Below are 57,671 nucleotides of genomic sequence, written 5' to 3' on the forward strand. Positions count from 1 at the left end.
GCGGTCTGTCTGTGGCACCGCAGTGGCTGGGCGCCGCTGCCGATTCGCTGGGTACTGGTCGCCGATCCCGAGGGCAAACTCCCCACCCAGGCATTTTTCAGCACCGACCTGACCATGACCCCGGCGCGCATCGTCGAACTGTTCGTCTGGCGCTGGTCGCTGGAGGTCACCTTCGAGGAAACACGAGTTCAGGGTCAACACGAGTTCAGGGTCACGAGTTCAGGGTCAAGTCTCGCATAGTATCATCTTCCCAGATACGCTATCGTTGAGTGATGGCTAGACCTCTCCGAATCGAGTTCGCCGGTGCGCTGTACCACATCACCTCGCGTGGTGATCGGCGCGAGCCGATCTACGAAGACGATGACGATCGCGAGGCGTTCTTGCGGGTACTCGCGGAGGTGGTGGAGCGTTTCAACTGGCTGCTCCAGACCGCCTGAGAAAAGACCGGGCCACAGTGCCTCTGGGGCCGATTCGCTTCCGATAGAACGCAGAACCGCCCCGAAGGGCGGTTCCTGGCGAAACGCAGCCAGTCTCTCGGAAGACGGCGGATCAGCGGAATCCCCAGCGCAGGGCGGAGGCCCCGTGCCCGATGCTCTGCGCCGCGCGGCCGACCGAATTGAAGCCGTCGGCGACGTTGGAGACGTTGGTCCCGAAGACCTCGGTATTCTCGGTCCGGTTCTTGACGCGGACCCGGTTGTCCATGTAATCGGCCCGGCTGTTGGTCAGTCGGGCATTGGCCCGGGACTCGCGGTCGATGGCGCCGGCGGTCGCATAGTTGACCTCGGCCTGACTGCGCAGGACCTCGCTGCGAGCGCTGCGATCGTAGACATCGAAACGGTCGGCGAGGGCCGACGACGACATCAGGATGGTGCCCAGCGCGACACCCATGGTTCTCACGTTCATCGCTGGATCCTCGGATGTGGATTTGTATGGACCTATAGCCGAGTTCGAAACTCGGTCAATCACATCCTAGCCAGCGAATCAGTCGTCATCAAGATCATCGTCGCGGTCGCGGCGCTCCACCGTCTCGGGATCGGCGATGATGGGACGGTAGATCTCCACCCGGTTGCCGTCGGCGAGCTTGGCATCGAGCTTGGAGATCTTGCCGAAGATGCCGACCTTGTTCGCCTCGAGGTCGATCTCCGGGAACTGGTTCAGCAGCCCGGACCGCTCGATGGCATCGCGGATGGTGCTGCCTTCGGGCACATCCAGCTTGAGCCAGGTCTGCTTGAATTTGTCTGCGTAGGCGACGCCAACGAGCATCGGGGTCTACTCCGTATCGAGTCGAAAATGTAGCCGGGGCACGTCAGCGGCGCCCCTGCCGATCATGACGCCAGTGCCTGGGCGCCTGCGTCCTGACGTTTCTTGGCCTCGGCGATGCGGGTATCGATCAGACGCTTTCCGGCCAGGATGAAACCCAGCGCGATGAATCCGCCCGGCGGCAGGATCGCCAGCAGGAATCCGCGATAGTCCGGGATCAGCGTCATCTCCAGGAAGGACATGCCCTGCCCCAGCAGCAGCGAGGCATTCGCGAACAGGGTGCCGCTGCCGATGATCTCGCGGAATCCGCCGAGGACCACCAGGGTGAAGGTGAAGCCCACACCCATCATGAGACCGTCGAAGGCCGATGCGCCGACCGGATTGCGCGAGGCGAAAGACTCGGCGCGTCCCAGGATGGCGCAGTTGGTGACGATCAGGGGAATGAAGAGACCCAAGATCTTGTGCAGATCGTGAAGCCAGGCGTTCATGGCCAGATCGACCAGGGTCACCAGCACCGCGATCACCAGGATAAAGATGGGGATGCGCACCTCGGGCGTCACCAGATTCCGGATCAGGGCGATCAGCAGACCCGAGGCCACCATGACCGCAGTGGTCGCCAGCCCCATTCCGAGCCCGTTGGTCGCGGTTCCCGTGACCGCCAGCAGCGGGCAGAGCGCCAGCAGCTGGGCGAAGACGACATTGTTGCCCCAGAAACCGTCGGCGGCGATCTGGCCCCAGTTGGTCTTCGGCTTGGTATCCGTGTCTGTGCTCATGGCTGGCTCCGAGTCGGTTGATCCGCGTCGGCGGTGCCGATCTCGGCCGGGGCCGTCAGGGCATCGCGATGCTCGGCGAAGAACTGCAGACCCTCGCGGATGGAGCGGACCACGCCGCGCGGGGTGATGGTGGCCCCGCTGAACTGGTCGAAATCGCCGCCGTCCTTCTTGACCCCCCAGCGCTCCAGCGGCGGATCGCCGATCGAGAGCCCGTCGAAGCCCAGGATCCAGTCGTCCTTGGCGACCTCGATCTTGTCCCCCAGACCGGGCGTCTCGGCATGGGCGAGGACGCGCACCCCGAGGATCCGGCCCTGGGCGTCGAGCCCCAGGATGGAATCGATCTCGCCGGCATAGCCGATCCCTACGATCCGGTAGGCGACTCCCACCACGTCGAGCCCCTTCAGCGCCCGGTAGACCACCACGTCCTCACCCGCGTCGTCCTTGATGATCATGGGGTTCGCCAGCAGGTCGTTATCGTGGATGCCCTCCGGGATGACCTGGCTGAGCGAGGCCTTGAGGTCCTCGGCATGACGCTGTTCGATGGCGTCCTCGGTGGCGAGGTCGCCGATCACCAGCAACGCCGCGGCCAGGAGGGTGAATCCGCCGAGCAGTGCCGCCTGATAGCCGACGGTCTGACGATAGCTTGGCTCTGCGACATCGCTCATGACTGCACCTCGGCATCGTCGGCGTATTCGATCGGCTGGCCGCGGCGGTCGCGGCCGTAGACGCGCGGCTTGACGTAATGGTCGATGAGCGGCGTGCAGGCGTTCATCAGCAGGACCGCGAAGGCCACGCCCTCCGGGTAGCCGGCCCAGGTGCGGATAACGTAGACCAGCAGCCCGCAGCCGGCGGCGAAGATGATCTGACCAAGCCGGGTGACCGGCGAGGTGACCAGGTCGGTCGCGATGAAGAAGGCGCCGAGCAGGGTCGCGCCGGACACCAGATGGTAGTAGGGGCCGGTGTAGTGCTCGGGATCGACGAGGTGCATCACCGTCGCCAGGACGGCGATGGTGCCCATCATGGTCACCGGAATGTGCCAGCTGATGATCCGCTTGTAGATGAGAAAGATCCCGCCGCCGAGCAGCAGCAGCGCGGAGGTCTCGCCCATGCTGCCGGCCACCGTGCCTACGGCCCCCGAGACGGATCCGAAGACCTCGGGCAGGATCGCCGAGAGTGCATGCCCCTGCCCCAGTTCGGTGCGGACATGCCCCAGCACGGTGGCGCCGCTGAAGGCGTCGAAGCCCTGAACGCCGAAGGTGATCGCCAGGCTCTCCAGGAGACCGGGCGCGTGCGCGGAGAACAGCGGGGTCGGCACCGTGAAGCTGGTCATCTCCAGCGGGAAGGTGATGAGCAGGGCCACGCGGGCGACCATCGCCGGATTGAAGAGGTTCTGGCCGATGCCGCCGAAGACCTGCTTGGCGACCACGATCGCCAGCAGGCTGCCCACCGCGCCGATCCACCAGGGCGCCCAGGGCGGCAGGGTCATGGCGAGCAGCCAGCCGGTCAGGATCGCCGAGCCGTCCATCAGATAGGGACGCACCGGCTTGCCGGCCACGCGCAGGGAGGCGGCCTCGGCCAGAATCGCCGCCAGGATGGTGGCGACGAACAGATAGAGGGCGGGCCAGCCGAACTGGACGATGCCGAACAGGGTCGCCGGCAGCAGGGCCAGCATCACCAGCCCCATGGTGCGCGGGATGCTGACCGGCTCGTGGGCGAATGGACCGGCCTTGGCGGCCGGCGTCTCGATACTCATCTCATGCCTCCGTCTCGGACGCGGACCGGACCGGTCGATCCGTCTGGCCCTCTTGACCCCCCTGCGCCTCGGCGGCGGCCTTCTTCTCGGCCTCCGCCTTCTTCTTCGCCGCCATCTCGCGCTTGCGCTTGGCCATCGCCTCGCGCTTGGCCTGCTTGATCGCCTCCATGCGCGCCGTGCGCTGCTCGGCGAGACGCTTGGTCTCGGCCTGCTTCTGCTTGGCCCGGCCGCGCGCCGCCATCTCCCCCTTGGCATAGTTGAAGAACTGCACCAGCGGGATGTGGCCCGGACAGGCGTAGGCGCAGGAGCCGCAGCTGATGCAATCCATCAGCCCCAGACCGACCGCGCCCTCCAGATCGCCGACCCGGGTATGGGCCGCCATCTCCAGCGGAACCAGACCGCAGGGACAGGCCTGGACGCAGCTCCCGCAGCGGATGCAGGGCATGGGCTCGCGTTCGTTGGTCTCCTCGACCGTGAGCGCCAGGACGCCGTTGCTGCCCTTGACCATGGGCACCCGGGTACTCGGCAGGGGCTGGCCCATCATGGGGCCGCCGCTGATGAGACGTTCGGGATCGACCCTGAATCCGCCGCAGTGGTCCAGCAGATCCTGGACCTTGGTCCCCAGCAGGACGCGCAGATTGCGCGGCTGGGCGATGGCGCCGCCGGTGACGGTGACCACGCGCGAGACCAGCGGATAACCGAAGCGCAGGGCCTCGTGCACGGCGAAGGCGGTGGCCGGGTTGTGGACCACGACGCCGATGTCCGCCGTCAGACCGCGGGCCGGGGTCTCGCGTCCGGTCAGGGTCTGGACCAGGTGCTTCTCCGAACCCATCGGATAGCGGGTCGGCAGCCTGGCGATGCGGATTCGGGAATCGTCCGCAGCGGCGACGGCCATGGCGGCCTGGGCCTCGGGCTTGTTGTTCTCGATGGCGACGATGATGCGCTCGACGCCCAGTGCATGGGCCATGATGCGGATACCGTCGATCACCGAATCGGCCCGCTCGCGCATCAGCCGGTCGTCGCAGGTGAGATAGGGCTCGCACTCGGCACCGTTGATCACCAGGGTGTGGATCCGGTAACGCTTGCGCAGATTGAGCTTGACCGCCGCCGGGAAGGTCGCGCCCCCCATGCCCACGACACCCGCCTTGGCGACGCGCGCGGCCACCTCCTCGGGCTCGAGGGCGAATGGATCCTCGACACCCTGGATGTGATCTGCCCAGCGGTCCTCGCCGTCGGGCTGCAGGGTGATGGTCGGCACCGAGAGGCCCGAGGCATGGTGCGCCGGATAGCTGCCGACGCCCATGATGCGTCCCGATGTGGGCGCATGCACCGGGGCCGAGATCACGCCCTGGCCCTGGGCGAGCAGATCGCCCTTGGCGACCCGCTGGCCGCGCCGCACCGCCGGGCTTGCCGGCGCGCCGATATGCTGCTGCAGCGGGATGTGCAGCAGGGCCGGCATGGGCAGCGACTCGATCGCCTGCCCGGCCGCCAGCTGCTTGCGGTCGTCCGGGTGGACGCCGCCGCGAATCTTGAAGAGTTTCATGGCCGTGCGCCCTCCTCCGTCCGAAGTTGAGAACCGCTGGGACCGACCCAGGCGCCAAGCACCGTCCGCGTGCCGCTCATGCCGCCACCGCCTCGGGCTTGGGCCAGAACCAGGTCTGAAGGGTCGGTGTCAGCGGACGCATCTCGATGCATTCGGTGGGGCAGACGTCGAAGCAAAGCTCGCAGCCGATGCAGGCATCGGCGAAGACGCTGTGGATCATGTTGTTCGCCCCCATGATGGCGTCCGTCGGGCAGCGCTTGAAGCACTTGGTGCAGCCGATGCAGATGTTCTCGTGGATGTGCGCGATCATGGGCGGTTTGTCTTCCACCCCGGACAGATCGGCGGTCACGCCGAGCAGGCTGGCCAGTTCCTCGGCCAGCGCCCGCCCCCCTGGCGGACAGATGGTGACGGGCGCGGCACCCGAGGCGATGGCCTCGGCGGCCGGACCGCAGCCGGGGTAGCCGCACTGTCCGCACTGTGAGCCGGGCAGGAGGGCCGCCACCTGCTCGGTCGCGGCGCTGGACTCCACCTTGAGATAGCGCGAGGCGATGCCCAGGAGCAAACCCAGGGCGAGGCCGAGCGTGGTGAGACTGGCGATCGCGGCAAGCATGTCTGACAGATCTCCGGTTGGATGTCTTGGGTTTCGATGGTGTCGCCGTTCGGCGCGAATTCGGCGCGCCCTTCACCGGACTCAGGTCAGCCCGGCGAAGCCCATGAAGGCGAGCGACAGGAGCCCGGCGGCGACGAAGGCGATGGGCGCACCGGCGAAGGCCGCCGGCACCTGGGCCAGCGCGAGACGCTCGCGCATCCCGGCGAACAGGACCATCACCAGGGTGAAGCCGAGCGCCGAGCCGAACCCGTAGAGCACGCTTTCGAGGAAGCCGTGGTCTTCCTGCACGTTCAGCAGGGCCACGCCGAGCACCGCGCAATTGGTGGTGATGAGCGGCAGATAGATGCCCAGCACCTGATAGAGGCTGGGCGAGATCTTGCGCACCGCCATCTCGGTGAACTGCACCACGGCCGCGATCACCAGGATGAAGGACAGGATGCGCAGAAAGCCGATGTCCAGCGGCAAGAGCACGAAATGCTCCAGCAGCCAGCCGGCGACCGCGGCCAGGGTCAGCACGAAGGTGGTCGCGAGCCCCATTCCGAGCGCCGAATCCAGTTTGTTCGACACCCCCATGAAGGGACAGAGACCGAGAAACTTGACCAGCACCACATTGTTCACCAGTGCGGTGCCGAGGATCAGCATGAGATACTCGCCCATGGGCAGGGAAACCTTTCGCGTCGACCAGGATGACCTTGAGCTATGCAATGCAAATGCCACCTTGCAGCGAGACCCGATCGACGCCACCTCGTCCGCAATCGCCGACGCCGATCGGCCGGGACGATGCAGCCAATGAAACAGTGACTTGGATGAAGCCGAGCGCACCGGACCCAATGTCGTCGGACGAGGCCGCCGGGCGCGGTGGAAATCTCGAGTGTCGCGCTGGCAACAGAATTCTTGTTGCAGCGCACCTAGAAATGTTGGAAAACTGACAAGGGTAGTCTCTCGGAAAGCGATATCCGCGGGTCTGCCGAAAATCTCTAACTTCGGCCCATTTATTGCTTGACCAACCGGTCAAGTCCGCTGACATATTCCGCAGGAGAATACCGTGCCGGTCCGACAAGCCCCGGAACCAGCCCAGGAGGCCGTCATCAACGCCCTGGGCGAATTTCTCGCCTCGCCGCCGGACGGAACGCCCCCGGAGCTGGTGGAGGCGCTGGCCCTCATGGGCGGCGACCCGAGCGACCCCCTTTCGCCTCGACTCTTCTTCGAGGCCGTCGAGCAGTCGCCGATCGCCATCTCGATCACGGATGCCAAGGCGACCATCCTCTACGCCAACCAGGCCTTCGAAACCCTCACCGGATACAGCCGCGAGGAGGTGCTGGGACAGAACGAGGCGATCCTCTCCAACAACGCCACGCCCAACAACGTCTACGACCAGCTCTGGCGCACCATCAAGCACAAGCAGACCTGGACCGGCACCCTGGTGAACCGCACCAAGCAGGGCGGCGACTATCTGGCCGAGCTGACCATCTCGCCGGTGCTCGACGCCGACGGCGACCTCAAGCACTTCCTCGGCATGCACCGCGACGTCACCAAGGTGCACGAGCTGGAAGGCGCGCTGCGCCAGCAGAAGACCCGCATCGAGACCGTGCTCGACGCCGCGCCCGTGATCGTGGTGCTGCTCGACAGCGAGTTCCGGGTCATCCTCGACAACCAGGAATACAAGAAGCTGCTCAAGGACCTCAACGGCAAGGAGCCGGTGGACGTTCTGCGCAAGGCCATCAGCGAGCAGCTGGGCGTCGACGCCTTCGCCGCCTGCCTGGACGGGCAGGGCTTCAAGAACGTCGAGGTGAGCATCGACAACCGCGGCCACCTGGGACCGCGCTGGTTCTCCTGCTCCGGAACACCGGTCGACGAGTCCGACCCGACCGCGCGCAGCTACTTCGGCCAGCAGACGCCGGGCGAGCGCCGTCTGCTGCTGCTGGCCAACGACATCACCGGCCGCCGGCGCGAGATCGAGCGCGCCTATCTCGAGCACATGCGCGCCCGGCTCGCCGAGCAGCAGCTGATGCACGGCATGCGCGAGGCGCTGGCCGCCGCCATCTATCAGATCCAGGTCCCGCTCAACGTGATCAACGCCGCCGCCAGCATGCTCCGAAGCGGTGCAGGGAACGTCGACACCCTGATCGGCATGCTCGACCAGATCAGCGATTCGGGCGCCAAGGCCCTGGCCACGCTCAACGCCGCACTGCCGGAGGAGCCGCGCGAGTCCGGCGTCCTGGTCAACGTCAACGCCCTGCTGCGTCAGATCCTGGAGATGGAGACCGCGCGCCTCCTGGCGACCGGCATCGTGGTCGACTGGCGTCCGGCGACCGTCCTGCCCGAGTTCAACGGACACAAGAACCAGCTGCGCGCCATGTTCAAGCACCTGATCGAAAATGCCATCCAGGCACTGCGCGAGTGCGGCCAGTCGCAGCGCGAGCTGCGCATCACGACCCGCTGCCTGGACCGCGGGGTCGAGGTCGAGATCCAGGACAATGGCGGCGGCATCGCCCCCGAGGATCGTTACCGGGTCTTCGAGCCCTTCTTCATCGGCTGGCGCAACCGACGCGGCCGCGCCGGCATGGGACTCGCACTGTCCCAGGAGATCGTCAACGCCCACGGCGGATCGATCGAGATCGACCCAGACTGCACCGACGGCTGTCTGATCCGCCTGTCCCTGAACGCCGTACTTCCGGACGACTGAATTGCCCGATCGATCGATGAGCCCCAAAGCACCCGACTTCGGCGCTGCCGAAGACTCGAGCCGTCTCGCACTGCTGGAATTCCAGCTGGCGGCACTCTTCGAAGTCAGCAGCGTTCTCAGCCGCTCCCTCAATCTGCGCCAGACCCTGCGCGAGGTGCTCGGCGTCCTGCACGAGCGCGGCGGCATGCGCTACGGCCTGGTCTGCCTCCTCGACGAGGATCGGGGAGAACTGATGATCAGCGCCCTGCACGGCAAGGACGCCGAGCCCTTCGAGAAGGTCACATACCAGCCCGGGGAGGGCGTGATCGGACAGATCCTCTCGTCCAACGAACCCTGGGTCCTGCCCCGTCTCGGCGACGAGCCGCGCTTCCTCGACCGGCTCAATCTCTACGACCACGACCTGCCCTTCATCGGCGTGCCGATCCGGGTCGGCGAGGAGCACCCGGTCGGCGTCCTCACGGCCCAGCCCGAATCGGGCGAGACCCTGCTCGGCTACCGGGCGCGCTTCCTGGAGATGGTCGCCAACCTCACCGGACAGGCGGTGCGCCTCGCCCGCACGGTCGAAGCCGAGCAGCAGGCGCTGCGCGAGGAGCGCGACAAGCTGCGCCGCGAGGTCAAGGGCACCCACGGATTCGACAGCATCATCGGCCGCGCGGACGCCATGCGCCTGGTGTTCGAACAGGTCCGCCAGGTCGCCAAATGGAACACCACGGTCCTGATCCGCGGCGAGTCCGGCACCGGCAAGGAGCTGATCGCCAACGCCATCCACTACAACTCGCCGCGCGCCCGCGCGCCCTTCGTCAAGCTCAACTGCGCGGCGCTCCCGGACAACCTGCTGGAGTCCGAGCTGTTCGGGCATGAAAAAGGGGCCTTCACCGGCGCCGTGAGCCAGCGCAAGGGACGCTTCGAGCAGGCCGACGGCGGCACCCTCTTCCTCGACGAGATCGGCGAGATCACCCCCGCCTTCCAGGCCAAGCTGCTGCGGGTGCTCCAGGAAGGCGAGTTCGAGCGGGTCGGCGGCGGACGCACCATCAAGGTCGACGTCCGCGTGATCGCCGCGACCAACCGCGACCTGGAGGCCGAGGTCCGTGCCGGCGACTTCCGCGAGGATCTCTACTACCGTCTGAACGTGATGCCGATCCGCATGCCGGCCCTGCGCGAGCGCATGGAGGACATCCCCGACCTGGCGCGCTTCCTGGTCGGCAAGGTCGCCCGCATGCAAGGCCGCGAACTCCAGATCACCGACAGCGCGCTGCGGGTCCTGATGCGCTACGAGTGGCCCGGAAACGTGCGCGAACTGGAGAACTGCATGGAGCGCGCCGCCGTCATGTGCGAGAACGGCATCATCGACCGCGACGTCATCAACCTGACCGGGCTCGACGTGAGCGCGACCGCCAGCGAGCCCGCCCCGGCCAGCACCGCCGCCGCGCCACACCATGTCGACCTCAACGACCCCAACCTCGACGAGCGCGAGCGGGTCATCGCCGCGCTGGAGGAGGCCGGCTGGGTGCAGGCCAAGGCCGCGCGTCTGCTCAACATGACACCGCGCCAGATCGCCTACCGGATCCAGACCCTCAACATCAAGATGCGGCAGTTCTGACCCCTCGCCAGCCTCCGCCTCCGGGGGCACGGACGAGGAACGGGCTCGGCGGGACGAGGACGCCTCGCCGTTGTCGATAGCCGCCAAGCAGGCTACCGTAGGCGCCGGCTCGGCGGCGAATGGCCCGATTCCCGATGCGCCCGCGCTCAGACCCCCGGAGCCTTGCCGGACCGGGATCTCGCGGCTGGATTCGGGGTGTCTATCAAGCGGAGGTCTCGACCATGACAGGACTCGCGATCATCGTCGGCTTGATCCTCCTGTTTCTGCTCGCCAGGCTGGGAGCCGCTCGCATGTGCGCACGACGGGCCGCCTTCATCCGCAGCTACGATTTCCCCGGCGGACTGCTCGACCGGTTCGCGGCCAGGCACCCCGAACTCTCGGCGCACGACCGCCACCTGGTCTCGCGCGCCCTGCGCCAGTTCTTTCTCGCCTACCTCTCGGGGGGACGCAAGCCGGTATCCATGCCGTCGCAGGTGACGGACGACCTCTGGCACGACTTCATCCTCTTCACCCGTCACTATCGGTCGTTCTGCCGGCGCGCCTTCGGGCGCTTCCTCCACCACACCCCCGCGATCGACCTGGGACCGGACAGGCGCAGCAACGATGGACTGAGACGCGTCTGGTGGCATGCCTGCCAAATCGAAGGGATCGACCCCGGGAATCCGGCCCGGCTGCCACTACTCTTCGCGTTGGACGAGCGGCTCGCCATCGAGGAGGGATTCCATTACGCACTCGATCGCTACCCGCGCCGAGCGCTCGACGAGGACACCCCCATCCATTACGTCGGCGATCTGACGACCGGCGGCTTCGACGCCTCGGGCGGCGGATTCCTCGACTCCTTGTGCGGCGGCTGGGATGGTGGGGACGGCTGCGGCGGGGACGGAGGCGGCTGTGGCGGCGATTAGAGGAGACTGAATCTCGAATGCACTGGCGCGCCATCATTCGGCTGTTCGGCATCCTGCTGATGCTCTACAGCCTGAGCTTCCTGCCCTCCTTCGTCGTCGCGCTCATCTATCAGGACGGCGAATGGCTGGTATTCGGGGTGTCCCTGGTCTTCACGGCCGGCATCGGAGCCTTCCTTTGGCTGCCCAACATCCACGAGCAGACCGAGCTCTCGGTGCGCGACGGTTTCCTCATCGTCACTCTCTTCTGGGCGCTGCTCGGCCTGGTGGGCGCCCTCCCCTTCATCCTGGGTCTGCATCTGAGTGTGACGGATGCGATCTTCGAGTCGATCTCCGGATTCACCACCACGGGAGCCACGGTCATCGAGGGGCTCGACCGGCTGCCGCCCTCCGTCCTCTACCATCGGCAGCAGATCCACTGGCTCGGCGGGATGGGCATCATCGTGCTCGCGGTCGCCATCCTGCCGTTGCTGGGTGTCGGCGGCATGCAGCTCTATCGCGCCGAAACCTCCGGGGTCGCCAAATACGAGAAGCCGACCCCGCGTATCGCCGAGACCGCGCGCGTGCTCTGGACCATCTATTTCACCCTCACCGCCGCCTGCGCCATTGCCTTCCGGCTCGCCGGCATGAACACCTTCGACGCCATCGGCCATGCCTTCGCGACCGTCTCGACCGGCGGCTTCTCCACCCACGATGCCAGCCTCGGCTACTTCGACAGCCCGCTCATCGAGGCCATCGCCATCTTCTTCATGCTGGCCGGCGGAGTGAACTTCACCATCCACTTCATCGCCTGGCGCAAGCGCAAATTCAACGACTACTTCAAGGATCCCGAGGTCCGCGCCTTCGGCCTCATCTTCCTCGCCGGATCCCTGTTCGTGGCAGTCAGTCTCTATCTGACCAAGACCTACGACGGCGCCTGGTCCTGCTGGCGCTATGCCTCCTTCCAGGTAGCCTCCATCCTCACCAGCACCGGCTTCGGCACCGCCACCTACGCATTCTGGCCGCTGCACATCCCGCTGGTGCTGGTCATCCTCTCCTTCACCGGGGGCTGTGGCGGATCGACCGCGGGCGGCATCAAGGTGCTGCGGGTGATGCTGCTGGTCAAGCTGGGCTTCCGCCAGCTCTTCCAGATCGCCCACCCCCAGGCGCTGGTGGTGCTCAAGGTCGGCAACCGCACGATGAGCGAAGACATACTGCTCTCGGTCTGGGGCTTCTACGTGCTCTACGTCGTCACCTGTCTGCTGCTGACCGTGGCCATGATGGCCGCCGGACTGGACCTGGAATCGGCCTTCGGCGCCACCGTCGCCACGGTCAACCTGCTCGGCCCGGGCCTGGGCGAGGTCGCGACCAGCTTCGCCACCGTCGACCCCATCGTCAAATGGCTGGGCGTGTTCGGCATGCTGGCCGGACGCCTGGAAATCTTCACCCTCTTCATCCTCTTCCTGCCGGATTACTGGCGGAACTGATTCGGAGCGGTCATTGGGTCAGTCGGCCCCAATGACTGCTGATCCCAGGTCCGGACAGAGGAGCTTTGTACACCGGATTCCGCAGTAGCCAGGACAGCGGACGCTGACCCATGTCACAAGGGTGCATCGACTGTTACCGGAACCCTCAACCATTCGCACAACCCTACAGGAAGCCCTGCAATTCAACCGAGACGACGCCATTTCTGCCGCTGGATCGGATTACATCGAAGTACAAATAGCCGTATGAAGCGCAGCGCCCTTTAAATAGGCAAACCACCGCGCCTCATGAGCGAAGCAACGCCGATCGACCCATCCACATTCCGACCAAAGCCCAAAGGGTTTACAAATACCCGCATCGCTCATACTCCTCAGAACTCGGCCCAGCCCACGACGAGGACCTCCCCCATGCTCCAAGCCCTGACGATTCTGTCTCTCCTATTCCTGACCGATTTCACGATGGCCGCCTCGGAGGACCCTGCCGAGCTGGGAGCCGGGCTGCAGAACCCCGGATACGAGGAACTGCCCGCCTGGTTCAAGACCTCCTTCCTGGACCTGACCGAGGACGTCGCGGAGGCCGCGGCCGAGGACAAGCGGGTGCTGCTCTATTTCTACCAGGACGGCTGTCCCTACTGCGCCAAGCTGCTGAGGGACAACTTTACCGACCGGGAGATCGTCGAGCTGACGCGCCAGGGCTTCGACGTCATCGCGATCAACCTCTGGGGCGATCGGGAGGTGACCGGGCTGGACGGCAAGACCACGACCGAGAAAAAGCTCGCCACCCTGCTCGGGGTCCAGTTCACGCCGACCCTGCTGTTCCTGGACGAAGCCGGCAAGGTGGTGCTGCGGCTGAACGGCTATCTGCCGCCGCACCGTTTCGCGGCCGCGCTGAGATACGTCGCGGAACGCCACGAGCGCACTGGCGAACGCTTCAGCGAATTCTATGTCCGCACCAATCCGCGCGAGGCCGAGGGCGACCTGCACCAAGAGGCGGGCTTTCTCGCCCCGCCGTTACGACTCGGCGACAACCGCCGGAAATCGCCGCGTCCGCTGGTGGTGATGCTGGAGCAGCCGGTGTGCCGGGAGTGCGACGAGCTGCATCAGGACGTCCTGCGCCGCGAGGCGGTCGCGCTCTCGCTCGCGGCCTTCGATGCCGCCATCGTCGACGTCTTCTCGCGCGAGCCCCTGCAGACGCCGGACGGACGGGAGACGACCGGGCGCGACTGGGCCGCCGAGCTGGGGATCGAATACACGCCCAGCCTGGTCTTCTACGATACCCAGGGTAGGGAGGTCTTCCGCACCGAGGGCTATCTGAAGGCGTTCCATGTCCAGGGCGCGCTCGACTACGTCGCCACCGGCGCCTACCGCTGGCAGCCGAGCTTCCAGCGCTACCTCTCGGCACGCCGCGAGGCGCTCGCCGAGCGCGGGATCCAGATCGACATCATGCGTTAACCGATTCCATCATCGAGGCGCAGAGGCTCACAGCCGACTCGAAGGTTCCCAACCTCCCGGCCATATCCGCCTTGCGCGCAATCATCTTCTCGGCCAGCTTGCGGCTGCCGCCGCCGTCGAGGATGACCTGGCGGATCCGCTCGTCCGGGATCCGAACCACGACCTCAATGGCCTCCTTGATGGCGTCTGGACGCATGTCGGCGAAGAGCCGGAGCGCGTGCGGGTTGTCCTCGTCGCGGCGCAGGACGTCCAGCTCGTCCACCCGGGTGCCGAAGGCCTTGCCCTTGGGATCGCCCTGGGCGCGAAAGCACAGCGCGCCGCCCAGATCGAGCGTCAGCACCTGTCCGTCGACCACACCCTGGTTGTCCCCGTCGAAGCCGGCGGCGTCCCAGTTGGCCGTCCAGGCATGCACCCCGAACCAGCGCTGGGTTTGGCGGCGCTCGCCCTCGCTCAGGTGCGCCACGCAGCGCTTGTCGAGCTGGACCCACTGTGTCGCGATCTGCTCGGGCTCGGCCGTGCGCACATAGGTCAGGGTCGGGGCGCCCGTCAGCCGGTAGAGCCGGGCGGCGATCGCCTCGTTGCGGGCATGCAGCGGCGACTCCAGCGTCTTGACGTAGAAGCGGCGTCCGTCGTCGTCCTCGAAGATGCCGGCCGGATTGGTGCCCAACTGACCGCCGACCCGATGCATGGCGGCGGTATCGATGGGTGGAATATCGGAGATCATCGCGAATCCTGGATCAGGGGATGGGGCGGGTTCGACGCACCAGGGCGAGCTGCGAGGGCGTCTCGATGGCCCCCCTGCGTTCGCGGCGGACGTCGCGGATCGCCTCGTCGGGCTCCATGCCGAGTTCGACGAGCAGCCGCGCGGCGATCATGCCCGCGCGCCCGAGGCCGCCCTTGCAGTGCAGGAGCACATCCTCTCCGTTGCGCAGCATCCGGCGGATCTCGCGGCCATGGACGACCCACTGATCCTCGAAGACCTGGTTCGGAACCGAATAGTCGGCGATGGGAAGATGGCGCCAGGCGATGCCCCGGTTCTGGACCTCCCGACCGAGATGCGGCACCTTGAGCATCGCCAGTTCCTCGGGCTCCACCAGCGTCAGCACCAGCCTGGCGCCCCAGTCGCGGATGGCGTCCAGATCGGTCCCGAGGTCGCGCTTCCAGGCGCCCGTGTGGGCGAAGGGATCCTGCTTGCCCGGACAGAAGGTGATCCCGATCCGTCCATACGAGAGGCTCGCGCGGACCTCCGAGATCTGGATGGGATGTGTCTGGCTGGTCCGGACCTGTGTCATAGGGGCATCTTGACGGGATACTGAAGGTCGGCGGATCAGTGTAACAGAGCGTGCATCGGTGCCGCCTCGTTTGCATTGGGACCCCGATCATGGCATCAAGGCGTCCCCTCATGCCGCTGACCCAATCCACGGAACCGAGCCGCCTCACGATGACGATTCAGCACTCCGAACTGGCCGCGCTGGGCTGGACCCAATGGTTCGAGCAACGTGTCGATTGCGATACCTCGCACACCATCGCCCGCGTCGCGGCCGTCGACCGCGATCGGCTGCTGCTCCTGGACGGGACGGGTTCCTTCCGCGCCAAGCTGGCCGGCGGCCTGCTGCACCGCCACCGCTTCCCGCACGACCTGCCCTGCGTGGGCGACTGGGTCTGTCTGGAACGTCAGCCGGGGGACGATTTCGCGATCGTCCACTCGGTCGTCGAGCGCCGGACCGCGCTGCGCCGCAAGTCGGCCGGGAATGCCGTCGAGTATCAGATGATCGCGGCGAATCTGGATACCGTCATGATCGTCCAGTCCTGTCACTTCGACTTCAATCTCAAACGGCTGGAGCGCTATCTGGTCATGGTGATGGACGGCGGGGCCGATCCCTGCGTCCTGCTCACCAAGACGGACCTGGTGGATCCGGACGTCCTGGCCGATCAGCTGTCCGAGATCGAGGCCATGGGTCTCATGCCCCCGGTCCTGACCCTGAGCAACGTGACCCAGGATGGTCTGAGCGCGCTCAAGGGGTTCCTGGCGCCTGGTAAGACCTACTGCTTCGTCGGATCCTCGGGCGTCGGCAAGAGCACTCTGATCAATCATCTGATCGACCGGGACGCCCTGGAGACGGGCGGTGTCAGCGCGACCGGCGAGGGACGCCATACCACGGTGCGTCGCGAGCTGATCCGACTCGGCGGCGGCGCGCTGGTCGTCGACACACCGGGAATGCGCGAATTCGGCATTCTGGACGCAGGGAACGGCATCGAAAGCCGCTATGCCGAGATCACCGAGCTCGCCTCCCGCTGCCGCTACCGCGACTGCACCCATAGCGGCGAGCCCGGCTGCGCCGTGCGCGAGGCGGTCGATTCGGGCGAGATCGGCCGCGCGCACTTCGAGAACTATCTCAAGCTCAGACAGGAGTCCGAGTTCAACCAGATGACCCATGCCGAGCGGCGCAAGAAGGACCGCGACTTCGGTCGCTTCATCAAATCGGTAAAGAAGGATCTGAAGACCGATCGCTGACCTGGGCTTGCGGAACCGCTTGCCCCGATCCTCGACCGCGTGATGACGCCCACTTCGGAGACGCCGGAGGATCTGCGCGCGAGCGCGGCCGGAGTCGTGGCCGAGGCCGTGCGTTTTGCCGAAGAGAGCCCCTGGCCCGAACCGGAAGAGGCGCTCGACGATGTCTGGTCAGAGTCTGGGGCGGAGTGATCGGGGTATGACGATGCAAATGCTTGGAATGGGTCAGGCTGTCAATCAGACGCTGCGCGAGGAGATGCAGCGCGATTCGCGACTCTTTCTGGCGGGCGAGGGCGTGGACGTCGAGATCGTCGATCTGCGCACCCTGACCCCGCTGGACACCGAGACCATCGTCGCCCCGAATCGGGCGCGGCGTTCGCGCCCGATTCGGTATACATCCGATCGCTGTCCGCTCGTCGGAGTCAGGAGGAAATAGCCGTCCTCGGCCCGAGCGGGAACGCAATCAACCCGCCTTCACCTTGAGTTTGGGCATCCAGGAGCGCAGCCTATACTTGATACTCAATCGCTCGCTATTCGTAATCTCTTGCTGCTCGCGGATTGCGGAAAGCGAATCCATGATAGTCCCCAAAGACTTCCCTATCTCGACCAAATCGGTATCCGCAGAGCGGTAGGGCATGGATGACTCCCCGCTGAAGTTGAGCGCTTGCTTGACCTGCGTTGCCTGCCGCACGACTTGGGCGACGGGGCCGACCTCAGGATCATGAATCGCGATCCACACTCCGAAATGCGGTATGAAACGATTGAAGCCACAAGCAGCGAGATCGGTATCGCTCCAATGAGAGCGGTGCGTCTCATATGGATAGCCTGTAACCTCCTGCGGCATTACCTTTTTCGGCACCGAAATAATGCATTTTTTCCCTATTCTCTTGAGATGCGATAGAAACTCGAGACCCTCGTCCTGGTCGAAGTGCTCCAGTATCGCAAGAGCAATAACCAGATCATATGAGTCATCATGCAAATTGCGCAAAAGATCCAAGGCATTGCCGCAACTCACATCATCGTAGGCCCACGAAGGGATGAAGGGTATATAAGCAGCGGTTCCCTCGATCCCATCGACCCGGACGGTCCACTGGCTATTGCTCCCATCCTCGAGTTTCGAAATATATGATTCATCATCATATAGATCCAGAAACACCCGACAAAGCATGCCGTACAATCCCAACCCACAGCCAACGTCCAAAACGGATTTGGGCCGTATGCTCCGTATTTCCGACATTATGGGCGTTATTTGCTCACAATTACTAAATGGCATATTCCTACATCTCGAATAATGATACCTTGATCGCGCCTAGGAGTATAACGCTCTTACTTCGTCGACTTCCTGATAGGTCGGCTCAAGATCACATTGATAACAGAGAGATGGCAATTCTGAATCCTTGACAAAGCCATTGCGAACCGACTCGAAGGATTCTCCACGCCAGATGCTTTCGACGTCATTCGACCTCACATCGCCCATAGTATGCCGACATTGGTCGTCGGTACAACACAAGGCGACCTCTCCGGTCACCTTGATATACAGCTGCCTAAATGGTCTCGGACATACCGGCCCGGGATAAAGCGGCTTGGATTCTGTTTTCAGTTCGACAACTCCACCTCGACTCGACCATCCATCATACCGACTCGCATCGTTGTGATTGATCTTTCGACGAAGGTGATCTGGAAGATCGCGCACCAGAGCCTTTATCTTTTCCGCGGACTTGCTGGTATAGGAATTCACCTTCATCACGTCAAGACCGGCCTCGAACAGGCTCAAAGCCCGATCCGTCGTCAACAAGTCTCCATTGGTATTGATGAAGTTCAACGCATCAGGACAGCATGAATTAGCGATCGAAAGCCAACTTTCTAGCCGCCGATCCAACAGCGGCTCCCCATTCATATAGAAAGAGAGACGCCCCGAAAATTTCATGTCACGAAGATCGTTGATGATCTTGAAGAAAATGTCTTGATGCATGAAATATGGGATGACATCATGATAATAATGCGTGCAAAAGCGACACCGCCTGGTGCACGCCGTTGTCGTTTCGATAAATACACAATCAAGCACTGCATTCATAAAACCAACCATGTGTGACAAAAAATCAGTCGCTCTCCATCCCATATACCCGACAAGCAGCCATCGAAATGACTTCCGATCAGCAGAGATTTCCCAGCGTTCCGCCCGCTCATTCTACCTGAATCCATCAATTGAATAGCCTGGTCATTCGCCTTGATGGCCACGGAGCCCCTCCCCTCTACCAGGGAACCCGTCTAGATCGACTCTTTTCCGAGCCCGCCCAGCCATACCATGGAACCTGTGCGCCCGTAGCGCTCGAGGAGCCGATGTGCTGGCGTCGACTCTCGGGTCATCTGCTCCTCAAGCTCGGCCAAGGCGGCGACTGCTGGGGACTTTTCCGCCGTTCGGAGCGCCTGTGTCGCTTTGGCCAAGATCTCGCGGGCACCCTCGCGGATGCCGGAATCGGCAAATCCGCTCAATGCCGCACGCCGATAGAGTCCGATGTCAGTCCCTTCGCTGCGCATGGCGAGATCGGATGCCAGACAGATGCCTTCGAGCAGATGGCAGCAGGCCCTGAGCAACTCGACCGAAATAAGGGCATCGAAGGCCTTGAATTCGATGCGCCCCACCTCGCCGGAAAGGCGTGCGGGGTGCGCGAGGCCGCATGCCTCGGCAGGGGCGAACGTCTCCGGATCCAGATAGACCTTGACCGCCGGCCGGTGCGCAGCGCGCGCATAGGTGCGCCTGGACAGCCCCTCCCAGACTCGGCCTGCGAAGAAAGGACTGCTGAAGCTGAAGGGGACGATGTAGGGGGCGTAGGCGTTGAGCTTGCGTGCCGCGTCCAGACATCGAGCGGCGTTCCAACCGGGCCAAGAGAGGTTGATGTCCGGGCCGTAGCTCAGCGTGGAGACGTGGCTGCCATCGTAGCCGCGATCGCCGGCCCGCTCGGCTCGCTCCCAAGTGTTGAGTGGCGGATCGAAGTCGTAGCGGTCTCGGACGGGATTGAAACCGGCAATGGCGAGTCCGAGGCCGGCCTTGGCCAAGGCGGCGGTGAGTTGCCACTCGATGGAGAGCATGGATTGGATCGCACGCTCGATATCGGGCACGGGCGGGGTGCGGATCTCCACACCCTTGACCATCAGTGTGCGAAAGCGGCCGTCCTCATGGGCGCGCTCGTCGCCCTCCAGGTACCAGTAGCCCGAGCGGATACCGATATCGCCGGTCGCAAGGCTCGGATCGTCACGACCGGGCTTGTCCTCCAGCTGCGGGGCGATCTCCTCGAAGGAGAGATTGGTGAAGTCGCGGACTCGGCCAGGCTCGGGGCCGGCCAAATCCACCAAAAGATACTCGAATTCGATCCCGCAGCGCATTCCGCTCCCCTCAGAGCCAGCGCAGCGGCGCCTCCGCAGCACTGACGACCGGCGTTTTCTCGACGATGACCGGCGTGCCGAGATAGAGGAAGCCGACAATCCGCTCCTGCTCCTCGAGTCCCAGCTCGCGGTGAAAATTGCCATCGTACATCATCCAGCCCGAGCGCCAGATCCCGCTGTAGCCGAGCGCGCGGGCGGCGAGCTGCAGGGTGAGTACCGTGCAGCCGGCACAGAGCTGCTGGTCGAAGCGCGGAACCGCCTTGTCTTCCTTGGGGCTGGAGATCGCGACGATCACCAGCGGCGCGCGATGCGGCATGCGTGGCGCGCGCGCCACGACGTCGGCGGGTTTGCCGGCGGCGATCGCCGCGCGCCGCATCGCCTGGCCGAGCCGGTCGAGCCCCTCGCCGCGCGCGGCCAGGAAGCGATAGGGACGCAAATGCCCGAAATCAGGTACCCGCAGGGCGGCACGCAGGATGAGGTCCAGCTCGGCGTCGGAGGGGCCCGGAGCGGTCAGCTTGTGATCGGAACGGCGCTCGAGCAGCAGGTTCAGCCCGGGATTGAGCTCCGCTTCGGTCATTGCGGCCACCTCACCGGTGACTCGATGCGCAGCCCGCGCCGCAACCGCTCGCGGATCTCCATCAGGGTGGCATCGACACGCTCGATGCGTTCCAGGTTCTCGCGCTCCTCCGGACTGGTCTCGAGGATGCCGGCAATGCCGCCGTTGCGGATGACGATGCGCCGGTCTCCGCGCAGGGCGAGCAGCGGATCGTGGGTGGAGATGAAGACGATCTTCTCGCCGCCGATCAGCAGCTCGAGTGCGCGGCGGCGGTCGACGCCGGCGTTCTCGATCTCGTCGATCAGGACCACCGGCGAGGCCGAGAGCAGCGCAGCATCGGCGATCATGAGGGCGCGGGTCTGTCCGCCCGAAAGCTGGGTGACCGAGGTCTCCGGTCCGAATTTCTCGCCCGTGAGATCGTTGGCGCAGGCGATGACGCGCTCGACCATGATCTCCGGCTCCGCGACCATGCGGCACTGGGCGTGCAGGCCGATGAAGTCGCGCACGCCGAGATCCACGACGAAGTTCATGTTCTGCGAGAGCTGCGCCACCAGCTTGCGGTCGAGTACCGTGCGGCGCTCCTCGTCCGGGACTGCTCCATCGATCAGGATCCGACGCCCGGTCGGCGTATCGCCCTGGGCCAGACACTCGATATCCGCCAGCAGGCGGCTCTTGCCGGAGCCGGTCGGGCCGACGATGCAGAGAACCTCCCCGGCGCGCACGCTGATCCGCGCCTGTTCCGGAGTGCCGTTCTTGTCGCGTCCGCCGATCAGTGTCAGGCTGGCCACGCCAGCGCCGGATCCGTCCTCCATGCGGGCAACCTCCTGAATGAGGCGTTCGGCGTGGGCCAGGATCTGGGGGCGCTCCATGCCTGCGTCCAGGATGTCTTCGTCCGGCAACCGGTCCAGCCAGATCCCGAGCGGCTCCGCGCTCTCCTGGATCTCGAGCCCCAGGGAGTCGATGAAGTCGCGAACGCAGGAATGCTGGATCAGCAGCTCGTCGAGAGGAAGGCTGGCGATTGCACTCATGGCGTCACCTCCGTCTGGTCGGCGAAGCGCATCTTCTTCACGTTGCCGCGCTGATGGGTCTCGCCGATGGCCGTCTCGCCCACGCAATAGGGACAGACCGCCGCCGGCATGGGGAAGCGCAGCCGCTGGCCCTCGAGCGAGTGCGTCGGCGCCGCCCGCGCGATGGCGGCGGCCAGGTCGCTCGCACCCTGGCCGGTGATGCCGTTGCAGAAGAAGGCCCGTGCGCCGGGATTCGCCAGGCGCACCTGATAGGCAAAGACCTCGCGCTCCACCTGCGAGACGATGTCGCCTTTGGTGATGACCGCCAGGTCCGCCAGCCGCAGCATGGGGCCGATCTTCTTGGGCGTGTGCACGCCCGCCAGCGCGTCGACCACGCAGACAGCCATGACCCCCTGGATATGGGGCGAGCAGCGGTTGCAGAGCCCCGCGCTCTCGCTGAAGAGCAGGTCCAGTCCCTGGCGCTGGCCCCAGGCGAGACAATCCTCGATGTTGGAGACGAAATAATGGTCCGGGCAGATTGAGCCGGCCAGGCCCACCGCCACCGGCAGCCCCTTCTGGGCATACAGCTGGTCGTCCGAGGTGGAGAGCGAGTCGAGCTTGACCACGCCAACCGCGAGCCCCTGCCGCCCGAGCAGCTCCGCGACGCGCAGGATGACCGAGGTCTTGCCCACCGAGGGCGATCCGGCGACCGTGATCAGCTGCATGCGCGCACCTCCATGCGTCCGTACCAGGCGTCGAAGAAACACTGCGAGGCGCGGTCGGTCTCGGCGCCCAGGTCGTGCGCGCGGCAATAATCCCAGCCTGGCCATTTGAGACGCGCCCCGGGTGGAAAGGCATTGGGCACCGCCGGATTGGTCGGGGGATAGCAGTTGCGGGTCAGGGCCGCGCCCCACTCCAGGCCGGTGACATAGTCGATCAGGGGCGCCAGGCGTGCCTCCGCATCCGGCTTGACCAGATAGCCGATCGGCATGGCGAGCGCGCCGTCTTCCGGCCAGACCACCCGGGTGCGATCGCGGCGCGGGCAGAGTACCGCCTGCAGCCAGGGCAGCACGGAAACGGCGCCGACGCCGGCGCTGTTGGAGCCCGCCTGGGTCGCGGTACGGATATTGTGCTGGAGATGGCGGACGTTCCCGGCGAATGCCTCGAGCCCGGTCCGGCCGAATTCCTCGGCGAGACAGAGCAGCAGATAGGCGTTGTAGTCCTGGTAGGGAACCCGATCATTGGGGCGCCAGCCGCCGAAGACGATGTCATCGGTCCATCTGGGATGCAGCAGATCGCTCCAGGTGCGCGGCGCCGGGCGGCCCTTGAGGCGGCGCTCGTCGACCAGGAAAACGAAGGGGATGACCGAGAAGGTACGGAAGATCCCGAACGGATCCATCAGGCCCCCGTCCAGACAGGACGGATGGCAGGGCGATGCCGGCCGCCGCTCGGGCGCGGGCGTATAGTGGGCCAGCAGACGTGGGACCAGGATGTCCTGATAGAGCGTCGTCACCAGCATGCCGGGGAGCGCCTCGGCGTCGGGCGCGCCGGCCAGGCCGTCGAAGGGGCTGTACCACTCGGCTCCGGAGAGGAAACGGCATTCCAGCTCGGTTCCGGTCGCCCGGCGATGGGCGATGACCGTCCGGTCCAGCCCGGCCTTGAAGGGTCGGCGCAGCGGGATCGGCAGGCGACCCAGGAGGTCCAGCCGGCCGAGATCCGATTGCGTCTCGGGCTCGCGGGTCGGTGGAAGCTCGGCGGGTGCGCGTGCGCTCGGGACCGAAGATAGAAGGCTGTGATGGGATGGCGTGCTCATGGGCGACTCCTGACCGGCAGTATCTGGGGCGAACCCCTCGACGAGCTGAAAAGCAGGAGGCGGGCCAGCTTGGTGCGCCTGGGCCTTTTATCGTTTTAGTTTTTGTTTTATATGAATATTTACGCCAAAGGCAAGCCCCTGACGCGTTCGCAAGGGAACACTTGGGCGATGGGGAGTACCTGGATGGGCGTTTGGAGGCGTGAGACGAAGGAGCGGGAGAGCGGTCTAAAGCGTTGAATCACATCGCGAATCAGTCTTTCGTCCTATCCACCCAACCCCACTACACGCCTCACACTCCCTCTACAAATCCCCCCCCGAATAGGACCCATTTACCGATTTGTTGCAGACCGGGAAATCGGGAACGATATTCCCAAGTATGAGCCGTTCCAGCGCGGGCCAGGTGAACCAGCTGGGGTCGCGGGGGAAGTATCGTGCAATTCGGCCGTCGCTGCCGAAGCGGATGAAGCATAGGGTCTCACCGCGCCAGCCGTCGATGATTCCGAGGCCCATGGCGCCGGATGGCGGTGGGGTAAAGGGTGAGGCGACCTCGCCCTCCGGCAGGGCGTCGAGGAGGCGGTCGAGCATCCAGAGGCTGGCGCGGACCTCGGCGATGCGCACGGCGACGCGAGCAGAGACGTCGCCGGCCGTCTCGGCCGGGACCTCGACCCGTAGCTGGTCGTAGGGGATGTAGGGGCTGTCGCGGCGGACGTCGAACGACTGGCCGCTGGCCTTGCCGACGTAACCGGTGCAGCCGAGCGCCCGGGCGTCCTCGGCGGGCAGGATGCCGGTGCGCATCAGACGATCGTCGAGCGACGGATGGTCCTGGATGACGTCGAACAGCGGCTCGATGACCCTGTGCAGCGCCGCGTGGTCGAGCCTCAGCTGCTGGAAGCCCTCGGGCGTCAGGTCGCGGGCGACGCCGCCCGGAATCACCACGTCCATCATGAAGCGATGGCCGAAGAGTGCCTGGCTGCGCCGCTGCCACTGCTCGCGCAGCCGGCCGCACTGGGCCAGGGCGAAGGCGAAGCCGACGTCGTTGCAGATGGCGCCGATGTCGCCCAGATGGTTGGCGATGCGCTCGCGTTCGGCCATGAGTGCGCGCAGGAAGAGCGCGCGCGGCGGCACCTCGCAGCCGGCGGCACGCTCCATCGCCTGACAGGCGGCCCAGGCGTGGGCGACGGTCGAATCGCCCGAGACGCGGCCGGCGAGCCGGGCCAGTCCAGCAGGATCGCGGCCCACCGCCAGCTTCTCGATGCCCTTGTGGACGTAGCCGAGCCGCTGCTCCAGACGCAGCACCTCTTCGCCCATGGCCTGGAAGCGGAAATGGCCCGGCTCGATGATGCCGGCATGCACGGGACCGACCGGGATCTCGTAGACACCAGTGCCCTGGACGCGCACGAAGGGATAGTCGGCGTCCGCCGGGGTGCGGGCCGAGCGCTCGCCGCCCAGCGGAAAATCGCACCGCAACGGGAAGCGGTCCTCGGGCCAGGCCTGATGACGGGTCCAGCGGCGGCCGTCGGGGTGACCGGTGAAGGTCAGTCCGGTCAGGTCCTGGGCATGGCGCTCGAGACGGTCGAGGCCGGGATAGGTGGGGGTGTGCGAGTCGATCGTCGGCCGATCGAGCGGAACCTGGGTCTCCAGGACCAGATAATCGCCCTCGAGCTCCAGGCAGGCCTGGACCCGCATCACGCCCGCCTCGCCCTCGGCGTCGAGCGGATCGGCCCAGAGCCCGGCGTGACGCAGCCCCATGGAGGCCGCCAGACGCGCCGCCATCCCCCAGGCCTCGGGGTCCAGCAGGAAGCGGCGGGCCGGTGCCAGGACGTCGGGATCCGCAGCGCGCTCGCCGGCCCAGCCGTAGGACGGCCGAACCAGATATTCGGACAGCCACTCGAAGCGGTTCTGGGTCTCGCTCACAGCAGATGCCCCCCGGTGATGAGCTGGGTCGCCCGGTCCAGCCAGGCGGACAGCACGTCAGGGATCGCCAGACCCAGCCAGAGCACCAGGCCCAGATGGAAGTAGACCGGCAGCATGTTGGCCTCGACCGGACGCTGACCCTCGGGCGCGGCGCCGTAGACCATGGGATGCAGATGGCGGAAGAGCCCGGCGAAGGCGACCGCCAGACCGCTCAGCAGCACTACCGTGAACCAGGGCTGGGACTGCATGGTGGCGGTCAGCAGCAGGAATTCGCTGGTGAAGACCCCGAACGGCGGGAAGCCGGCGATGGCGACCACGCCGAACAGCAGCGACCAGCCGATGGCCGGCTGGGTGCGGATCAGCCCGCGGATGCGGTCGATCGACTGGGTGCCGGCGACATGGGTCGCGTGCCCCACGGTGATGAAGATGGCCGACTTGGTCAGCGAATGCACCAGCATGTGCAGCAGCGCCCCGAAGGTGGCGAGCGGTCCGCCCAGACCGAAGGCGAAGGTCATGAGTCCCATGTGCTCGATCGAGGAATAGCTGAACATGCGCTTGATGTCGCGCTGGCGGTGCAGGAAGAGACCGGCGACCAGGAAGGAGACCAGGCCGAATCCCATCAGCAGGGCGCCGGCCAGATGCGGCGTCGCGGTCTCGGCCAGGGATCCGTCGACCAGCATCTTGAGCCGCACCACGGCATAGAGCGCCACGTTCAGCAGCAGACCCGAGAGCACCGCCGACATGGGCGTCGGTCCCTCCGAATGGGCGTCCGGCAGCCACTGGTGCATGGGCACCAGACCCACCTTGGTCCCGTAGCCGACCAGCAGGAAGACGAAGGCGATGCGCATCACGGTCGGGTCCAGATCGTGCGAGCGCTCGTAGAGCGCGCTCCAGGTCAGCCCCGTGCCCGGATCCGCCATCACGTGCTGGGCGGCGAAATAGGTCAGCACGGTCCCGAACAGTGCCAGGGCGATGCCTACCCCGCAGAGGATGAAATACTTCCAGGCCGCCTCGACCGCCTCGGGCGTGCGGTAGAGCGACACCAGCAGCACGGTCGCCAGGGTCGCGCCCTCGACCGCCACCCAGAGCACGCCCAGGTTGTCCGTCGTCAGGGCCACCAGCATGGTCAGCATGAAGGCCTGATACATGCCGTGATAGACGCGCAGACTCCAGGCGCTGATCCGCCCGCTCGCCTGGACGTAACGCATGTAGGGCCGCGAGAAGATACCCGTGGTCAGCCCCACGAAGGCGGTCAGCACCACCAGATAGACGTTGAAGGCGTCGACCCGGAAGCCCATCCCGGCCACCGATCCCAGGTGCCAGACCGACCAGGCCAGCCCCAGGGACCCGGCCAGCGTCAGGCCCGACACGCCCAGGTTCAGCCACCCGGCCGGGCCGGGCGAGCGCATGAGGATGAGGACCAGACCGCCGATCAGAGGCGTCAGGAGGGTCAGAGACAACGAGGTCATTTGTTGAGCCTCCAGCCGCCAGCCTCCAGCCTCCAGCTTTCATGGAAGACGCTCTTCCCTCCCCGCAAAGAACCCACCGAGGCGGATCCCCCGCGCCCACGTCCGCACAGCACCCTCTGGCTGGAAGCTGGAAGCTGGAAGCTGGAAGCTATCCGAATCATCTCCCCTCCTCCGTCTCCGTCAGCCGGTTGAGCCGATCCACGTCCAGCGAGTCGATGCTCTCGCGGATCTGGAAGAAGAAGACGCCGAACAGGACCATGGCGACCAGGACGTCGAAGGCGACGCCCAGCTCGACCACCAGGGGCATGCCGGCGGTGGCCGAGACGGCGGCGAGGAAGAGACCGTTCTCCATCGACATGAATCCCAGCACCTGGGCCACCGCCTGCTGGCGGAAGACCATCATCAGCAGGCCGATCAGCACCACCGCCAGACTCACCGCGATGATGTTGCGGGTGAAGGCCAGACCGTTGGCGACCATAGGCTCCACCACCCAGTAGCTGAAGATCACCAGCACCACGGCGGCCATGATGACCAGGGCCGGACGGCTCAGGGTCTCGGACTGGCGTTCCAGTCCCAGACGCCGGGTCATGCGGTGCAGCATCGCGGGGATGAGCATCGCCTTGAGCCCAAGGGTCAGGGCCGCCGAGAAATAGAGATGGTGCGCGTGGCCGGCGAGTGCGACCGTCAGGGTCACCGCCGCGACCAGCGCGCCCTGCCAGGCGAAGACGCGGATGGCCGCGATCAGCCGGGTCTGGGACAGCAGCACGAAGGACAGGAAGAGCGCCAGTGCCGCCAGCAGCAGCACGAACTGCTGCAGCAGGGTCAGGAGCGTCAGGCTCATGCGCCCACCTCCAGGATGACGTGGCTCAGCAGACCCAGCAGGGCCAGCAGCAGAGCCAGGTTGAGGAAGCCGGGCACGCGGAACAGACGCATCTTGGCCAGGACCGTCTCGCCCGCCGCCAGCAGCGCGCCCAGCACCAGCAGCTTGAGCAGCACCACGGCCAGACCCGAGCCGAGCGCCAGGGCGCCGAAGCTCGCCCCCACGCCCCAGGGGAAGAAGACATTGACGATCAGCACCCCGTAGAGCAGCAACTTGATTTGGGCCGCCCATTCCATGAGCGCCAGGTGGCGACCGCTGTACTCGAGCAGCATGGCCTCGTGGACCATGGTCAGCTCCAGGTGGGTCGAGGGGTTGTCGACCGGGATGCGGCCGCATTCGGCCAGGGCCACCAGGACCAGTGCGCCGAAGGCGAAGAGATAGGAGGGACGCAGCAGGAAGCCGTCGGCCAGGTGATGCGCCATGACGCTCTGCAGACTGGTGCTGTGGGCGGTCATGGCCAGGGTGAAGACCGCCATCAGCATGGCCGGCTCGGCCAGGGCCGAGACCAGCATCTCGCGCGAGGCGCCCATGCCGCCGAAGGCGGTGCCCGCGTCCATCCCGGCCAGGGCGAGGAAGAAGCGGGCCAGGGCCAGCAGACCGACCAGCACGATGATGTCGGCCACCGCCGCGATCGGCAGGTCGAGCGCCACCAGAGGCACGGTCGCGGCCGCCAGCCAGGTGGCGACGAAGACGATGTAGGGCGCGACCCGGAACAGCTCGGAGGCGGTATGGGCGACCCGGGTCTCCTTGACCAGCAGCTTGCGCAGATCGGCATAGGGCTGGAACACCGAGGCCCCGCGACGGTTCTGCAGCCGCGCCTTGACCTTGCGCACCCAGCCGACCAGCAGCGGGGCCAGGGCCGGATAGAGCAGGGCCTGCAGCAGTGCGACGAGCCAGGCGGACATCAGACGCCTCCTCCGAAACGGGCGAACATCAGGAGATGATCCATAGCAGCACCAGCAGCGTGGCCAGGGTCCAGCCCAGATAGACGCGGACGTTGCCCGACTGCAGCCGCACCACGCGCCGCGAGGCCGACTCGACCGCGCGCGCCACCGGCTGATAGATCAGCCCCCAGGCGCGGTCGCCGATCCGCAGCCGATAGCGCGGGGCGGCATCCTCGAACGGCGGACGCGACTCCTCGATCTCGAACAGCAGGGCGAAGACGCGCCGGATCGGTTGAGCGAAGGAGGTCGCCGTGTATTGCATGTGCGGATCGGGCGGGGCGAAGCCGCAATCCCAGGGATCGCAGCGACGGATGCGGCGCACCTTACCGCGTCTGAACCACCAGATGGCGAATCCGGCGATCAGCGCGAGCAGCAGGATCGAGATGGGCGCGCTGTAGCTGGCCGTCTCGGGCGCGATGGGCGTCAGCCACAGCCAGCCCTGGGCGCCGGCCTGGGGCACGCCGCTGCCGACCATCAGCTCGGCGACCGGATCGATGAGGGCGATGATCTGGGTCGGCAGCACGCCGAACAGCAGACAGAGTCCGGCCAGCAGACCCAGCCCGGCGCGCATCCCGTGCGGCACCGGACGTGCGCGGCGGACGTGGCGCGAGCGCGCCTGGCCGAGGAAGGCCACCCCGTAGACCTTGACGAAGGTGGCCGCCACCAGGGCGCCGGTCAGGGCCAGCACCGCCGAGGCGATGGGGATGAGGCTGCGCAGCACGCCGCTCTCCAGCTGCCAGGCCTGGAGCGCCGCCTGGAAGGTCAGCCACTCGGAGACGAAGCCGTTGAAGGGCGGCAGCGCCGAGATGGAGACGCAGCCGACGAGGAAGAAATAGCCGGTCCAGGGCATGCGCCGCAGCAGACCGCCCATCTGCTCCAGGTCGCGCTCGTGGGCGCTGTGCTGGATGGCCCCGGCGCCCAGGAACAGCAGCCCCTTGAAGAGCGCGTGGTTGACCACGTGATAGAGGGCGGCGACGAAGGCCAGGGCCGCCAGGGTCGGATGATCCGTGCCCTGGAACAGCAGACCCAGCCCCAGGGCGATGAAGATGATGCCCAGGTTCTCGACCGAGGAGTAGGCCAGCAGACGCTTGAGATCGGTCTGCATCAGGGCGAAGAGCACCCCCATGAGCGCCGAGACGCTGCCGACCGCCAGCAGGACCACGCCCCACTGCCACTGGACCTGGCCGACGAGGTCGTAGACGACCCGGATGAAGCCGTAGACCGCCACCTTGAGCATGACGCCCGACATGAGCGCCGAGATGTGCGAGGGCGCGACCGGATGGGCCTCCGGCAGCCAGGCATGCAGCGGGACCAGGCCCGCCTTCATGCCGAAGCCGAGGAAGGCCAGCCCGAAGGCCAGGGTCGCCCAGAGCGGCGAGAGCTCGGCCGCGCGCATGGCGTCGAAATCGAAGCCGTGCCCGAAGGCCGCCAGCACCCCGAACCCAAGCAGGATGGCGAGCCCGCCGATATGGGCCATCAAGAGATAGAGGAAGGCGGCGCGCCGATTGGCGGCGTTCTCGTGCTGGAAGGCGACCAGGAAATAGGAGGACAGGGACATGAGCTCCCAGGCCACCATGAAGAGGAAGGCGTCGTCGGCCAGCACCACCAGCAGCATGCCGGCGAGGAAGAGCCCGCCGAATCCGCCGAGCGCGGCGAGCGAATCGCGACCGCGCTCGAAACCGCGCACGTAGGAAGGACCGTAGAGCCCGACCGCCGAGGTGACCAGCCCGATCACCAGCAGGAAGAACCCGGAGAGCGCATCGACCCGCAGGTGCCAAGGCATCCAGGGCAGACCCAGCGGGAGGACGGTCGTGGCGGAGCCGTCGCCGAGGAGGGCGAACAGACCGGACAGGACGGCCGAAACCCCGGCGAGCCCGAACAACGGCATGGCCACCTGACGCAGCACAAGGGGACGGCGGCCCGCGAGCAGAGAGACTCCAGCCGAACCCAGGGCCAGCAGGAGCGCCAGACCGGCCAGGAGCAACGCGAAATAGAGGCTCATGAGGTCTCGTCCATCGTCGGCGGCGTCTTGAGCCGAACACCGCGCCCGCCGCCCGAGCTGGCCGCGCCCTCCCCGATCAGCTCCAGTCCGGCGCGTTCCAGCGCCTCGACCAGCTTGACCAGGGAGTCGACGTTTCCGCGCACCTGGCCCTGGCTCGCCTCCATGCGCTGGATGGTCGGCAGTGAGAGACCGGCCGACTCGGCCAGCTGACGCTGATCGATGCCGAGAAGCGCGCGCGCAGCCCGGAGTTGCGAGGCAGTGATCATGTTCTATACATCATTACTGATGTCGAAAAATCGATAATATACCTCTGAAACCTCATCCAACAAGGGTGAAAATACGCACCTCATCCGGCTCGCTCTCGCTCCCTCTGTGTACCGGTCGCGGGCTCGTGTGATTCGCGAGGCCCCCCGAGCGTTTCGGCCGCAGCGCTCGGACTCATAACCCGTTCCGCGCTAAGCTAGTGTGACTATGGAGTTCTGCCGCATCGAAGGTGTTCCTTGGGAAACCCGTCCGCCCGATACATCCGTCTGCTGTCTCTCCTGATCGCCCTAGCCTTGGCGGCCGCCGTCACGGGATGGCTGCTCGGTCGTCGCATGCCTCAGGTCAGCCTCGGCATCAATACCTGGACCGGTTACGACCCCCTGATTCTGGCCGAGGAGAAAGGCCTGTTCGAGCATCATGGGGTCCAGGTTCAGCTCAGACGCTTCGAATCCACCGGGGACGAAATGAAGGCCATGCAGGAGGGACACCTCGACGGGGCCGCCTTCACCCTGGACGAGGCCCTGTCCGTGGCGGCATCCGGCGTCCCACTCAAGATCGTCTTACTGATCGACTATTCCATGGGCGGCGATATGATCGTCGGCAAGCCCAGCATCGCCTCGATACGGGATCTCGAGAACCGGCGCGTCGGGTACGAAGGCACCATGGTCGGCGAATTCCTTCTGAAACGGGCACTGCAACGGCACTCGATGCGAGCCTCCGATGTCACGCTGGTCGATGTGGCCGCAGCGGACTGGATCGAGGCATTCGAAGGCGAAGCGATCGACGCGCTGGTCTGCTTCAATCCCACGGCCGCGCTCCTCCTGGAACGCATGGGTGGAAACATGATCTTCAGCTCCCGGGAGATCCCGTTCGAGATCATCGACGTGCTGGTGTTCGACACGGGCTTCTTCGAGCGGCATCCGAACACGGTGCCGAAGATTCTGCTGACCTGGTTCGACAGCCTGGATTACATTGAGCGGCATCTGGATGAGTCCGCGCGGATCATCGCCGCGCGGAAGGGTATCTCGACCGACCTCTACAAACGGGGACTCGACGGTCTGGTTGCGCCGGACCTGGAAGAGAACAGTCGCATGCTCGATCTCTCCTCGACGAACAACGTATACAAATACTCCCAGCGCATCATCGACTTCATGCTCGCCAAGGGCCTGCTGAACGCGCGCCCCAGTACGGTCGAGCTCTTCGAGCCGTCGGTGATCCAGGGACTGGCCAGACCATGAAAGGCCCCCTCGCGTTCGACAGCGTGCGGAAACGCCTCGGATTCTGGTTCTTCCTGGTCACCCTGCTGCCCCTGTCCCTGGCCGCCGCGATCCAGTACCAGATGCAGGCATCCTCGATCAGGGACGAGGCGATCAGCAAGCTCACCGCGATCCGCGACCTGAAGATCGCCCAGATCAACACCTGGCTGGACGAACGGGAGCACGACCTCCTGATGCTCGCGCAGCACTGGAGCCTATCCTCGGCGCGGCCCGTCCCGGCCTCCGCCGAGCCTTCGACGCTTCGGCAGCGCTTCCAGAGCTATTTGGAGCTGTCCGAGGACTACGACGAGATTTTCCTCATCGACGCCCGAACAGGACGGATCGAGGTTTCGACCCGACCTGGAACCGAGGGCACCTCCGCCGCGGATCGCGAGTACTTCGTCGAGGCGCTCGAACGGCGCGAGGTGTTCGTATCCGACATCGCCCACTCCCGGACGCTGGGCAGGCCCGCACTGGTCCTGTCGCTCGCCCTGCGAACCCGGACCGCACCCCAGGAGGTCGCCGGCGTTCTCGCCATCCGGATCGACCTCGAATCCTCTCTGTACGGCATACTCGGCGACCGCACCGGACTCGGAGCGACCGGGGAAAGCCTGATCGTCAACGAGCAGGTCGTCGCCGTAAGCAGGCTGCGCGAGGAGCCGGAGTCGCCGTTGAGCCTCAGAATCCACGCCAAGCCGGCCGTCATGGCGTCGCAGGGCGCGACGGGCGTCATCGAGACCCAGGACTATCGCGGCATCCAGGTGCTGGCGGCCTTCAGCTATCTGCCCAAGACGCGATGGGGATTCGTCGTCAAGGAGAATCTGAGCGAGATCCACGCCCCCATCGCCCGGATGCTTCGGCAGATCTCCTTCCTGATGCTCGTCTCCATCCTGGGGGTCTCACTGCTGTCCGTGCTGCTGGCCAACACGCTCAATGCCCCCATCCACCACCTGACCGGGGTTGCCAACCGGCTTCGCCAGGGCGATTTCGGCGCCCGCAGCGGCCTCAGCCGCCCCGACGAGATCGGCCTGCTGTCGAGGACGTTCGATTTCATGGCCGATGCCGTTCAAAAGGCGTTGCGGGACAGTCAGGAGAGCGCCGACAAATTCCGTCAAATCGCCGAGACGATCCGCGAAATCTTCTGGCTCATGGACGCGGACGCCCAGAGGTTCGTCTATGTCAGCCCCGCCTACGAAGCGATCCTCGGCGCCCCGACCCGCGCCCTCTACGAGGACGCGACCCTGTGGCTGAAGAGCGTCCACCCCGAGGACCGGGACAGACTCTCGGCGCTGAGGATCCGATGCGCGGAGTACGACATCCAGTACCGGATCATCCGACCTGACGGCACCGAGACATGGGTCCAGGAGCAGGCATCGCCGATCCGCGACGACGCGGGCCGTGTGACTCGACTGGCCGGTGTCGCGGCCGATATCACCGCGCGCAAGCAGGCCGAGGCCGAGCTGGTCCAGGCCAAACAGGCGGCGGACGCGGCCAATCAGGCCAAAAGCACCTTCCTCGCCAACATGAGCCATGAAATCCGCACGCCCATGAATGCGATCCTGGGCCTCACCCACCTGCTCCGGCGCGACGGATCCACACCCGAGCAGGTCCAGCGGCTGATCAAGATCGAGGATTCCGGCCGGCACCTCCTCTTCATCCTCAACGACATCCTCGACCTCTCCAAAATCGAGGCCGGTCGACTGGAACTGGAAAACACCAATTTCCCCCTGGAGACGATCCTGGACCATGTACGGTCCCTGATCTGGGAGCAGGCCCAAGCCAAGGGTCTGACCGTGACGCTGGACGGCGACGACGTGCCGCTCTGGCTGCGCGGCGATCCCACCCGCCTGCGCCAGGCATTGCTCAACTACGCCAGCAACGCCGTCAAATTCACCGACAGCGGCACCGTCGACTTGCGCGCCATCCTCCTGGAGGAAGCCGACGGCAAGCTGCTGGTGCGCTTCGAGGTTCGGGACAGCGGGATCGGCATCGCGCCCGACAAGCTGCACAAGCTGTTCGAGGCATTCGAGCAGACGGATGTCTCCACGACGCGCAGATACGGCGGCACCGGGCTCGGATTGGCCATCACGCGCCGGCTGGCCCGGCTCATGGGGGGCGACGCGGGCGCCGAAAGCGAACCAGGCTCCGGGAGCCTCTTCTGGTTCACCGCCAGGCTCGAGCGCGGCGAGGCCGAGGCGCCGAGCGTTGCCGACGATTCCACGCAACACGCCGAGGCGGCCCTGCGGCGCCGCCATTCGGGCGCCAGGCTATTGATGGCGGAGGACAATCCCATCAACCGCGAAGTGGCGCTGGAGATGCTGGAACGCACGGGACTGATCGTGGAGGTCGCGGAGGATGGCCGCCAGGCCCTGGAAAAGGCCCGGGATCGCGATTACGACATCATCCTCATGGATCTTCAGATGCCCGGGCTGAATGGCCTGGACGCGGCCAGGGCCATTCGCTCGCTGTCCAGACACCTGAGCACCCCCATCATCGCCATGACCGCCAACGCCTTCGACGATGACCGCCGCGAGTGTCGGGATGCGGGGATGAACGACTTCGTGGCCAAACCGGTCGAACCCGAACACCTATTCAACACCCTGCTGCACTGGCTGCCATCCGGGGCTCCGGTCAAAACGAGCCGGCCGATGGATGCGGCCGGCACGAATGAAACCGGCATGGACCAGCGGATCGCGTCGATTCCCGGGCTCGACGCCTCGCGCGGACTCGTCAGCGCGCGTGGCAGCATGCGCATCTATCGCCGGCTGCTGACCATCTTCGCCGAGCATCATGGCTCGGATCCCGACCGGCTGCTCCAGTCCCTGGCCAGGGGCGACGCGGCCGAGATCGGTCGAATCGCCCATGCCCTCAAAGGCTCGGCGGGCGGCGTCGGGGCGATCCGGGTCCAGGAGCGCGCGCATGACCTGAATGCGCTGGTCCGAAGCGAAGCGGGGATGGATGAAATCGGCCGAACCTGCACCGCGCTGGCGGACGAATTGTCGGCGACCATCGAAGCCGTTCGAGCGTCCGTATCCACGGAGGATTGAATCCCCAAACCGTCACCGCACCCATTATCGGATGATATAAACTTGATGCCGGACAGTGGACCGGACCCGTGAGATCCAGCTGTTGCCGCGCGTCCTGCTGCCACATGACCTGCTGCCACACATTATGGAGGACGATCCAGTGACCGAAGCGAACGAAGCGATCCAGGAGCAAGGGCCCGAAGTCGACGCAGCGGAGACCGAGGATCTCAGTACCCTGGAACGGTCCAATCGGCTGATCAGACAGTTCGTGCTCTGGAGCGCCGGCGGCGGGCTCATCCCCGTCCCTCTCCTCGACATCAGCGCCATCTATGCCGCCCAGGTCACCATGATCGCCAAAATGACCAAGATCTACGGCATTCCCTTTTCCGAGCACACGTTCAAGAATCTGCTGTGGCCGCTGTTCGGCTCCCTCGGCCTGGTACCCGTGACCACGGGGCTGGTCGCATCCGTCATGAAGGTGGTTCCAGGCATCGGACATCTGCTCAGCTCGCTGAGCATGCCGGTCATGGCCGGCGCCATCACCTACGCCACCGGCAAGATCTTCGCCACCCATTTCGAGGCGGGCGGCACACTGCTCGACTTCGATCCCGAGCAGATGAAGGACCATTACAAGGCGCTCTTCGAAGAAGGCAAGCACGAGGCCCGACAAGCCGCCGAGACCAAGGCATGAGGAAGCCCCCCGATGATGGCCGCTGCCGCTCATGCTCATTCCCGTGAACCCCTATCTGATCCTATTGCTGCCCTTCCTCGTCGTCTCCTGGTTTCTGGGATACCTGGGACGTGACTTCAAATACGGATTTTGGGGAAACTTCGTCATCAGCCTGGTCTTCACGCCGGTCATCGGCCTGATCGTGCTTCTCGCACAGGACCGGAGATCGCCCGTCAAGCGCTGAACCGGACGCGCGGGGTGCTTGGTGGAGTCTTGGATTCCCAAGGTTCTCGGACCGAACGGAACAGTCTCGTTTTCCCACGGAGGCGTCGGCGCGCCGCCCCGTGGGGATGGCCCCAGATCCAGCCCCAGGCTGGACCCTGTATGGAATAGAGGTCGATGCAGAAGGGCAGCTCGGTGGCGAAGGCATCCCACAGCTTAGATAGCGAAAATACCCCAGGCTCGCATCCCAGACTCGGGCTGACCAGTCTGCAACAGGAGTTGTGGCTGTCCCATCGCACGCTGCCGGACGACCACCCAGGGATCAGCTGCGGCGGTCTGTTCGAGCTCGACGACCGTCCCGACCCCGACCTGCTCCGCGAGGCCCTCGGCGTCCTGGTCCGGCACTTTCCGCTCCTCTCCGCCACGCTGCGCGAAGAATCCGGTCCCTTTCCGGTCATCGAAACCCGGGTCTGGAACGAGCCCGATTTCACCTTCGTCGACCTCGCCGACCGGCCGGATCCGGTGGCCGCGGCGCATGACTGGATCGCCGATTTCGTCGAGCGGCCCTTCGTCCCGCTGGGCGGGGCACTCTGCCGCTTCGCCCTGATCGCGACGGGTCCGCATTCGGCCTCCTTCGTCAACCGCTTCTTCCATGTCGCCGCAGACGGCATCGTCTGTATCGCCCACTACAACGTCCTGACCTCGATCTACAACGACCTTCGGGAGGGCCGGCCGGTCGCCCTCGGTCCCGTGCAGGATTGGGCCGACGACCTGGAACAGGACCGCAGACATCTGGCCTCCGAGCGCGGACGCAAGGACCGGGATTTCTGGCGCGAACGGCTCCCGGCGCTGCCCACCGAACCCCTCTTCACCCCGAGACCCGGATGCCCGGACCGCATCGAGACCATCTCCCGTCTGGAATACGATCTGTCCGCCGACTTCTCGCGGCGGCTGGACGCCTGCGCGGCCCGACACGGATCCAGCCCGTCCAGCGTCCTGCTCGGCCTGCATCTGACCGCCCTGTCGCGTCTCTACGACGCCGAGCGTCTGGTGCTGCACCTGCCCCTGCGGTTCGGGGAACAGCGCGATCAGTGGTGCTTTCACGGACACCGAGTCAGCCTCTGTCCACTGGGGGTGGAGATCGGCCCCGGCCTCTCCTTCGCCGGGCTGCTCGACGCGATCCGAAAGGGCATGCTGGCCCTGCTCAGGCGGGCCCGCACCCCCTATCAGAGCGTGCTGCGCGAGGGCGGCGGGCATCTGGATCTCGCCCGCACCTGGGACGCCAATTTCAATTTCATCTCCATGCCGGCCGACGGCCGGTTCGGCGCGGCCAAGGTGCGCGTGGGAATCCCGTTGACCAGCCGGTTCGATCCGGTGCTCTTCGGGATCTATGTCATTCAGGTGATCGGAGACGCGGGCCTGCACCTCTCCATCGACTACAGCGACAACCACTTCGGCCGCGAGGACGTGCTCCGCTATCTGGAGCGGCTGGATCTGGTGCTCGACCAGGTGCTCGCCGATCCGGATCGGCCTCTGGCCGAAGGAGGCGTGCTCCTGGAAGCGGAGCGCTCCGCTATCGAGGACTGGCAGACCGGGGCGCGCCGGGACTACCTGCGAGGCACCATCCCGGCCCTGTTCGAGCGGTCTGCCGCCCTCCGAGGACCGGCCGCCGCCGTCCGCGCCGAAGGTGGCGACATCTCCTATCAGGAGCTCTCGACCCGGTCCGATCGCATCGCCGCCTGGCTGCTGGACGCGGGGGTCCGGCCGTCGGAGGTCGTCGCCGTACTGGCCCGCCGGGACGCGGCCCTGCCCGAGACGATCCTCGGCATCATGAAGGCCGGGGCCGTCTATCTGCCGGTGGACCCGGACTATCCCGCCGAGCGGGTCGACTTGATGCTGCGCGACTCGGGGGCGCGCAAGATCCTCGCACTCGATGACGAGGATCTCGGGCGCTTCGCCGAGCGCCTCGGTCTGGAGCGCCCACCCGCCGAACTGCCACCCGCCCCTCCACTGCCCGAGATCGGCGAGGACGACCCGGCCTATCTCATCTACACCTCGGGTTCGACCGGCACGCCCAAGGGCGTGCTCCTCGCCCATCGCGGCTTCGTCAACATGATCCAGGCCCAGATCGAGGACTTCGGGATCCGTGCCGAGGACCGCGTCCTCCAGTTCGCCTCGCCCTCGTTCGACGCCTCGCTCTCGGAGATCTTCATGGCACTCCTGGCCGGGGCCTGTCTCTGTCCGGTCCCGCGCGCCCTGATCGACGAGCCCTGGAGACTTCGCGAGCGGATGCGCGCGCTCGGGATCGGTGTCGCCACCTTCCCCCCGGCCTATCTGCGTCTCTTCGGACGCGAGCCCCTGGGACTCAGGGTGCTGATCACCGCCGGAGAGCCTCCAGTTCCGGAGGATGCGCGTCATTACGCGGCCGAGCTCCGGTATTTCAACGCCTACGGCCCGACCGAGGCATCGGTCTGCGCCGCCATGACCCGGATCGATCCGGAATCCGCCGAACGCAGCATCCATCACATCGGCCGGCCCATCGCCAACAGCATGGCCTGCATCCTCGACACCCGGGGCCGGCAGGTCGCCCCCGGCATCCCGGGTGAGCTCTGCCTGGCCGGACCCGGTCTCGCACTGGGCTATCTGAACCGGCCGGACCTGACGGCCGAGCGCTTCGTCGAGGCCGGCTTCGCGCCCGGTCTGCGGCTCTACCGGACGGGAGACCGGGCACTCTGGGACACGGAGGGCGGGATCGTCCTCATGGGACGTCTCGACGAGCAGGTCAAGATCCGGGGGCACCGGATCGAGCCGGGCGAGGTGGGCGCGGTCCTGGAGGGGCATCCGGACGTCGCCCGGGCGGCGGCGCTGGCCCTGCCGGTCCAGGACCGGGGACTGGATCTGATCGCCTTCTTCGTGCCCCGGGAGCCCAACCGCATCGACGAGGAGGCGTTGCGGGCCTGGCTGGCGCAGCGCCTCCCCGCCTACATGCTGCCGAGCCGGCTGATCCCGCTCGACGCGCTTCCGCTCGCCCCCACCGGCAAGGTGGACCGTCAGGCACTGGCGGGGCTCGTCCGACGGATGTCCGAGGAATCGGGAGACGGGACCGAGACCGCCGACGGATTGGAGACCGAGGTCCTGGAGGTCGTCCGCGAGGTGCTCGGGATCCGGGTCTCGTCGCTGGAGACGGATTTCTTCGCCCTGGGGGGAGATTCCATCCGCCTCATCGATCTCGGCCGGGCCCTGGCCGCCCGCTTCGGGCGCGACCTCTCCACCCGCCGCCTGCTGGCCGACTCCTCGGTGCGCGGCATCGCCTCGGCCCTGCGCGACACCCACGAGACCGCCCCCGACGCGCGGGAGACGGACGAACCGCTACCGCTCAGCCGGGGACAGTTCCAGCTCTGGACGCTCGACCAGATCCAGGGACCCTCGGCGCGCTACAACATGCCCTTCGCCCTGGAGATCGAGTGCGACTCACTGGACGAGGAGCGGCTGATCGCGGCGCTGGTCGCGGCGGTGGACGCCCAGCCTGCCTGCCGGCAGGCGATCGAGGGCGACATCGACCGACCCCGCTGGCGCCCGCTGCCGACGTCCGGATTGCGTCCCTCGCGCGAGGACCTGAGCGCCGAGGCGGATCCGGAAGCGGTCTGCGACCGGCTCTTCCAGGAACAGATCCACCGCCCATTCGACTTGACCCGTGCACCGCTGCTGCGCGCCATGCTGGTCCGGCTGGACCGGCGCCGCGCGCGCCTGCTGCTGGTCGTCCACCACATCGTCGGCGACGGGCTCAGCCTGCATCTGATCCTCGCCGATCTCTTCCGCGCCCTGGACGGGCATGCCCCCATGGTGCGCCCGCGACGGCAGCTCGCCGACTGGGTCGCCTCCGAGTCGGCCTACCTGGAAGGCCCAGAAGCCGAGGAGGATCTAAACTGGTGGCGGGGACGTCTCGACCCGCTCCCACCTCGGCTCGATCTGTTCCGGGGTCCACGACCGGCACTGAAATCCGCCGAGGGCGATCTGATCCGTCTGCCGCTCGCGCCCGAGGTCCGCGACGGTCTGGAGTCACTGGCCGACCGGGCCGGTGTGACACGGCTGGCTTGCTTCCTCTCGCTGGTGCTGCGCTTCCTGGCCCATGAAACCGAAGCGCGAGATCCGGCCGTGGCCCTGCCGGCCGGTCTGCGCGAGGGATCGGGGCTCCAGGATCTCGCCGGATATTTCGTCAACACATTGGTGCTGCGCGCCTCCGACTCTCTCATCGGGACGGACGAGGCCGCGACGGCCGCGCTGGAGGCCTCCCGGATCCTGCGCGAGGCGGTCGGACACGGCCGCTATCCCTTCCCCATGCTGGCCGAGCGTCTGGGCGGCGAACGCGATCCCTCCCGCTCGCCGCTGGTCGACGTCCTGGTGACCGAGATCGACGAGTCCGCACTCTTCGAGGGACTGGTCCCGCCGCCCGGCATGCGGGTTCGCCCCATCGACTCCGTCCTCCGTGCCTCCAAGCTGGACACCAGCTTCATCCTCCACCGCCGCCCGGACGCCAGCGCGCTGGTGCTCGAATACGACACCCGTCTCGCCGGACGCGAGGAGGCGGAGGATCTGCTGAACCGCTTCCACGCCTTCTGCGCCGCCGAGCTCGCCGGAAGAGCCGCGCCGGCCGAGGGCGTCGCGCCGAACCGGATCGCCGAGCAGCTCGAAGCGGTCTGGCGGCAGGTGCTGGGCGTCGAGACGGCCGACGCTGAGAGCAACTTCTTCTCCTGCGGCGGCGACTCCATCAAGGCCATCCAGATCGTCGGTCAGCTCAGACGCCTGGGCCTGTCCGGGATCGTCCCGGGCGACCTCTTCACCCACCCGACCCTGGGTCAGATCAGGTCGCGGCTCGCCGAGGCCGAGCCATCGACCTCCCGGCACCCAGCCGCCCGCCCGGATGGAGCGGTCCGGCTGCTCCCCATGCAGGAGCGGCTGCTGAGACGTCATCCGGAGCACTGGCGGCGCTTCCACATGGTGCTGCCGCTGGCCGTGAGTTCCGGGTACGAGAGCGCACGCCTGAGACGCGGCGTGGAGGAGCTGCCCGCACGTCACCCGATCCTGGGCCTGGTCTTCTCCGCGGACGGCACCGCCCGTCTGCCGGAGGAAGGCGCCGCCGGAATCTGGGAGGAGATCGAGGCATCGGCGGACCTGCCAGACCAGAGGCTCGTCGCCGAGGCAGCCGAACGGCTCTTCGCGCGTCTCGACCCCGAATCCGGCCGACTCGTCGGCGCGGTTCTCGTCCACCGAGGCGAACGCCGCCTGCTGCTCCTCGGCGGTCATCATCTGGTCCTGGACGTCGTGTCGCTGGACCTGCTGCGCCGCGAGCTCCAGTGGTTCTGCGAGCATTCCGATTGGCCGGATCCCGGGGAGGACTTCCCAGGCGCACTGGCCTGGGCACAGCGGCTCGATGCCGCCCGAACCGAGGACCGCTGGCAGTTCGAGGCGAAGCGATGGCTGGAGATCTGCCGGACCGCCACGGCGCCCCTGCCGGGACTGAGACCCAACGCCACTGACCGGGCCGGGGACCGGGTGCCGCTCATCCGAAGACTGACGGCGGAGCTGCCGACCGAACGACCCCGCGTCCGGCTCCTGGCCGGACTGGCCCGGGCACTGCACGCGCTCGGCACCCGAGGTCCGGTGATGGTCGAGCTGGAGAGCCACGGACGCGAGCCGGCCTTCCCGGATCTCGACGTCGGCGACACGCCGGGCTGGCTCACACTCTGCGCCCCGCTCCAGCTCATGCCAAGCGACCGGATCGAGGAGGCGGTGCTGGAGCGCTGGTTCTCCGAACTGAGTCATAACGGTCTCGGCTTCTCCATCCTCGCCCGGGCCGAGCCCGAACGCTTCGACTATCGCCCCCAGATCGCCTTCAACTACCTAGGGAGCCTGACTGCTTCCGACGGCGAGGGTCTCTCCCCGCTGCCCGATCTGGCCCTGCCCGGGGCCATCCCGGGACTCATGCATCCCGACTTCTGCCCGGATGCGCCGCTCGACCTCATGGCCTACGTCAGCGGCGGCGAGCTGGTCCTGCTCGCCTATTTCTCCCCCGCCCGGCTCGACGCGGGGCATATCGAGGCCCTGCTCGACGCCTGGGTGGACGCCCTCGCCGCGCGACCGGAACCGACGCCCGAACGCCTCGACCTGGCCGCCCGCGCCGACTGCCGTCCGGAGGAGATCGAGACCATCCTGGCGCCGACACCGGCCCAGGCATCCATGCTGTTCCAGCGAGAACTCGACGGGGCCGGCTCCGGGATCTACGCCCAGCAGATCGGATTCCGCCTGCTGGGCCGGCTCGACCCGACCCGGCTCGCCCAGGCCTGGGGCCTGGTCGTCGACCGTCACGCCGCGCTGCGCGGTCTCTTTCCCGAGGACCGCGACGGCGAGCCACGCTGGCTGATCCTCCGCCGCGGACGCACCCTCTTCGAATACCAGGATCTGACCGCCCTGCCCGCCTCGCAGCGCGATCTCCGGCTCCAGGAAACCATCGATTCCGCCCTGCGGCGCGGCTTCGACCTCGATCGCGGTCCGCTCATCCTCTGCACGCTCCTGCGTCTGGACGAGGAGGAGCAGGAACTCTGCTGGACCTTCCATCACATCCTCATGGACGGCTGGTGCATCGCCATCCTGCTCCGCGAGCTCTTCGCCGCCCATGCCGCGCTCGTCTCGGGCGAGACGCCCGACCTGCCGCCCCCGCCGCCGCTGCAGCGCTATCTGGATTGGCGCCAAGGCCGCGACCGGAGCGGGGCGCTGAGCTACTGGCGGAGCCAGCTCGCCGGACTGAAGACCCATACCTTCATCGCCCCGAACGCGCCGGGGAACGAGCACGAGTCCCCCGAACCCGGGCATCGCGAAGTGGAATGGCGCTGCGATCCCGAACGGACCCGAGTCATGGGTGCCTGCGCGGCCCGAATGCAGGTCAGCCAGGCGGTTCTGATTCAGTCGCTCTGGACCCTGCTGCTCGCCTCCGAGCACAGCGACGCCGAGACCCTGGTCTTCGGTCTGGTCAGCGCCGGGCGGCCCGCCGAGGTCGAGGGCATGGCGTCCATGATCGGGCTCTTCCTCCAGACCCTGCCGGTCGTGGTCCGGCCGGACCCGGACGAGCCCCTGGCCGAGCTGGCCGGGCGCCTGCAGCGCCAGGCGCTGGAGCGCGCCCCGCACGAATTCCTGCCGCTGGCCGAGATCCAGACCCTGGCCCCGATCGGCGCGCCCCTCTTCGACCACATCCTGGTCTTCGAGAACTATCCGGCCGACGGGCTCGACCTGCCCGACGCGCCCCGGATCGCCGAGGTGCGCGGGGTCGAGCGGCATCCCTACGACCTGGGGCTCTCGGTGATCCCGGGCGCCGAGCTGCGCTTTCGTCTGACCTGGAGCACCGCCCGATTGGGCGAACGGCGGCCGCTGCGCCTCCTCGAACGCTGGCGGCGGCTCGTCGAAGGGCTGACCGGGGATGCCAACCCCCTCTGCCGCGATCTGATCGACTTGGCGACGCCCGGACCCGAGACGGCCATCCCGACCGCCTTCAACGACACTACCCGTCCCTATCCCAGGAACGAGACCATCGACCGTCTGTTCCTGGAGATGGCCTCGCGACGTCCCGAGGCCCCGGCCATGCTCGGATCGGACGGCGCGATCTGGACCTACGCCGACCTGGAACGTCTGTCCGGCGCGGTGGCCGGCGCGCTCGGCCCGCTCGCCCCGGGCGAGCCGGTCGCCCTCGCCATGGAGCGTGGTCCCCTGGCGGTTCCGGTCATGCTCGGCATCCTCCGGGCGGGCGGCTGCTATCTGCCCATCGACCTCAAGAATCCGCCGGCACGCATCTCGGGCATGCTGGACGCCGCCGCCTGCCGGATCCTGGTGCACGACGCGACCGGGCTCGCCGCACTGCCCGCCGACGCAGGGCCGCGTTTTCTCCCGGTCGAGACGCTTCTCGCCGCCCGGGCCGGGGACACGGCTCCGGCGATGGAAGGATCGAACCGAACCGCCCTGGATCCGGCCTGCATCATGTTCACCTCGGGCTCCACCGGGGCGCCCAAGGGCGTCCTGGTGCCCCATCGCGCGGTGGTGCGCCTGGTCCGCAACAACGGCTTTCTCGATATCGGGCCGGACGAACGATTCCTGCAGGCCGGCCCGCTCGGCTTCGACGCCTCCACCCTGGAGATCTGGGGACCGCTGCTCAACGGCGCCGCGCTCGGTTTCATCTCGGACGAGGATCTGCTCACGCCGGGCGGTCTGTGCCGGACCATCGCCGAGCGGGGCATCGGCCTCATGTGGCTCACCAGCTCGCTCTGCAACCTGCTGGTCGACGAGGATCCCGCCACCTTCCAAGGTCTGCGGGTCCTGCTCACCGGCGGCGAGGCCCTGAGCCCGGCGCACATGGCCCGGCTCATGGACGCCTGTCCCGATCTGGCGGTCCTGAACGGATACGGTCCCACCGAGAACGCGACCTTCACCACCACCCACCGGATCGGGCGCTCCGACCTCGACAGCGGCCGGATCCCCATCGGCCGGCCGGTGGGCAACACCCGGGTCCATGTGGTGCGTCCGGACGGCCGCCCGGCCGAGCTCGGCGAATGGGGCGAGCTCTGCGCCGCCGGAGACGGCCTGGCGCTGGGCTATGTCGGCCGCGCGGACCTGACCGCCGCCCAGTTCGTCGAGCTGCCTCCGCCCATCGCCGAGCGGGTCTACCGGACCGGCGACATCGTCCGCTGGCGGCCGGACGGCCGGCTCGAATTCCAGGGCCGCCGCGACTCACAGGTCAAGGTGCGCGGCTACCGGATCGAGCTCGCCGAGATCGAATCGGCGCTGAACGCGCTGCCCGGCGTCCTGCAGTCCGCGGTGCTCGCGGACGGAGAGGGCGAGGACCGGCGTCTGCTCGCCTGCGTCCGGGTCGAAGAGGGCCGGAACGGGAATCTGGCGGCCGAGCTGGCCGAACGCCTGCCCTCCTACATGATTCCGGAGCGCATCCAGATCCTAGGCGCGCTTCCGCTCACCGCCAGCGGCAAGCTCGACCGGACCACCCTGCTCGCCATGGCCAGTGGCCCCGATCCCCGGCCGGCCGCCGGCCCATCCGCCGCGCTCGAAGACCGGGTGGCGGCACTCTTCGCCGAGGTACTGGAGACCGAGGTCCCCTCGCCCGAGGCCGATTTCTTCGATCTGGGCGGTCACAGCCTCAAGGCGATGCGTCTGCTGGCCCGTTTGCGAACGGGTCTCGGGGTCGAGATCTCGCTGCGCGACGTCCTGGCCCATACCAGCGTCCGGGCGCTCGCCGGGCGCCTCCGCACGCTGCAGGACGGCGGTGCCCCGGCCCCGGACGCCATCCCGGCGCTGGGCGAGCTGGGGGACTACCCGCTCTCCAGCGGTCAGGAGCGGCTCTGGTTCCTCCAGCACCTGCAGCCCGAGAGCAGCGTCTATAACGTGCCCTTCGCGGCCCGGATCGACGCCGGGATCGACGCCCCCCTGCTGCGGCGGGCCCTGCGTCTGGTGGAGGAACGCCAGGACGCGCTGCGTCTGCGGGTCCCGGCGGGCAGCGACGGCCAGGCGCCCCGCCAGACCCTGGCGCCGCCGGGCCGGCTCGCCCTGGTCGAGGAGGATCTGAGCGGTGTCCCGGATCCGGCCGGCCGGCTGGCCGAGCGGGTGGACGAGGAGGTGGTCCGGCCCTTCCGCTTCGGGCCGGACGCACCGCTGATCCGGGCCTTCCTCTTCCGCGAAGGCGCGGACGGCGGTCTGCTGCTCCTGATCTGTCACCATCTGATCTGCGACGGCTGGTCCGGCGAGGTCTTCCTGCGCGACCTGGGCCTGGCCTGCGCGGCGCTCCGGGCGGATACCCCCGTCCGCTGGCCGACCCTGCCGGTCCGCTATGTCGACTACGCGGCCTGGCAGCGCGGTTTCCTCGAGGGTCCCGAGGGCCGCGCGCTCGCCGAGCGCTGGCGGACCCGTCTGACCCCGCTGCCCGAACCCCTGGCCCTGCCGCTCGACCGTCCGCGTCCGGCGGTCCGGGGCTTCGCCGGGGGCGTGCGGCGCGTCCGGCTCGGGGCCGACCGCACCCAAGCCCTGCGCGAGATCGCCCGCCGTCACGCCACCACCCTCTTCGCGGTGCTGGCCTCGGCAGTCGGGGTCTTCCTCCATCGCCATACGGGTCAGACCGAGATCCTGGTCGGGGTGCCGGTCGCGGGACGCCAGCGGAGCGAGATCGAGGATCTGGTCGGATTCTTCGTCAACACCCTGCCGCTGCGCTGCCGTCTCGATCCCGAGGCCAGCGTCTCCCAGCTGCTCGGCGCGCTCTCCGGTGAGTGGCAGGCCTGTCTGGCGGATCAGCTCTACCCGCTGGAGGCGCTGATCGAGGACCTGCAGGTGCGCCGCGAGGCCTCGCGCAATCCGCTCTTCGACGTGCTCGTCGCCCTGGAGGACGAGGACTGGACGACCTCCAGCGCGGGCGGCGTCCTCGACCTGAGGCCCTATCCGATCCGCCAGCGCTTCAGCAAGATGGACCTGAGTCTCTATTTCCGCCCGCGCGACGGCGGGCTGGAGATCGACCTCGAATACAGCCGCGAGCTGTTCCTGCCGGAGACCGCCGAGCGTCTGGCCGCGCGTCTGCTCCATCTGCTCCAGACACTGCCCGAGACCTGCCGACAGCCGATCCACCGGCTCGCGATCATGCCCGGGGACGAGTTGGAACGGGTGGTCGAGGGATTCAACGCCACGGATCTGGACTGGGACCTGGACGGCGACATCGACGCCCGCTTCCGCGCCCGGGCGGGTCTGGACCCGGAGGCGACCGCCATCCGCTCGGCCGCCGGGATCGAGATCCGCTATGGCCAGCTGGATCGGGAGGTCGAGCGTCTGGCCGGGGCACTGACCGGCAGCGGGGTCGGACATGGCGATCATGTGGGCGTGAGCTTCCCGCGCTCGCCGGATCTAATGCGGGTCATCTTCGCCGTGCAGCGGATCGGCGCGGTCTATGTGCCCGTCGTTCCGGGACTGCCTCGGGAGCGGATCCGGGCCATGGTCGAGGATCTCGGCCGGGTGACGATCGTCGCCGACGAGGACGCGGCGTCGGCACTGCGCGAGGCCGGCGCCCGGGTGCTGACCCTGACCGACCTGGAACGCATCCCGGCCGCGCCCCTCCCGCCCCGGCCGGCGCCCGGGGATCCGGCCTATGTGCTCTTCACCTCCGGCTCCACCGGCCGGCCCAAGGGGGTGGTGATCGAGCACCGCTCGGTGCTCAACCGTATCCAGTGGATGCAGTCGCGCTTCCCGCTGGGGCCGGGGGACCTCATCCTGCAGAAGACCCCGGTCTCCTTCGACGTCTCGGTCTGGGAGCTCTTCTGGTGGTCCTGGACCGGGGCCGCGCTGGCCCAGCTCGAACCGGGCGGCGAGATGGACCCCCCGGCCATGGTCGCGGCGGTGAGCGGGAACCGGGCCACGGTCATGCACTTCGTCCCCTCCATGCTGCGGGCCTTCCTCGACCACCTGGAGCGCAGCCCGGACGCCGTTCCCCGTCTGGCCTCGCTGCGCTGGGTCTTCGCCAGCGGCGAGGCCCTGACCCCGGACCTGGTCGAGCGCTTCAACCGGCTCCTGCACCGGACCAACGGCACCGAGCTCCACAACCTCTACGGCCCCACCGAGGCCACCGTGGACGTCAGCTGGCAGCCCTGCTCGCCCTTCGAGGAGGGGAGCGGCATCCCCATCGGCCGGCCCATCGCCAATACCCGGCTCTACGTGCTGGATCCCTTCGGCCAGCCCTGTCCCATCGGGGTGGCGGGCGAGCTGCACATCGGCGGCGTGCAGGTGGCCCGGGGCTATCTGAACCGTCCCGATCTCACCGCCGGCGTCTTCGGGGAGGATCCCTTCCGGCCCGGATCGCGTTTCTACCGCACCGGCGACCTGGCCCGCTGGCGCCCGGACGGGGCCGTCGAATACCTGGGCCGCACCGACCATCAGGTCAAGGTGCGCGGTTTCCGCATCGAGCTGGGCGAGGTCGAGGCGGCCTGCGAGCGCATCCCGGAGGTGGCCCAGGCCGTGGTCCGGGTCTCGGAGCTGGCCGGTCTGCCCGCGCTGGAGGCCTTCCTGCTGCCCCGAAACGGGGCTCAGCTGACGCGCGGTCAGATCCGCCGGGAGCTGGAGCGCTTCCTGCCCGACTACATGATCCCGTCCCTGTTCCGGGTGGCGGCCGAGATCCCGGTCAACGCCAGCGGCAAGGCCGACCGCGCGGCGCTGGCGGGCGATCTGCTGCGCGACGGCCCCGCCCGCCAGGCGGTCGAGCGGCCGCCGCAGGAGGCCCCCTCGGAAACCGCCGCCGAGATCCTGGATCTGTGGCGGCAGGTGCTGCCGGCCGGTGCCGAGGTCGGCCCGGACGAGAACTTCTTCGAGGCGGGCGGCAACTCCATCCTGCTGCTGCGTCTGCACGGGCTCCTGGAGGCGCGCTGGCCCGGGGCCTTCGCCCTGACGGATCTCTTCGCCGCCGTGACCGCGACCGACCAGGCCGCGCGCCTGACCGAGGCCGCGCCCCGGCCCGCCAGCGCCGCCGTCCCGGCACCCGGCGACCGCGAGCCCATCGCCGTCATCGGCCTGGCCCTGCGTCTGGCCGATTTCGACGACCCCGATGGGCTCTGGGCCGACCTGCTGGCGGGTGCGGACCGGACCGGCCCCCTGCCGGAGCAGCGGCGCTCCGACACCGGGGCCATGCTGGAGTCGGTCGGCATCCGCATGCGCGAGGACCGGCTGCGCGAGGCCGCCTATCTCGACGACATCGCCGGGTTCGACTACCGACGCTTCGGCCTGGCGCCCATGGACGCGAGCCTGCTCGATCCCGAGCAGCGGCTCTTCCTGGAAACCGCCTTCCGCTGTCTGGAGGACGGCGGCTACGGCGGATCGGCCCTGGACGGCGCCCGGGTCGGGGTCTTCGCCGGAGGCAGCCCGAGCCAGACCTTCAAGGAGGCGGCGAGCCGCTCCTACCCGGAGCGGGCCGAGCAGGTCTACGTGATCAACGTGCCCTCCAGCATGCCCTCGCGCCTGGGCTATCTGAGGAACTGGAACGGCCCGGCCGAACTGGTCGACACCGCCTGCTCCTCTTCGCTCAAGGCGGTCTGGGACGCCTGTCTCGCGCTGCGGCGGGGCGACTGCGACCTGGCGGTGGCCGGCGGCGCCCGGGTGCTGCTCACACCCCTGCGCTCGGGCGAGGCATTCACCATCGAGACGGGCAGCGGACGCACCCTGAGCTTCGACGCCGAGGCCGACGGGGTCGGCGCCGGCGAGGGCGCCGTGGTCCTGCTGCTCAAGCCGCTGGCCCAGGCGCTGGAGGACGGCGACGCCATCCGGGCACTGATCCGGGGCGGCGCGGTCAACCAGGACGGCCGCTCGGCCAGCATGGCGGCCCCCAATCCGGCGGCCCAGGCCGAGGTGGTTCGGGGCGCGGCGGACGGCTGCGGCGTGTCCCTGGACAGCCTGGACTTCGTCGAGGCCCACGGCACCGGCACCGCGCTGGGCGACCCCATCGAGATCGACGGCCTGACCCGGGCCTTCGCCCGTCAGGGGGACGCCGGACCCAAGGCGGCGATCGGCTCGGTCAAGGGCAACTACGGCCATCTGGACGCCGCGGCCGGGGCCATCGGACTGGCCAAGGCGATCCTCTCCCTGCAACACGGGGTGGTGCCCCGCCAGCCCCATTTCCGGCGCCCCAACCCCCGAATCGATTTCGACAAGGCACCGGTGTTCGTGGCCCGGGAGAACCATCCGCTCGACCCCGGCCGCCGGCCCTGGCGCGGCGGCGTCAGCGCCTTCGGGCTGAGCGGGATCAACGTCCATCTCGTCCTCGAACAGGCCCCGTCGACGCCATCTTCCAAGGACGACGGCTCCTGGATCCTGGTCCCGCTCTCCGCCGCCTCCGAGCGGGGGCTGCGCCTCTATGCCCGGCAGATGCTGTCCCATCTGGCCGCCCGCGACGACTGGTCGGCGAACGACTTGAGCGCGACCCTGACCCTCGGCCGCGAACATCTCCCCTGGCGTCTGGCCGTCCTCGCCCGCGACCGAAGGGAGATCCTGGAGGCACTGCTCGGCTGGACCCTGACGCCCGACGACGGGACCGCCTCGACGACCCCGGGCAAGACCCAGATCCAGGTGGCCGGACTGGGTAACCCGGACGATGCCGAGACGGCCCGCGCCGCCTTCCTTCGGGGTGCCCTGCCCGCCTGGCCAGAGGACCGGGGGTTCCGGCGGCTCAATCTGCCGGCGGTGCCGATGGAGCGCTCGCGCTGCTGGCCCGTCTTCTCAGCCGACCGAACCGGCCCGGCCGAGACCGACGGGACACTGCTCGGGGCCGGAGTCGAGTCCCCGGATGGACGTCTGTTCCAAGTACCGGTCGGCGAAGACGCCTTCTGGCCGGTCGCCGAGCACCGCATCCAGGACCGCCCGGCCCTGGTCGGCATGGCCATGCCCGCGCTGCTCGGCGAGGCGCTGGCCGATACGGACGCCGGGGGCCTGCTGATCGGCGATCTGAGCTGGCTGCGCCCCCTCTTCCGCGACGAGGTCGAAGAGGTCTGTTTGAGGCTGCGGCCGGACGGACGGGCTTGGCAGGCGAGCCTCAGCGCACGGGACGCGACGGGCGCCTGGAACGACCATGCCGAGGCCCGGGTCGAGAGGCTCGGCCGGACCCAGGAGCGCCTGGATCTCGATGGCCTCCGCAAGACCCTGGTGGAGATCCCGGCAAGAGAGTGGGATCCGGAAACGGCCGCGACGGTCGCCGTGGGCAAACGCTGGAACTGCCGCCGCCGGATCTGGCGCGGGGACGCCGGAACGCTCGCACTCCTGGAGCTCGACCCGGACTATGCCGAGGATCTGAGCCTCACCCCCTGGCATCCGGCGATGCTCGACGTGGCGGCCAGCCTGGCCCTGGACGGTCTCGGGCTGGTTCCGGCCGGGTGCCGCTCGATCCGACTGCTCCATCCGCTGGAACGCCGCTGCTATGCCTGGGCGACCCCGAGGGGCGACCGGGCCGAGGACGCCCCACTGCTCGTCGACTGCCGGATCTGCGACGAGCGGGGCCGTCTGCTGACGGATCTGGGCGGACTCCTCTTCCTGCCGCTGTCCCGGCCCGCCGCCCGGCTGCACGAGCCGGTCTGGAACCCGCTTCCGGAGGCCGAGGGACGCGAGGGGACCGGGGCCGTTCTCATCCTGGGCGACGCCGACGAGACCGCCGGACTGACCGACCGGTTCGCCGGACAGGGACGAGGCTGGATCCGCCGATCCTTTCCGCGCCGCGAGGAGGAGGCCGCCGAGCTGGTCCAGGTCGTCGAGCGCGAGCCGTACAGCCTGATCTGCGGCTTCCTGCCCAGGGATGGATTCGATCCCTGGCCGCTGGCCTGCTTCTTCAAGCGACTGCTGGAGAAGGGACTCGGACGGCCGATGCGGTTCGTGGCCCTGGGGCGTGGCGCCTGTCCGTCCCCGGGCACCCCGGCGGCGGAGACGCCCGACGCGGCACTGGCCCTGGGCCTGCTGCTCTCGGTCGCCCGCGAGGAGCCCCTGCTGAGCACCCGCTATATCGAGATCGGCGGAGAGCCGGATCCGGAGAGGCTGGCGGCAATCCTCGAAGGACCGCTGCCGGCGGACGACACACCCCTGCGGCTGGACGCCGAGGGCGGCTGCCAGTTGCGCGGACTGGGTCCGGCGCTCGCGGACCGGGAGCCCCAGGAGATCGCGACCGGCGAGGGCGTCGTCCTCTACAGCGGCGGTCTGGGGGCCATGGCCCTGACCCTGGCCCGGACCCTGCCAGGCCCGGGAGGCAAGGTCGCCCTGCTGCATCGGGGCGAGGTGCCGGACGCGACGCAATGGCCTGCCCTGGCCGAGGACCCCTCGCATCCCTTCGCCTGGCGGGCCGCGAGGCTGCTCGAACTGCGCGCGGCGGGGATCGCGCTCCGCCTCCACCGCTGCGACGTGACCGACCGCGACGCACTGGCCGCGACGCTCGATGCGGTGCGGCGCGATCAGGGCGAGATCCTCGGGGTGGTCCATACCGCCGGGGTGGCCGGGGACGGCTTTCTGTCGGGCAAGTCCCGCGAGACCTTCGAGGCCGTGCTGGCGCCCAAGGTGGACGGGGTGCGCCATCTGCACGAGCTGACGCTCTCCGATCCCATCCGTCACTTCGTCCTCGCCTCGTCGAGGACCGGACTGCGCGGCGCGCCGGGCCAGACCGACTATGCCGCCGCCAACGCCTATCTCGACGCCTTCGCGCTCTGGCGGCACGCCCAGGGTCTGCCCGCGCTCTCGCTGGACTGGAACGCCTGGGACGAGATCGGCATGGCCGCCCGCCACGGAGCGCTCGCCCCCGGAATCCCGGCCCTGAAGCCGGACCAGGCCGGTCCGCTGCTCCTGCGGGCACTGGCATCCGGGGCGCCCCAGCTGGTGGTGACCCTGCCCGGCGAGCGTCTGGACGAACCCGAGACCGAACGCCAGGAGACCAGGGACGGGGAAACGCCAGGGGCCGAAGCACAGGTCAGGGACATCTGGGCGGCCGTTCTGGGCTACACCGACCCACTCTCGCCGGAGGACGATTTCTACGGCCTGGGCGGCGACTCCATCTCGGGACTGCAGATCGTCAACCGGGTCAACCGTGAGCTCGGTCTGACACTGAGCCTGGCCGATCTCTTCGGCCGCAGCCGGCTGGGGGACTTCCTCGCCCTGGTGCTGGAGGCATCCGGCACCGAGGCGCAGGAAACGGGGTCCTGGGAGCCCGCGCCCGAGCTGGAGGAGTATCCGGTGAGCTGGGAGCAGCTCGCGGTGCTCCAGGCCGAGGCCCCGGCCGAGCCCCATACCGGCTACAACTTGCCTCAGTTCCTGCGTCTGGCCCCGGGAGTCGAGCCACGGGACCTGGAGGCGGCCCTGAGGACCCTGATCGCCCGGCACGAGATCCTGCGCACGGCCTTCGTCGGGCTCGACAGCCCTCGGCCGCGCATGCGGATCCTGGCCGAGCTGCCCTTCGCGCTCGCCGTGCGGCGGGTGGCGCAGCTCGACGGACCCACCTGCCAGTCACTGGTCCGGCCCTTCGATCTCGGCCGCGCACCGCTCTTCCGCACCCAAATCCTGGAGGACGACGCCGGACAGCGTCTCTTCTTCCTCGACATCCACCATGCCCTGGCGGACGCCAGGACCATCGACATCCTGCTCACCGAGCTGATCGCGCTCCTGCGCGGCGAGGCCCTGCCCGAACCGGGTCCCCAGCAGAAGGACGCGGCCTGGCAGCAGCACCTCGGGGGCGAGGCGGCGGACCAGGCGGCCCGAGACTACTGGCTGGGACGCTTCTCGCTCCCGCTGCCCCAGCTCGATCTGCCCAGCGACCGGCCGCGCCCCGCCAGACACGGCAACCGGGGGGCGACCCACGCCTTCCCGGTCCCGGCAGAATGGATCGACCCGCTGCGCGCCCTGGCACGATCCCGGTCGACCACCTCCCACAGCCTGATGCTGAGCCTCTGGGTCCTGCTGCTGGCCGACCTGGCCGATGAGGAGGAGCTGGTCGTCGCCGTGGCGGCGGACGGTCGCGACCGCGAGGAGCTGGCCTCCTGCACCGGCATGTTCGTCAGCCTGCTGCCGCTGCGTCTGCGCCCGGCGGGGTCGGCGAGCCTTGCCGACTTCCTGGACCGCAACCATCGGCTCCATGCCGAGGCGCTGCGTCACCGGGCCTTCGCCCTCAACCGTCTGCTATCCGAACTCAGGGCCCCGGCCCGGCGCGACCGCACACCGCTGGCCGAGGTCACCTTCTCCTACATGAACTTCGACAGCGCCATGGCGCCCGACGCCGATCCGCCGCTGGAGCAGATCGAGGTGGCCAATCCGGGCTGCAAGGCCGACCTGGCCATCTTCGCCAGCGACACCGGCGAGCGTCTCTCCTTCGCCTTGGAGTATTACGCCGACCTCTTCGATGCCGAGCGCATGGAGCGGATGGGCCGCCGTTTCCTCGACCTGCTGGCCGCGGTCATCGAGCTTGGTCCGGATCGGCCGCTCGCAGACTATCTGCCCGCCGGAGCCGAGCTGGAGCGACGACGGACACCTGACGATCCCCGGACGCTGCCGCCCGACCGGACGCCAGCCGAGACCCAGGAGCAGGTGGACACCGAGCTGCAGGGTCTCGTCCTCGGGGTCTTCCGCGACCTCTTCCAGCAGCCGGATCTGACCCCGGACGACAGCTTCTTCGACCTCGGCGGTCACAGCCTGCTCGGCCTGCAGATCGTCAACCGGCTGACCGGCCTCTGCCGGCGCCGTCTGAGCATCCGCGATCTGTTCGACCATCCGACCCCGGCAGACCTGAGCGCGCGTCTGCGGACCGCGCCCCGAACGGCCGATCCCATCGTCCAGGACCCGGGCGCCGGTCCCTGGCCGCTGAGCCATGACCAGCAGCGTCTCTACGTGCTCCACCAGATGGACGGAGGCGCGCTGGCCTACAACATGCCGTTCGCCTTCGCCGTCTCCGGACCCTTCGAGGTCGAGCGGTTCCGCCGAGCGCTGAATGGCGTCATCGAGCGGCACCAGGTGCTGCGCACCGCCTTCGTCGAGGAGGACGGCATGCTCCGCCAGGCGGTCCGCGACGACTGGCGTCCGCCCATCGCGATGGACGAGGCCCAGGTGGACCGAACCGGAGCGCTGGCCCGTTTCCGGGCCGACATGGCCACGCCCTTCGATCTGTCGGTCCCGCCGCCGCTGCGCATCCGCATCTGCCGGATCGGACCCGAGGAACATCTGCTGGGTCTGGTCATGCACCATATCTGCGGCGACGGCTGGTCGATGCAGATCCTCTTCGGCGAGCTCCTGTCGCTCTACTCGGCCGCCGAGGACCGGCCGGAGGGACTCCGGCCGCTGGCCGTCCAGTATCGGGACTATGCCCTCTGGCAGCAGGAACGGGACTGGAGCGCGGAGGCCGCCTACTGGCGCGAACGTCTGTCCGGGGTCCCGGCGCGGATCCGTCTGCCGCTGGACAAGGCCCCGCCCCGGGAGCCGAGGCGACCGAGCGCGGCCGAGCTCCTGGAGCTCGACGCGGTGCTCATGACCCGGCTCCGCGATCTGGCGGCCGCGCGGGGCGTGTCGCTGGCCACACTCTTCCTGGCCCTGTTCGCCGCACTGCTACATCGCCTCACCGGTCAGGCGGATCTACTGATCGGCGTCGGGGTGGCGGGGCGCGAGCGCGAGGAGCTGGAGGATCTCGTCGGCTTCTTCGTCAACATCCTGCCCATACGGCTGCGGATGGACGCGGAGACCGAGTTCGAGGCCCTGCTGGCCGAGACCCACAAGGCCATGCTCGAGGCGCTGGAGCGCCAGGACTATCCGTTCGACCTGCTCGTGCGCGAGCTGTCCCCGGACCGGGGCGGCGGACGCGGGGAGCTGGTCAACGTCATGTTCGAGTATCAGCGCTACTTCGACCTGGACCGGATCAACCGGATCGGCGAGACGGGCGGACTGCGGATCGAGCCGCTGGATCTGGACGGGACGGCGGATGCGAGCCCGGGACCCAGGGCCAGATACGACCTGACGCTCTTCGTCCAAGACGATCCCCACGGCTGCCGGCTGCGGGCCGAGTACGACGCCGAACTCCTGACGGACCGCACCGTCCGCGCCTGGCTCGGTCATCTGGAGCAGTTCATGCGCATGCTCGCCGCACAGGATGGAACCCCATGAAACTTTCGGATTTCACCTTCGCACAACCTGAACCCGAGCGGGAGCAGGAAACCCTAGAACAGGGCTCCGGCCCCTCGCTGGAGGAACGCTTCAGGGCGACGGCCGATGCGCATCCGGAGCGGACGGCCCTCGCGGATACCCTGGGCACCCTGAGCTTCGGAGAACTGGACCGGATCTCGGCGGCCATCGCCGCCTTCGTCGCCGAGCGGGCCCCGGGTCCGGAGACGCCGGTGGCCGTGATGTGCGGGCGCGACCGTCATTTCGTCTGCGCGGCCCTGGGCGCGATCCGGGCCGGCGCCCTCTACGTGCCCTTGGACCCGGGTCTGCCGCTCGCCCGCCGCCGTGAGATGCTGGACGACTGCAAGGCGCCGCTGCTCCTGTGCGAGGCATCCCTGTCCGGGGATGCGGGCCGTCTGCAGTACGACTGCCCGAGCCTGACTCATCTGCTCTGTCTCGACCGCGAACGCTTCGAGGACGCCGTCGAGACGCCCGGCGATCTCATGTCGCTGGATCTCTGGTCCCAAGTCACTGCCGAGCGGACGGACGCCAGCTGGAAGAGCCTCTTCGACGGCAAGCCCCTGCCGGCGGAGATACTCTCCGCCATGGCCGAGAACGTGGCGCGCAAGACCGCACCCCTGCTCGGACCCGAGAGCAGGGTCCTCGACGTCGGAAGCGGCGCCGGGGCCGTCGCTCGGGCACTCATCGGCCGCTGCGGCCGCTACAGCGCACTGGATCTCTCCCGCAACGAGCTCGACCGTCTGGAGGCGATCGCCGGGGAGAGCGCATCGCCGCGCATCCATACCCATCAGTTCGAGGCCCTGGACATGGGTCTGCTGCAGGCGGGCGATTACGACCTCGTGGTCCTCAACAGCGTGGTGGAGAACTTTCCGGGCCTCAATTATCTGAGACGGATGCTCGACCAGGCATTGGAGCGCCTGGCCCCGGGCGGTGGCATCTTTCTCGGCTGTCTCTGGGATCCGGCCGAGCGCGAATCGCTCGGCGCCGCATTGCGCGAGCAGGGCGCCGGCTCCGGCGACTGGTCCGGACTCCTGCGTCTGGAGCAGGACGAGGAGCTGTTCGTGCCCAGGGCCTTCTTCCAGGAATGGGCCATCGAGTGCGGGCGTGCCGTTTCGCTCGAATTCAGCCGGCCCGAGATCCCGACGCCCGAGCTCTCCCGCTTCCGCTACGACCTGCTGATCCGACCGCTGGACGAGGCGCCATCGCCGCCGCCCGCTCCCACCCGTCACGGCCGGACCGCACTCGCGATCGGAGCGGCGCCACCGCCGGTCCCGGCCGAATCCCGGAGCGCCGCCTACATCATCTACACCAGCGGCTCCACCGGCCGACCCAAAGGCGTGGTCGTCGAGCATGCCGCGCTGCTCAATCTGTGCGACGCGCTCGAGGAGGCGATCTATGGTCCCGCCGGGGGCCAGGATCCGCTTCGAATCGCCCTGATCGCCTCCTTCAGCTTCGACGCCTCGCTCCAGCAGATCGTCCCGGCGCTGCTGCTGGGTCACCGTCTCCACATCGTCCCGGACGCGGTGCGCCGAGATCCGCGAGCACTCCACGCACTGCTCGAGGAGGAGCGGATCCAGATCTGCGACGCCACCCCGAGCCTCTTCGCCATGCTGGTGGACCACTGGGCCGAGCATGGCCTCGCCACCCGGGTCCCCACCTTCATCCTCGGCGGCGAGCCTCTGCACCGGATCCTGCTCCAACGTTTCTTCGCGCTGCCCGGACACCAAGGGCATCGGCTCTTCAATGCCTACGGGCCTACGGAGTGCTGTGTCGACGCGACCCTGCAGGCGTTCGGGGCGGAAGACGTGGAGCGCTGGGACGTGCCGCCCATCGGCCGGCCGCTGAAAAACGTGACGATCGAGGTCCGCGACACCCAGGGCCGCCCGCTGCCGGATACGATCCCGGGCGAACTCTGGATCGGCGGTGCCGGGGTGGGACGCGGCTATTTCGGGGATCCGTCGCTCGGCGAGGCCCGCTTCGTCACCGAGGACGGACGTCGCTGGTACCGCAGC

At 67.7% G+C, this 57,671-nt stretch carries 38 protein-coding genes and 1 pseudogene (1 of these 39 running past the window's edge); 16 read left to right on the forward strand and 23 right to left on the reverse strand.

The window, feature by feature from the left end:
- Positions 1–240 (forward strand): hypothetical protein (locus D779_RS18195; protein ID WP_043756907.1); only part of this gene is annotated, 240 nt, incomplete at its 5' end.
- Between the two features lie 32 nt (positions 241–272).
- Positions 273–422: pseudogene (locus D779_RS18200) on the forward strand (addiction module toxin RelE); the annotation flags it as partial.
- A 127-nt stretch (positions 423–549) separates the two neighbouring features.
- Here D779_RS18200 and D779_RS18205 read toward each other — a convergent pair.
- The 8 genes from D779_RS18205 to rsxA all read right to left on the reverse strand — a co-directional run bounded on the left by D779_RS18205 (position 550) and on the right by rsxA (position 6,596).
- Positions 550–903, reverse strand: a complete 354-nt coding sequence (locus D779_RS18205) for a hypothetical protein (protein WP_043756912.1) — start codon at positions 901–903, stop codon at positions 550–552.
- A gap of 78 nt (positions 904–981) precedes the next feature.
- Positions 982–1,263 carry an RnfH family protein gene (locus D779_RS18210; RefSeq protein WP_043756916.1) on the reverse strand — a complete coding sequence of 94 codons (282 nt, stop codon included), beginning with the start codon at positions 1,261–1,263 and terminating at the stop codon, positions 982–984.
- Between the two features lie 62 nt (positions 1,264–1,325).
- A complete protein-coding gene (locus D779_RS18215) occupies positions 1,326–2,033 on the reverse strand; it encodes an electron transport complex subunit E (protein ID WP_007043128.1) in 708 nt (235 codons plus the stop codon).
- Entirely contained in the window at positions 2,030–2,698 is a 669-nt protein-coding gene (gene rsxG / locus D779_RS18220; RefSeq protein WP_043756921.1) for an electron transport complex subunit RsxG, read from the reverse strand. Before rsxG ends, D779_RS18215 begins: the two co-directional genes overlap by 4 nt.
- Positions 2,695–3,786, reverse strand: a complete 1,092-nt coding sequence (locus D779_RS18225) for an RnfABCDGE type electron transport complex subunit D (protein WP_043756923.1) — start codon at positions 3,784–3,786, stop codon at positions 2,695–2,697. The genes rsxG and D779_RS18225 overlap by 4 nt, the downstream gene beginning before the upstream one ends.
- A 1-nt stretch (position 3,787) precedes the next feature.
- The gene (gene rsxC / locus D779_RS18230; RefSeq protein ID WP_043756925.1) at positions 3,788–5,329 is read right to left on the reverse strand and encodes an electron transport complex subunit RsxC; all 1,542 of its coding nucleotides are present in this window, start codon (positions 5,327–5,329) and stop codon (positions 3,788–3,790) included.
- 76 nt (positions 5,330–5,405) lie between these two features.
- Positions 5,406–5,939 carry an RnfABCDGE type electron transport complex subunit B gene (locus D779_RS18235; protein WP_043756928.1) on the reverse strand — a complete coding sequence of 178 codons (534 nt, stop codon included), beginning with the start codon at positions 5,937–5,939 and terminating at the stop codon, positions 5,406–5,408.
- An 81-nt stretch (positions 5,940–6,020) separates the two neighbouring features.
- Positions 6,021–6,596: an electron transport complex subunit RsxA gene (rsxA, locus tag D779_RS18240; RefSeq protein WP_043756931.1), complete on the reverse strand. Its 576-nt coding sequence runs from the start codon at positions 6,594–6,596 to the stop codon at positions 6,021–6,023.
- Between the two features lie 388 nt (positions 6,597–6,984).
- On the opposite strand from rsxA, the gene nifL reads away from it, so the two are divergent.
- The 5 genes from nifL (at position 6,985) to D779_RS18265 (ending at position 14,042) form a co-directional block, all read left to right on the forward strand.
- On the forward strand, positions 6,985–8,625 hold the full coding sequence (gene nifL / locus D779_RS18245; protein ID WP_043756934.1) for a nitrogen fixation negative regulator NifL: 1,641 nt from the start codon (positions 6,985–6,987) through the stop codon (positions 8,623–8,625).
- 16 nt (positions 8,626–8,641) lie between these two features.
- Positions 8,642–10,225, forward strand: coding sequence for a nif-specific transcriptional activator NifA (gene nifA, locus D779_RS18250; protein ID WP_043756936.1), 1,584 nt, complete (start codon positions 8,642–8,644; stop codon positions 10,223–10,225).
- 221 nt (positions 10,226–10,446) lie between these two features.
- Complete coding sequence (locus D779_RS18255) at positions 10,447–11,130, forward strand: glycine-rich domain-containing protein (protein WP_043756938.1); 684 nt, start codon at positions 10,447–10,449, stop codon at positions 11,128–11,130.
- A gap of 17 nt (positions 11,131–11,147) precedes the next feature.
- Complete coding sequence (locus D779_RS18260) at positions 11,148–12,593, forward strand: TrkH family potassium uptake protein (protein ID WP_043756941.1); 1,446 nt, start codon at positions 11,148–11,150, stop codon at positions 12,591–12,593.
- Positions 12,594–12,998: 405 nt separating this feature from the next.
- Positions 12,999–14,042 (forward strand): thioredoxin family protein, encoded by a 1,044-nt coding sequence (locus tag D779_RS18265; protein ID WP_043756943.1) that lies wholly within the window; start codon positions 12,999–13,001, stop codon positions 14,040–14,042.
- On the opposite strand, the gene D779_RS18270 is transcribed toward D779_RS18265, so the two are convergent.
- Both D779_RS18270 and D779_RS18275 read right to left on the reverse strand, forming a co-directional pair.
- Positions 14,032–14,766: a hypothetical protein gene (locus D779_RS18270; RefSeq protein ID WP_043756945.1), complete on the reverse strand. Its 735-nt coding sequence runs from the start codon at positions 14,764–14,766 to the stop codon at positions 14,032–14,034. The genes D779_RS18265 and D779_RS18270 overlap by 11 nt on opposite strands.
- A gap of 13 nt (positions 14,767–14,779) precedes the next feature.
- Positions 14,780–15,334: a cyclin-dependent kinase inhibitor 3 family protein gene (locus D779_RS18275; protein WP_043756947.1), complete on the reverse strand. Its 555-nt coding sequence runs from the start codon at positions 15,332–15,334 to the stop codon at positions 14,780–14,782.
- Between the two features lie 149 nt (positions 15,335–15,483).
- Between D779_RS18275 and rsgA the strand changes: the two genes are divergently transcribed.
- From rsgA to D779_RS23010, 3 genes are read left to right on the forward strand one after another with little or no spacing between them, the layout of a single operon-like run.
- Positions 15,484–16,557: a ribosome small subunit-dependent GTPase A gene (rsgA, locus tag D779_RS18280; RefSeq protein WP_043756990.1), complete on the forward strand. Its 1,074-nt coding sequence runs from the start codon at positions 15,484–15,486 to the stop codon at positions 16,555–16,557.
- Positions 16,558–16,599: 42 nt separating this feature from the next.
- Positions 16,600–16,746 (forward strand): hypothetical protein, encoded by a 147-nt coding sequence (locus D779_RS22405; RefSeq protein ID WP_157726453.1) that lies wholly within the window; start codon positions 16,600–16,602, stop codon positions 16,744–16,746.
- 7 nt (positions 16,747–16,753) lie between these two features.
- Positions 16,754–16,990 carry a hypothetical protein gene (locus D779_RS23010; protein WP_081763593.1) on the forward strand — a complete coding sequence of 79 codons (237 nt, stop codon included), beginning with the start codon at positions 16,754–16,756 and terminating at the stop codon, positions 16,988–16,990.
- Between the two features lie 27 nt (positions 16,991–17,017).
- Here the strand turns inward: D779_RS23010 and D779_RS18290 are convergent, their stop codons facing one another.
- The 13 genes from D779_RS18290 to D779_RS18345 form a co-directional block, all read right to left on the reverse strand.
- Complete coding sequence (locus D779_RS18290; protein ID WP_043756953.1) at positions 17,018–17,722, reverse strand: methyltransferase domain-containing protein; 705 nt, start codon at positions 17,720–17,722, stop codon at positions 17,018–17,020.
- A 141-nt stretch (positions 17,723–17,863) separates the two neighbouring features.
- The gene (locus D779_RS21880; RefSeq protein WP_081763594.1) at positions 17,864–18,673 is read right to left on the reverse strand and encodes a radical SAM/SPASM domain-containing protein; all 810 of its coding nucleotides are present in this window, start codon (positions 18,671–18,673) and stop codon (positions 17,864–17,866) included.
- 149 nt (positions 18,674–18,822) lie between these two features.
- Positions 18,823–19,905: a glutamate-cysteine ligase family protein gene (locus tag D779_RS18295; protein WP_198295751.1), complete on the reverse strand. Its 1,083-nt coding sequence runs from the start codon at positions 19,903–19,905 to the stop codon at positions 18,823–18,825.
- A gap of 43 nt (positions 19,906–19,948) precedes the next feature.
- Positions 19,949–20,515, reverse strand: a complete 567-nt coding sequence (locus D779_RS18300) for a nitroreductase family protein (protein WP_043756955.1) — start codon at positions 20,513–20,515, stop codon at positions 19,949–19,951.
- A complete protein-coding gene (locus D779_RS18305) occupies positions 20,512–21,522 on the reverse strand; it encodes an ATP-binding cassette domain-containing protein (RefSeq protein WP_043756959.1) in 1,011 nt (336 codons plus the stop codon). Before D779_RS18305 ends, D779_RS18300 begins: the two co-directional genes overlap by 4 nt.
- On the reverse strand, positions 21,519–22,226 hold the full coding sequence (locus tag D779_RS18310; RefSeq protein WP_043756962.1) for a GTP-binding protein: 708 nt from the start codon (positions 22,224–22,226) through the stop codon (positions 21,519–21,521). The genes D779_RS18305 and D779_RS18310 overlap by 4 nt, the downstream gene beginning before the upstream one ends.
- The gene (locus D779_RS18315) at positions 22,217–23,314 is read right to left on the reverse strand and encodes an ABC transporter substrate-binding protein (protein WP_052348259.1); all 1,098 of its coding nucleotides are present in this window, start codon (positions 23,312–23,314) and stop codon (positions 22,217–22,219) included. The genes D779_RS18310 and D779_RS18315 overlap by 10 nt, the downstream gene beginning before the upstream one ends.
- A 300-nt stretch (positions 23,315–23,614) precedes the next feature.
- Positions 23,615–25,228: a hydrogenase large subunit gene (locus D779_RS18320; RefSeq protein WP_043756964.1), complete on the reverse strand. Its 1,614-nt coding sequence runs from the start codon at positions 25,226–25,228 to the stop codon at positions 23,615–23,617.
- Positions 25,225–26,697: a hydrogenase 4 subunit F gene (locus D779_RS18325; protein WP_043756967.1), complete on the reverse strand. Its 1,473-nt coding sequence runs from the start codon at positions 26,695–26,697 to the stop codon at positions 25,225–25,227. Before D779_RS18325 ends, D779_RS18320 begins: the two co-directional genes overlap by 4 nt.
- Positions 26,698–26,854: 157 nt before the next feature.
- Complete coding sequence (locus tag D779_RS18330; protein WP_043756969.1) at positions 26,855–27,538, reverse strand: formate hydrogenlyase; 684 nt, start codon at positions 27,536–27,538, stop codon at positions 26,855–26,857.
- Positions 27,535–28,482 (reverse strand): respiratory chain complex I subunit 1 family protein, encoded by a 948-nt coding sequence (locus D779_RS18335; RefSeq protein ID WP_043756973.1) that lies wholly within the window; start codon positions 28,480–28,482, stop codon positions 27,535–27,537. The genes D779_RS18330 and D779_RS18335 overlap by 4 nt, the downstream gene beginning before the upstream one ends.
- A 28-nt stretch (positions 28,483–28,510) precedes the next feature.
- Positions 28,511–30,523, reverse strand: coding sequence for a hydrogenase 4 subunit B (hyfB, locus tag D779_RS18340; RefSeq protein ID WP_043756975.1), 2,013 nt, complete (start codon positions 30,521–30,523; stop codon positions 28,511–28,513).
- Entirely contained in the window at positions 30,520–30,789 is a 270-nt protein-coding gene (locus D779_RS18345) for a helix-turn-helix domain-containing protein (protein ID WP_043756977.1), read from the reverse strand. Before D779_RS18345 ends, hyfB begins: the two co-directional genes overlap by 4 nt.
- Before the next feature lie 234 nt (positions 30,790–31,023).
- On the opposite strand from D779_RS18345, the gene D779_RS21300 reads away from it, so the two are divergent.
- The 6 genes from D779_RS21300 to D779_RS18375 all read left to right on the forward strand — a co-directional run.
- Entirely contained in the window at positions 31,024–32,025 is a 1,002-nt protein-coding gene (locus D779_RS21300) for an ABC transporter substrate-binding protein (protein ID WP_052348260.1), read from the forward strand.
- A complete protein-coding gene (locus tag D779_RS21305) occupies positions 32,022–35,090 on the forward strand; it encodes a response regulator (protein WP_052348261.1) in 3,069 nt (1,022 codons plus the stop codon). The genes D779_RS21300 and D779_RS21305 overlap by 4 nt, the downstream gene beginning before the upstream one ends.
- A gap of 139 nt (positions 35,091–35,229) precedes the next feature.
- A complete protein-coding gene (locus D779_RS18360) occupies positions 35,230–35,760 on the forward strand; it encodes a YcjF family protein (protein ID WP_157726455.1) in 531 nt (176 codons plus the stop codon).
- A gap of 31 nt (positions 35,761–35,791) precedes the next feature.
- On the forward strand, positions 35,792–35,983 hold the full coding sequence (locus D779_RS18365; protein ID WP_043756980.1) for a hypothetical protein: 192 nt from the start codon (positions 35,792–35,794) through the stop codon (positions 35,981–35,983).
- A 155-nt stretch (positions 35,984–36,138) separates the two neighbouring features.
- Positions 36,139–55,641, forward strand: coding sequence for a non-ribosomal peptide synthetase (locus D779_RS18370; protein ID WP_081763596.1), 19,503 nt, complete (start codon positions 36,139–36,141; stop codon positions 55,639–55,641).
- Positions 55,638–57,671, forward strand: partial view of an alpha/beta fold hydrolase gene (locus tag D779_RS18375; protein ID WP_043756984.1) — the 5' portion only. Its footprint extends 1,428 nt past the window's final position; 2,034 of the gene's 3,462 nt are visible here — the first part of the coding sequence; its start codon is at positions 55,638–55,640; the stop codon falls past the right edge of the window. The genes D779_RS18370 and D779_RS18375 overlap by 4 nt, the downstream gene beginning before the upstream one ends.

The organism is Imhoffiella purpurea (genome assembly GCF_000585215.1).
GTDB lineage: Bacteria > Pseudomonadota > Gammaproteobacteria > Chromatiales > Chromatiaceae > Imhoffiella > Imhoffiella purpurea.

Excerpts from the sequence above, each read along its gene's own strand:
- D779_RS18270 (WP_043756945.1), bottom strand. The coding sequence starts at position 14,766 with ATGATCTCCGATATTCCACCCATCGATACCGCCGCCATGCATCGGGTC.
- D779_RS21305 (WP_052348261.1), top strand. The coding sequence starts at position 32,022 with ATGAAAGGCCCCCTCGCGTTCGACAGCGTGCGGAAACGCCTCGGATTC.
- D779_RS23010 (WP_081763593.1), top strand. The coding sequence starts at position 16,754 with ATGACGATGCAAATGCTTGGAATGGGTCAGGCTGTCAATCAGACGCTG.
- D779_RS18300 (WP_043756955.1), bottom strand. The coding sequence starts at position 20,515 with ATGACCGAAGCGGAGCTCAATCCCGGGCTGAACCTGCTGCTCGAGCGC.
- D779_RS18205 (WP_043756912.1), bottom strand. The coding sequence starts at position 903 with ATGAACGTGAGAACCATGGGTGTCGCGCTGGGCACCATCCTGATGTCG.
- D779_RS18255 (WP_043756938.1), top strand. The coding sequence starts at position 10,447 with ATGACAGGACTCGCGATCATCGTCGGCTTGATCCTCCTGTTTCTGCTC.
- D779_RS22405 (WP_157726453.1), top strand. The coding sequence starts at position 16,600 with ATGACGCCCACTTCGGAGACGCCGGAGGATCTGCGCGCGAGCGCGGCC.
- D779_RS18215 (WP_007043128.1), bottom strand. The coding sequence starts at position 2,033 with ATGAGCACAGACACGGATACCAAGCCGAAGACCAACTGGGGCCAGATC.
- D779_RS18290 (WP_043756953.1), bottom strand. The coding sequence starts at position 17,722 with ATGCTTTGTCGGGTGTTTCTGGATCTATATGATGATGAATCATATATT.
- D779_RS18370 (WP_081763596.1), top strand. The coding sequence starts at position 36,139 with ATGCAGAAGGGCAGCTCGGTGGCGAAGGCATCCCACAGCTTAGATAGC.
- D779_RS18210 (WP_043756916.1), bottom strand. The coding sequence starts at position 1,263 with ATGCTCGTTGGCGTCGCCTACGCAGACAAATTCAAGCAGACCTGGCTC.
- D779_RS18235 (WP_043756928.1), bottom strand. The coding sequence starts at position 5,939 with ATGCTTGCCGCGATCGCCAGTCTCACCACGCTCGGCCTCGCCCTGGGT.
- D779_RS18345 (WP_043756977.1), bottom strand. The coding sequence starts at position 30,789 with ATGATCACTGCCTCGCAACTCCGGGCTGCGCGCGCGCTTCTCGGCATC.
- D779_RS18275 (WP_043756947.1), bottom strand. The coding sequence starts at position 15,334 with ATGACACAGGTCCGGACCAGCCAGACACATCCCATCCAGATCTCGGAG.
- D779_RS18310 (WP_043756962.1), bottom strand. The coding sequence starts at position 22,226 with ATGCAGCTGATCACGGTCGCCGGATCGCCCTCGGTGGGCAAGACCTCG.
- D779_RS18325 (WP_043756967.1), bottom strand. The coding sequence starts at position 26,697 with ATGACCTCGTTGTCTCTGACCCTCCTGACGCCTCTGATCGGCGGTCTG.
- rsxC (WP_043756925.1), bottom strand. The coding sequence starts at position 5,329 with ATGAAACTCTTCAAGATTCGCGGCGGCGTCCACCCGGACGACCGCAAG.
- rsxG (WP_043756921.1), bottom strand. The coding sequence starts at position 2,698 with ATGAGCGATGTCGCAGAGCCAAGCTATCGTCAGACCGTCGGCTATCAG.
- hyfB (WP_043756975.1), bottom strand. The coding sequence starts at position 30,523 with ATGAGCCTCTATTTCGCGTTGCTCCTGGCCGGTCTGGCGCTCCTGCTG.
- D779_RS18260 (WP_043756941.1), top strand. The coding sequence starts at position 11,148 with ATGCACTGGCGCGCCATCATTCGGCTGTTCGGCATCCTGCTGATGCTC.
- D779_RS18305 (WP_043756959.1), bottom strand. The coding sequence starts at position 21,522 with ATGAGTGCAATCGCCAGCCTTCCTCTCGACGAGCTGCTGATCCAGCAT.
- rsxA (WP_043756931.1), bottom strand. The coding sequence starts at position 6,596 with ATGGGCGAGTATCTCATGCTGATCCTCGGCACCGCACTGGTGAACAAT.
- rsgA (WP_043756990.1), top strand. The coding sequence starts at position 15,484 with ATGACGATTCAGCACTCCGAACTGGCCGCGCTGGGCTGGACCCAATGG.
- D779_RS18265 (WP_043756943.1), top strand. The coding sequence starts at position 12,999 with ATGCTCCAAGCCCTGACGATTCTGTCTCTCCTATTCCTGACCGATTTC.
- D779_RS18225 (WP_043756923.1), bottom strand. The coding sequence starts at position 3,786 with ATGAGTATCGAGACGCCGGCCGCCAAGGCCGGTCCATTCGCCCACGAG.
- D779_RS21880 (WP_081763594.1), bottom strand. The coding sequence starts at position 18,673 with ATGGGATGGAGAGCGACTGATTTTTTGTCACACATGGTTGGTTTTATG.
- D779_RS18330 (WP_043756969.1), bottom strand. The coding sequence starts at position 27,538 with ATGAGCCTGACGCTCCTGACCCTGCTGCAGCAGTTCGTGCTGCTGCTG.
- nifA (WP_043756936.1), top strand. The coding sequence starts at position 8,642 with ATGAGCCCCAAAGCACCCGACTTCGGCGCTGCCGAAGACTCGAGCCGT.
- D779_RS18315 (WP_052348259.1), bottom strand. The coding sequence starts at position 23,314 with ATGAGCACGCCATCCCATCACAGCCTTCTATCTTCGGTCCCGAGCGCA.
- D779_RS18365 (WP_043756980.1), top strand. The coding sequence starts at position 35,792 with ATGCTCATTCCCGTGAACCCCTATCTGATCCTATTGCTGCCCTTCCTC.
- D779_RS18335 (WP_043756973.1), bottom strand. The coding sequence starts at position 28,482 with ATGTCCGCCTGGCTCGTCGCACTGCTGCAGGCCCTGCTCTATCCGGCC.